The organism is Sulfitobacter sp. 1A13421 (genome assembly GCF_043557285.1).
GTDB classification, from domain to species: domain Bacteria; phylum Pseudomonadota; class Alphaproteobacteria; order Rhodobacterales; family Rhodobacteraceae; genus Sulfitobacter; species Sulfitobacter faviae.
Genome location: NZ_JBIFFQ010000008.1, coordinates 57,672 through 115,342 on the forward strand (window position 1 = coordinate 57,672; position 57,671 = coordinate 115,342).

Genomic DNA, 57,671 nt, shown 5'->3' on the forward strand with positions numbered 1-57,671 from the left:
GACCCTGAAACCCACCATGAAGGCGCTTTTGTTGCCCGGCTTGCCGGACTGGCTGGCTCAGGCACAATGGCCGGTCTTTCCTGCGGCAATCGCGGGCGGGCTGTTGGCTGCGGTTGTCGGTCTGATTTCCGGCGCTGCGATTTTGCGGCTGTCGGGGATCGCGGCGTCGATCGCGACCTTTGCGTTCCTTGCCATCGTCAACACCGTCTATTCCAACTGGGAGGACGTCACCGGTGCAACCAGTTCCGTTGTGGGCCTGCCACGTTATGTGGACGCGTGGGTCGCATTGGCTTGGGCGGTTGCAGCGATTGCGGTGGCCAGCCTGTATGCCAATTCGGGCTCGGGTCTGGCCCTGCGTGCAACCCGCGAGGATGAGGTCGCCGCCCAATCCTCGGGCGTGAACATGTACCGCCACCGTTTGCTGTCGCTGGTGATTTCGACCTTTTTCACTGGTGTCGCAGGGGCGCTTCTGGGCCACTACATCGGCGTTCTGAACCCCGACAGTTTCTATCTGGGGCTGACCTTCATCGCCTTGGCAATGCTGGTGGTTGGCGGGATCGGAAGCCTGACAGGTGCAGTGGTCGGCGTGGTCGTTTTGTCCGCCGCGATCGAGGCGCTGGTCCGGATGGAGCAAGGGATCGAAGTGGGCCAAACCCATCTGTCCATCCCCAACGGCGCACAGGAAATCGTGATTGGCGTGGCGATGATCGTCATCCTGATCTTGCGGCCCTCGGGGCTGACCAAGGGAAGGGAATGGGCGCTGTCCGGCCGCCTGTTCCAAAAACGAGGGCAGGCAAAACGCGCCTGACCCCAAATATATCCAACCTAAATAATCCAACTAAAACAGGAGAGTATGATATGAAACGTTTGACCACAGCCGCGGCTGTGCTGGCCCTGTGCGGCCCGGCCTATGCCGCTGATGACATCACCGTGGGGTTCGCCATCGCGAAATCCGGCTGGATGGAAGCCTATGACACCCCCGCCGCAACCGCTGCGAAAATCCGTATCGACGAGATCAACGCGAATGGTGGCCTGTTGGGCCGTCAGATCAACTGGGTCGAATCCGACACCAAAACCGATCGCGCCCAAGCGGCCAAGGCGGGTTTGCAACTGATTGACGAAGGCGCGGACATGATGGTTGTGACTTGCGACTATGACTTCGGCGCCCCCGCTGCATTGTCGGCGGATGCGGAGGGGATGATTTCCTTCTTCCTGTGTGCCGAGGACGTGAAGGCCGGGATTCAGGGCGTCGGTCCCTACAGCTTCTCGGGCTCGGTTCTGGCCCCTGTGCAAGGCGCGACCATGGCAGAATGGAGCCACGCCAAGCGCAACGCCAAAACCGGCTATGTGCTGCTGGACACCACTATCGAATATAACAAGGGCATCTGCACCGGTTTTGACTGGATGTTCCCCCGTCTGGACGGCACCGAAATCGTGGGCCGCGACACGTTCAAGAACGACGATGCCTCGATTGCCAGCCAGATCAGCCGGATCAAAGCGCTGCCGGAACAGCCCGACGTGATCATGCTGTGTTCCTATATACCCGGTGCGGCCTCGGCTGTGCGCCAGTTGCGGGCGGCAGGGATCGACTCGTTGATCCTGAATGGTTCGTCTATGGACGGGTCCTATTGGCTGGATGCGACGCCGAACCTTTCGAATTTCGTGGTGCCGGTCCAAGGGTCGATCTATGGCGATGATCCACGCCCCGAAGTCGAAGCGTTCAACAAGGCATACGAGGCCAAGGCCGGTGCCCGCCCTGCCAGTTCCTATGCCTATCCGGGGTATGTGCTGATGGAACTTTGGGCCAAGGCGGTCGAGCGCGCGGGGACACTGGACGGCGCGACGGTGACTGCAGAGCTGGAAAAGATGCGAAACGAAGCAACGGCATTCGGTCCGCGCAGCTTTACCGATGAATTGCACCATCAGAATTTCGCAGAGATGCAGATCATCGAAATCTCTGGCGGGACACCGAAAGCGATTGATAGCTGGACCATCAGCGAACCTGTGCCGCTGGAAGTGTTGCTGAAGTAAGTACGCTATGAAATGAAAACACCCCCGGCAGGCGATCCTGCCGGGGGTGTTTTCATTTGTCCGATCACGCAAGGTATGGAACGCGTGGTACGCTATGCTGCTTCTACCAGCGGGTTCTCGGCATTGGCAGACAGCCAATCCCGCAAGGCCTGTCCCGATTGACAAGCAGCCTGCGCGCGCTCTTTGAATGTCTGCACCAGATCGGGCGCTGTCAATTCAATGATCCCGCCAAAGGCATAGGTGATCAGGGGCCCCTCGCCAGAGACAAAACCGGGTGTCAGCCCGTTTTCGATATAATCGACAACGTATAGCAGCTTTTTCGGCTGGCTTTGCGCAAACCCCTTCAGGTTTCGCAGTTGTTTGATCCGCGCGGCTTCTGGCAAATCCCGGTAGATGCAGGTGCCTGTAAGCAAACTCTCCATGACGAATTTGTCCAAGAGCATCAGCCCGTTAAGCGCAGTCAGGCGATCTTCACGTCAGAAGGCAGGCCACTTGGGGAATGTCGATTAAGGACGAGGAGTGCTTTCAGCAGACGACGGATCATGAAAACCCTCAAGAAGCCCACAGCACCCCGGTTTCCGAATCTATCCAGCCGATCCATGGACAGCGTCCATCAAACCAATAGGCCGTCAACTCGAAGTCACGGTCGTCGGTGACGCTCGTGGGGAAAGTTTCTCGAATATAGGCGATTTGCTTCTCAATCGGAACGTCCCAAACGCGGAAACGGCATGGGCCACCGTCAGGGACGCGCTCTACCGGACGCATAGGCTTATTGTCGCTGTAACCATCTGCAATAACCCAGTAATAGGGTTCGTGATCTTCCAGCAACGCGGGAGGTGTCAACAGCACTTTCCCTTCCCGCAAAAGCCGTTCCAGAAGGTAGAAGAACGCTTCTCTTTGTTCGGGAAAAGATAGTTCGCGGGGCAGATAGGGCGTAGGGGGCGCAACGATGCTGAACAGTGCGCTAATCCACCCTCCAGAATGCTCTGGATCAGATGCTACAGCGTACAGTCTGTCAAGGAAGCTATGATCTAAATCGGTCATTTAAACTTCAGCTCCGCATTTTTCACATTGAACTCACCGATTTCAACAGGTTTACCGGAGGGGCCCGTTTCACGAAAACCGACATTATGTAGGGTATTCCGTTTAAAGTCTCCCTTTGCCATTGCATCTTGGGAATTTCACGCACCCAAGGAAGCGACCATAACGACCGCTGCGCTCAACCAGCCAGCCATCGGCGCAGACCGGACAGGCTTGGAAGGTCGCACCGCAGCGGCAGTCGGACGACCGCCCATCTTCCGACCTGACGGGTATGCCGACGCCACAGTCGGGGCAGCTCGGGAGCGTGTTGCCGCAGAGCTCGACATGTTCACATCGGTAAAATGTTCCACCGTCTTTTCGGGGCACTGCAAACAGATGCCCGCCGCAATCACCGCACGTACAGGTCGGGAGGTCTTCTGTCTTGTCTGCCCCAAGCCCGTACGCATCGTCATCCACCAACTCGGCGATGAAAGTCGATTGCCGAGAGGCGGCGCCCATGAGCGTCAGGGTTTTCCGGGCCCGTGTCATAGCCACATACATGACCCGACGTTCTTCGGCATGCGGGAACGGTTCGCCTTCGGGAGACACCATAGTAAGGAGAGGATCATCGACAATTTCTGACGGGAACCCCATGCGGCCGCTAAACATGTCGAGCAGGACCACATGGTCAGCTTCCAACCCCTTGGAGGCGTGGATCGTCTTGAAGGTGATATCCAGATCCGGAAACGACCGGCGCAAATCCCTCATTTGCTCTGGCATGGAATGGCGATAGCGTCCCAGCATCAAGACAGTGCCCTGACGTCCATCAGCTTCTGCCCGCAACTGTAATTCTGAGAGGACGCCCCTCAACTTTTCTTCACCATCATGGCGGAAGGTCGAGACGATCCGGATAGCCGCTTCTTCCGTTGTCCCGGCCGGAATTACGATTTTTTCGAGCTGAGTCGGGTTTTGCAAAACAAAATGACGGGCGGCAAAGGCAATCTTGTCGACGGACCGGAAGGTCCGCCCAAGGTCGACAGTTCGATGCACCCCGCTTTTCCCATTGAACGTCCCGCCGAATTCTTCGCCGAAGTTGCGCATCAGATGAATGTCAGATCCGGCAAATCGATAGATGGACTGCCAGTCATCCCCTACCGCAAACAGGCGGGCATCACTGTGTTGGCCAAGCAAGCCTTTGACCAATCTTGCCCGACTTCTTGAAATATCCTGAAACTCATCAACCAGAATATGGCGAAACGGGCTTTTGTATTGGCCCGTTTCAACATAATTGGCCGCACGCAATACCATGTCTTCAAAATCGATCCGCGTGCCGAGGCGGTCCTGATAGGCCTCATAGACAGGCCTGAACACCGACAAAAAAGCGGCGGCGCGTTTGCCAAGCTTTGCGGACTGCGCTTTGCGTTCGCAGTCCTCATATGCATAGCCTCCACTCTTAAAGTTCCGCAGGAAGTTGCCCAAGAGCTGCACAAAACCGTCGACCTGGTTCATCTGCATAACCCGATCGAATAGCTCTTCGCGTGGACGGGGCTTAAGGGTCACGAAAGGCGCGATCTTTTCTGCCAATGCGTCGAGCAGACGGCCTTCTGAATTCTCGTAGCTGTAGGTCTCAAGAAGAATGGTTCCATTCTCCTGATGCACCTGTCGCTTCCAAGCCATCCCTTCGAGGTATTCATCACGATCTACCCAAGGTGCTGTCACCAGCACTTCTTGGCCACCTTGCCCAGATTGCTTACGCACACCGAAATGCTCAAGATAGACGCCGCTCTCTGTCAGACGGAAGTCGGGACAGTAATTGCGGCGGGTCGGGCTGGACGTGTCGACTTCGTAATCAGGTTCATATTCGTATTCGACGCCATTTTCGTACAGCCAGTTGGCTATCAGAAGTTCTTCGTAACTCTTGACCTTTTCCCCTTGGAGCGTGCGAAGGTCTTCCTTTTCCAGATAGGTGTAAAAATCGTGTTTCCTCTGGAAGTCCCATTCGGATTTTGCCTCGAGGCGCGCCGACGTGAACCAACCGAGAATGGCCTTCGATGCCTCCGAGACTTTCAGCGCCAACTCGACAAGAATATCGCGGATCAGCGCCAGAAACGCCTTGTCATCTGTAGCATGCGCAGCAAGGGCAGGTTTGCCGCCTTCCACTTGTCCGATGATGTCGTAGGCTAAAGCATGAAAGGTTCGAGCCTCCACCGGCTCACCGCAACGGTCTTTGATCCGCTCTGACATTTCTGCTGCAGCATCCCGAGCAAAGGCCAGTAGGAGAACCTCATGCGGTTTACGAAGACCTACCTTGATCAGATATCCGGCTTTTGCCGTGATAACGCTGGTTTTCCCGGAACCGGCTCCGGCAAGAACCAGGGTGGCATCCTCATCCACGATGATGGACAGGCGCTGTTCCGGGGTCAGAGGATTGGACTCGAAACTGTCAAAAAAATCTGACCAAAGCTCAAGTTGGGACGCCACATACCTCTCTATCGCCGCCTGCCTCTGGGTTTCTGGGGCGGATAGGAAGTTCCGGATCGTTTCGATTTCCCCAAATCGGGTGCTCCCGATGGCCTCTTGGTTCAGCTTGCTGAAAACCTCTTGTTCGAGGCGGCCTGCGATATCCAATGTGGGCTGCATTCGACAGGCTGCAGGGTAATATTGGGGCGCGCCAGATCGCGTACGGTGCCAAGTACAGTGTTTATGTCGGCAGACCGTGCCTTGTACCGCTCAACATTGTGATTACGCCATGCCTTCTCGATGCTGTCACCGAGTGCTGCCAGGGCACCGCTATCCTTGCCGCGAATACGCAGCGGAGCACCCGACCGGCTGAAGGGAATGGACAGTTCGTTCCCCAGCCACCCGGGCCGGACGACAGGGCAGTTTTGCATGCTCTCCAGTGATGCCAAAGGCAGGTTGCGACCGGCAAACACAAAACGAGTGCCGTCGAATTCCAAAGAAGAAACATTGCCCCGCCACTTATCAAAGAGGGCAAAAAGAACTGGGTTTGCAGAAACACGCATCGCGGAACTATGGCCTCACTCGTCAACCAAGGACCAGAACCCGTATTTACGCCCATGTTTGTCGCGAAGGGATTTCACGAAGGCGACATGCGTAGGGAAATCGCCGTAATCCTCAATGGCCGCATCTGCGGACTGGCATTCCGCCAGATGGCGGGCGGCATACCGGTATCGCTTGGATTTTCCACCATCCAGTGTGTCCTGAACCATGGCGCGGCGCATCAGCGTGGCGGCAAGGGGATGGTCCGCTTCCAATGCATCAGCCGCTTTCGTAAGTGTATGATAGGAATCCCCGTTAAGGTCCGCCGCCCTGGACAACACGGTCTTTGCCGCCCGATCCTGAGCCGGCCATTCGATCAAGAAATTGATTGCACCGCCAAGGGACGGATAGGCTTCCGCCAGATCTAATGCTTTGTCCTCTGCCTCAATGTCGTCGAAGTCGGGCAACAGTTTCAGGTATTTCCGAAGGCTTGCTGCGCTCAGGGTTTGCTCGAATGTATCCCAGAGATGGTATTTGAGGTCATCCCGCAATCCAAGGGTTTCAAGGCAGTTTTCGTAGACCACGTCCAGATCGTAGCGGAACATCCGGAAGGGTTTCCCATCTTCAGCCGCACGGGCGCTGAGGATCAGGTCATAGGCCTCTTGGGCTCGCCCTGCCTCAAGGAGCCTGCGCGCCACATCAGGTGCAATGGTTCCATAGGTCAACTGCTCTGGTGTGTATCGTGCCATATAGGTATCGACATCGCCTTGCGCGTCGGCGATGTCGGCAAGGATGACGGAACGGGTCAGGTCCCGGTTTCGGTGAATGCTGTCCTCTGGGTTGGAGGAAAGGCCATATCCCCGATACCGGTCCAACTCATCACGGGTTAGAGGGGTTTCTGCCCAGGCATTCGTCAGGGATTTGAGGTGTTCCAGCCCGTCTTGGCCCAAGGCATCTGACAGGGCAGGAATGATCCCGTCAAATTCCCCATAGCCAGAATCCACGATCGCATCGAGCATGTGGTCGGCGAGGGAGGCACCTTTGGTGGAAATCCTGGGCGAGATCGTTGCGATTTGGTCTACCGCGTCGCCCATGATCCCCCCGATGGTCCCGTTGCTGTCATCCGTCCTCTCGTGAATGGAAGGCGCCAGAAGAAGGAAAGACCAGAGCAACTCAAACGCCTCATCCGCATCGACAGGCGAAATCGTGGTTTCGATCATGTTCAGAAGGCCGCTGAGATCCTTGGACAGCGCTTTTTGTTTGCGCCAGTCGACATAGCTTGTAGACCGTCGAAGGGAGGCGAACCGTTTGCGAATATCGGAAGCCACTTCCTTTGGCCCTTGAGCGGCACTCAACTCCATGCGCGCCTGGCGTTGCAGAGCAGCATTCCCTTGGACCAAATCCATCACAAGCGCGGCCAGTTTTGCGGCGCCAAGTTTCTCGAGGTTGGCTTGATTGAGGGATTTTTTGGACATAGGCAGGCCGACTTATTGTAAATTACCGACCGATGATGCCCTGCCTGGTCGTCGGGCGCAATCAAGTGCTATCTTTGGTTTGCCACGGCGTTTGCAGGGGATTTCGGCGGGAATTAAAAGTTGACCCAAGAACAACGAATGTCGAGTGTCGCCAGGTGGGACAGGGTCGGCCCTATCTTGTTATCCATCACATGCTGGGCGAATGACCGGTGCCGGCCCTTCCTGGACTTTCATTCTGCAACTGCATTGATGCCCCAGCCTGCAGGTCGGGCGGATAGCGGACTTTAGCCGCGCTTGCGAAGAGCTTATGTTGGTGGTCATGGATCCGGACATTCGACTCCTTCCGTGTCCGAAACTTGCCACGGTAAAATAGTTCGTACGGCCAACGTGCAGACTTTAGTGAGGGTGCCGTCGAATGCCTCACTTTGCGAGTTCAAGGGATATCAATATCGAACAGTTTCTCACCTGGTTGCAGCAAGCCTTCAACAACCGTGAAATTGCCATCGGCCTGTGGATCATCCTTGGCCTCTTGTTTTGTCTATCCAGGGCAGACCTGCGAAGCAGTCTCTGGAACCTTGCAAGTGCTCTGATTGCGCCAAAGCTACTATTGTTCTTCGGCATAGTTGCCATCAACGTGGTCGCTCTTTGCTGGCTGCTGGCAGAAGTAGGATTGTGGTCGATGTCCCAGATGCCACCCACTATTCTGTGGTTTGTGATGGGCGGCTGCGTTTTTGCTGGTCGAGCATTGCAATCGAAGGAAGATGACCAGTATTTCCGCAAGTTGTTTCGCGGCAGCTTGAGGCTCGGCGGCATCTTTGAGTTTATCGTGGTTGCCTACACTTTCAGCTTCGTTACCGAGTTGGTCTTGGTGCCTGTCCTCTTCTTCTTGGCAGCCACTTTGGCTTTTGCAGACACAAAGCCAGAATATGCGAAGGCAAAGGTCTTGCTGGAGTTCATTTTGGCCACCTTTGCCATTGTGTTGGTCTGGAACTCTGTATCATCAATTTGGTCACAGCCAGACCAGTTCTTCACAACAGATACCGGGCGCAACTTCGTTCTACCGATCCTGCTAACCGTCGGAAGCATCCCAGTTTTCTACCTGCTGTTTTGCTACTCGCACATCGAACAAGCCCGTATTCAGATTGATCAAAAGACCTTTCAGTCTGACGACCTGAAAAAGTATGCGCGTAAACGCTTCTTTCTGATCTTCCCGTTGCGGCCCTGGCTTTTACGACGGGCAACACGTCAATTCCACGTGCTTCCTGCAAGAACTAATGCAGATGTGGACCAGATCATCTCCGACATACTCAATTACGAACGAAGCGAAGAAGCACCGCCAACCGTGGACACAACGGAGGGCTGGAGTCCATTTGAAGCCCGAGATTTCCTCAGGGAGAAGGGATTGCGGACAAACGATTACCACAAGGGCTACGATGAATACTGGGCCAGTTCAGAATATGTCGACCTTGACAGCCATATCCTGCCGAACAGGGCGGTGTTCTACATCGAAGGGCAGGAAGGGATCGTTACCACGCTCAAACTGACGGGGAAATTCATGGGTGACTTCGACAGCGGCGAAGCAATCCAGAAGCTCAGGGTCATCGGTGCATTGCTTTGCGAAAAAGCTGTTGGGAATGTCGATATCGCAATTGATTCTCTCATTCCAAATTCCCAAGTATTTGAAAATGAAGTGATCATTGATGGCACGACTATAAGGGCTTGGGGTGAACGATATCCAAGCAACAAAGGCTTTGAGGTGTTTCTCACAATGTCTCGATGATCATCAGCAAGTGGATGGACTTCGTTTTGCTGCAAATGGCCCTTCCCTCGGGCAAATCTACACGAGGTAGTTGATGAGTAATTTTGACGACGTTCCAATCACCAGCCCAGACAATGACCGATTTGGCTTTGATCCGTTCGCCAGTGCCATCAGCGATTGCATTCGAAGTGTCGAGAACCCACTTGGCAGCGTCGTGGCGATCTATGGCCCTTGGGGCTCTGGTAAGAGCAGCGTTATCAATCTTGTCCGGCACCATCTTGCGAAGGACGCACCCGATCTTGATGTGATCAACTTTCCGGCTTGGATGTATCGAACCGAAGACGCCTTGGCCGTGGGATTCTTCAAGGAACTCTATGCTGGGCTGTCACCTGTCCTGTCGGACCAGACGAAGGCCGCTGGGGCACTTCGCAAGTTGGGGGCTAACCTTGCAGGCGCAAGCAGCCTTGCAGGAATGGCCGTAGGCTTGTTCGCAGGTTCGGTGGGCGAGAAAGCAACGACTGCAACTTTGGACGCACTCGGTGGCTTCATAGAGCAGGGAGAAACTGCGGAGGACCTACAGACAACCCTAGCCGATGCCCTTCGTGAAGCAGCGAAGAAATTCCTCGTCGTAATTGATGATCTGGATCGCCTCTCACCGGAGGAGGCGCTGGTCATTTTCCGGTTGGTCAAGTCGGTAGGACGACTTCCAAACGTTATGTATCTTTTGGCCTACGACCGCGAGGCCACAGAGCAGGCCGTTGCCCGTCGGTTTCCGTCCGAAGGTGCGCACTACCTTGAGAAGATCATCCAAGCGGGCTTCGAGCTTCCTCAACCCGATCAATCACATCTGAACGTCATGATGGGTGAGGTGTTGGATAAGTTGGCCGCTGGTCTTCCTGAAATTGATCCGGTCGAGTTTGGTAATTTGTTCCATTCCATCGTGGTGCCGGAGTTAAGGACACCGAGGGATGTATTGCGGTTGGCCAATACGCTTTCGATCACCATCACACCAATCAAGTCAGATGTATTTTTGCCAGACTTTGTGAGTCTTGAAACTCTGCGAGTGTTCCGGCCAGCAGTCTATCGGGCCATTCGACAGAACAAATCGGCCATCCTAAACGCGGGTCAGAACGATAGGTATGACCAGCGGGATGACCGTTCTGCACAATTCACATCGATGCTTCTGGCGGGTGAACCTGAAGAGGATCATGGGCAACTGAGGGAAGCCCTCATGCGACTGTTCCCTCAGTTGCAGAACGTCTTCGCGAACATGTCGTATTCCGGCACAAGAGAATGGGCTCGTCAAAGGCGAGTTTGTTCTTCCGAGCACTTTGACACCTACTTCCGATTTTCGGTCTCCCCAAACACGATACCAAAGGCAGAACTCGACTACCTCCTCGACGACACTCGAACAGTTGAAGAGATTCAGGAACGTGTTCGGGAGGCAATTGGGATCACACAAGCTGAGGGGCGAACCAAAGCCGCCTACATTCTTGATGAGTTGACGGCCCACGGACCCAATATCTCCCTTGAACAGGGGGAGAAACTGTTGACCGCATTGTTTGGTATGGCTGACGAATTGTTCTTGGACCAAGATGAGGGGCGCGGTTTCGCATCGTTCGGCGACAACAGATTCAGATTGCATTGGCTGTTGCGATCCATACTCAAAGATCGAACTACCCTTGAAGAACGATCCGAGATTCTGGGAAGGGCTGTCGCGGCAGCCACCTTACAATGGCACGTCGATTTCAGCAATTCGGCTTGGGAGGACTACCATCCAAGCAATCCAGACCGCGAACCTTCTTCAGAAGCGGAAACGCTCACGACTGAAGCCTTGGCCGAGCAGCTTCGAGGCCAAACAATCGAAATGCTTCGGGCAGCCGCCGCCGACGGCACTATACTATCTTCAAATAATCCTCTTCGCCTGCTTTTTGAATGGGAAAGGCTACAGCTTGATGGGGCTGGTGAGGTCATGGACTACACAACGCAGGCTTTGGGGGACGACACGAAGCTCTATCAACTCGCTTCAGCTTTTCTGGGGAAGTCTTACAGTCATGGCATGGGAGGTTTCGGTGGCGCACCAGGCGATCTCGTGCAACGGGAAAACGACCGCGCACAAGTCGATGGAATTGACCGACTGATAGATGTGGACGGGTTCCGGCGGCGGTTGAGTGAAGTCCTCCAAAGCGACGCCCTCAATGAACAGCAAAAGTCCACAATCAGTCGTTTCTTGGCTGCTTGGGATCGACGAGACGCTGGTGAGGATTGACGATCCTGCGCTCGACTTGAGGCCGTTCCCCATTTTGCCACGCGATGCCCGCATCGCTAGATGTTGCGGGCTTAATGTGCTACCCCTACAAATTGTTGTTTTGTGGTGTTGAGATGGCGATCTTCGATATTGAAAAAGATGACTTGCTTCGGTTGTCCGATGAACGGCTCGAAGAGTTGATAGCGCGTCTCGCCGAGTCGGAGGTCGCGGCACACGGCCATAGCCCTGCGAGTGTAAGTTGGTCAGGCTCGATCAAGGCACCAGATGAAGGTATCGACATTCATGTGGAAGTGGATGCCTCCGAACTGGAAACGGGCTTCCTGAGCCGTCCGAATACTGTTCTCCAGTCCAAGAAGGACTCTATGCCAAAGTCTGCAATCGCGGCGGAGATGCTGAAGGATGGAGAACTAAATCCCACCATCGCAAACCAAGCCCAGATTGGCGGCAGCTACATCATCGTGAGCCTCGCCGACGATTGTTCACCACCGATGAAGAAGGATCGCCTCGAAGCCATGCGGGCAGCGATGGCCAATGACCCAAACAAGGACAACATCCACCTCGATTTCTTCGACCGTTCAAAGCTGGTCCAATGGGTGCGGCAGCATCCGTCGGTGTTGCTGTGGCTGAAGGGCAAGCTTGGTCAGGGTTATTCAGGATGGCAACCTTATGGAGCCTGGAGCAACCCGCCCAAAGGATCAACTGACACCCTTATCTCTGCTCCAGGCGTGACAGTTCACGTGCCGACTGAGCGAGGTCAGGAATTATCAATCGAAGACGCCATAGAACCTATGCGTCGGCTGATACGCACATCAAACAAAGCGATCCGCATCACGGGGCTTTCAGGTGTTGGTAAAACACGGATTGTTCAGGCACTCTTTGACGAAACTGTCGGCGACGATCCACTTGACCGGACTATTGCTGTCTATGTGGATACGGGGCAAGACCCTGATCCTTCCGCATCTGCGATGTTAGACCGTCTGATTGCCGAGGGTCGTCGAGCGGTGATGATCCTCGACAATTGCCCCTCCGATCTGCATTCGGCGCTGGCAGCCAAGGTGTCTGCTGGCGGTGGTGATGTTAGCCTCATCACAGTTGAATACGATATCAGAGAAGACAAGCCGCAAACCACTGAAGTGATCCATATTGAAGCCAATGGACCGGAAGTCGCCGAAGAACTTTTGGTGCGCCGTTTTCCCGATATTGGTCAAGGAAATGCACGGCGTGTCGCCGAGTTTGCCGATGGCAATTCCAGGGTAGCCCTGGCGATTGCAGAAAGGGTTGAACAGGGCGAGAGCCTCGCCCAACTGTCAGACGCAGAATTGTTCGACCGGCTATTCCAACAGCGGAGGGGAAAAGATGGTGACCTACGCGAACAGGCCGAGACCCTGTCGTTGGTATACTCATTCTCGGTTTCCGACCCAGAGGTTGGTCAAAACGAAATGGAAGTCCTAGGCTCGATTTCAGGGCACTCAAAGGCTCAATTGTTCAAAGCCTCCAAGAAGCTGGCAGACCGTCACGTTGTGCAGAAAAGAGCCCATTGGAGGGCGATACTGCCCCATGCGGTCGCGAACAGGCTTGCAAGCTCAGCATTAGAGGGCATCCCCGTTGAGACCCTGAGATCAACGTTTGAGGCACCAGGAAACAGTCGCCTTCTGATGTCGTTCGCTCACAGGCTTGGCTTGATGCATGATCACCCAGTTGCCATCGAGATAGTTGAGGCATGGCTGCAACCTGATGGCCTGCTGGGCCGTATTTCCGATCTCGATGAGAATGGATCGAGGATACTGGACTACATTGGGCCCGTTGCACCAGATGCACTGCTTGATCGGATCGAAGCCGAACTCACCTCGCCAGACTTTCAGGGAATGGATCCTAAGCACAATCCCCGTAGGACCACGATCCTCAACCTGCTTAAGTCTTTGGCCTACGAGGCCTATGCCTTTGACCGCTGCCTGGCACTGCTGATCCGCGTTGCGGACCATGAAGATGAAAACAATAACTATGATGCGGTAAGGGACAAGATTTCAGGTTTCTTTCAGCCCTATCTTTCAGGCACTCATGCTTCTCTAAAACAACGCCTCGCCGTCGTAGAGAGGTGTCTGAGTTTCGAAGACGCGGGACGGCGTTCCTTGGGTCTGAAGCTTCTTTCGACGGCACTGGATGGACCGCCGTGGACGGGCTTCGGTCTCAACGAGTTTGGGGCAAGGCCGAGGGATTATGGTTATCGCCCCAACCATGACCAACTCGTAGAATGGCGCACTGCCTTTATCAATCTAGCTGTGCGGCTTGCAAACGCTGACGACGAGGACATCAAAAGCGGTGCACGTCGAGTTCTGGCGAATGAGTTTCGCGGTCTTTGGCATCAGGAAGCGATGCGGGATAGGCTGGTCGAAGCAGCACGGGCGATCAATGATTACGAGCCCTGGGGAGCAGGCTGGAAGGCCGTTCGTTCGATCATCTACTTCGACCACACTAGGGAGAAGGGTGAAGCTGAGCCGGAGCCACTTCCCCAACACCTGGCCGACTTGGATCGGGACCTGGAGCCTCGCGACCTGATCGCAAAGATCAATACATACGTGCTTGGCAAAGGCCATGACCATTGGGCGCTTGATGACGAGTTCGACGACAGCAGCGACGACAAATATCGCGCGGCTGAGGATCGTTTGGCTGCAAAGGCAACAGACTTGGGTGAGAATTTTGCAGCTTCAGACCATCGCCTCGATGAGTTGGGGGCTGACTTGTTCTCAAACGACTGGATGCCCTATCGCAAAGCTTTCGGTATCGGCCTTGCTAAGGGGGCCCACAATTATCGTGAAGGTTGGCAAGGCTTGCTGGAACACCTCGCCAATTCATCTGGTTCGAACCACGACTTTGCGGTGATCGGTGGTTTCATCGAAGAGGTGGCTGCCAAAAACAACGGGCTTTCAAAAGAACTCTTAGATGAATGCGCTGAACACCCACAACTTCAGAAAGTCCTCGTGGGCTTGCATCCGTGGAACGAGTTCACAGAAGCCGATCTTGATCGGTGCGTGGCCCTGCTCGATCACGAAGAAACACGCACTTGGATGTTCGGCCCCATCCTTTGGCGTGATAACTACGCTCACCTCCCATCGGAACGTCTGGTCGGGCTTGCACAAAGATTACTAGCGAAGGCGGACGGAGACGACACGCTGCTCGAAGCACTGACCATGAAGCTGCACGGGGAAGACCCTGCTGACGATACCTTGGGTCCTGAGCTGAGGAAACTTGGATTGAAGGCGGCAACCAAATCACTGCTGGCAGATCACAGCGACCCTGGTGGCAGCAAAGACTATCGTATGGAAAACGTCATCAACGCCGCACTTAGCTTCGATGGCAATGACGCCGAAAAGAATGAGTGGTTGGATACGATCTTCTCTGTGGTGGACGAACGCTACGGCTACATCCATTCGTTCGAGAAAGCGATTGAGACGACAGCGGGGCTGATGCCCATGGCATTTCTGAACCGTGTTTTTCAGGGGACAGAGGACGAACAAAACCGACGCACATTTTTCATTCGGCATGGCGGTATACGTCGCTGCCCTCTCTCCAAGATCGTTGTGGCCGACTTGATAGAGTGGTGTCAGCAACGGAACGAGCCTGATGTCTGGGGGTTGGTTGCGTCAGGCATCAAGCTTTGGGAGAAAGGCGATAGCCAAAGGGACGGCTCTTCTATTACGTCATCCGCTGTTGAGTTCCTTGAAGCCGCACCAGAGCCAGAGCCAGTTCTGCACGCTTATGCAGATCGTGTCACCCCATCGTCATCGTCTGGTAGCCGTGCAGATGTCATGCAGCCGAGGGCCGATGCTATTGCTGAACTGATACAGCATGAGCGAGAAGAAATCGCGCAAGCTGCAAAGTCGGTGTCAGATCGGCTTGCGATGGAAATCGAACGTGAACGGGTTCGTGACAGACAAAGAGACGAGGAACGCGAACAGCGGTTTGAGTGACATCTTGCGTGAGACCTGTCGAATTCTTTTGCAGTTCGAGCGTGAGGAGTCTCAAGGTAGTCCTTAGCACCGAATGGCAGCAATGCGGATTGCGGTTGCAGCATTCAAACACTGTGTTCAAGGTCGGCTTCGGGCCGGTCGCGTTTCAATGGCCTGTATCGCCCTAGGGTTATTGAGACACTATTGAAGCTTACGCGGCGGCTGGTATTTTGTCCATTGTGTCGCGTCTGAACAGGTTTGGTGAGCGGTGGCCATGTCGCTGGATCAGCCAATGCTCGTTGTACTCCTCCTTGAAGGTCTGGAGGGCGGCCTGCAGCTCCTCGATGGTATCGAAGGTTCTGACCCAGAGCAGGTTTTCCTTCAGCGTCCGTATGAAGCGCTCTGCGCATCCGTTGCCTTCTGGGGCACGGACAAAAGACGGTGAGGATTTCGCGCCCAGCCAGGCAATCTCGTTCTGGAAGTCATGGCTGATGTACTGCGAGCCGTTGTCATGGCGGATGGTCAGGCCATCGGCGACATCCTTGCCGATGGCCCCGAAGCATTCTCGCACCCCCTGACGTATGGGCTGAAGCGCTTCGAAGCGTGTGCCCCGCACGGCCGCGTGGATGCCCACACAGCTGGCCGAACAATGGTCGGCGGCGATAAAGACCGCCACCTGTTGTCCCGTGCTCAGGAGAGTGGCTGTCATGTCCGTTCCCCACATCTCATCAATGCTGTCCGGGATGATGGTCCCGTCGTGGGCGCGCGGTCCATGGGCCGCACCAAAGCAGAGTTTGGCGCAGAGACCGTTCTCGCGCATCAGCCTTAGCACCCGGGCTTTCGAGGTACGGATGCCCCTGTAACGCAGGCGTGCCCAGAGCTTGCGATGCCCTTCACCATAGCACGGGCTGTCGGTGATGACTTGCCTGATCTCTTCGACAAGCTCCGCATCCGGCATCGGCCCTTGTGGCCCAGGGCGGCGACGCACTGGTGGTGCAGGCGAGGCCGGTTGCAAGTCACGGTACACGCTGGCACGGCTCAGGCCCCAGACCCGGCAGACACGAGAGACGCCGTAGCTCTTGCCCGTGGAGATCGAGATGACCGCGCTCATCGCTTCGACCTCCGGCGCGCAAAAGGGTGACCTGCCTCCATCTTGGCGATCTTCTCATAAAGAAGCTCGTTATCCATGGTGATCTCGCCCACCTTGGCCCGCAGCCTGTCGATCTCCTCGTCCCGGGCGTCGCGCGGACGCTGCTTCAAACCACTGGCACCTGCCTCAAGAAACGCATCGCGCCAGCTGCTCACATCCGCCGCTGTCGCCTCAAGTGATCGCGCGACCAATTCCACATTTTCGCCCCGCAGGACGCGCAGCACGGCCTCCTGCTTTCGGGCTGCCGTCAGTCTACGTCGCCGGGCCGGAGCCGGATCTGCTGCGATATGTGAAGTCTCCGCAGCTCCGACTCCGGCGCGCTCAACCTTCTTTTGTTCCATCATAAAACACCTCAATCATCCCCTTGGATCATGTCTTAAGCGGTGTCTCAAAAAACTCTAGGGCGGGGGAGGCCGCCGTCGGCAACCGACTTTCATAATTCACCAACTGCGCATTGCTGACTTTGGTGGCTGGTGCGGCATGGCGATGTGTTGGGCCTTAGCCCTGAATGGCCACCTTCATGTGTGTGATGCTGTGCCTGACAGGCGTGGCGCGTCAATAGCGGCCATCTCCCCCAATGATTGCCCGTCAGTCCGTGCCAGCCTGAAGGTCGATTGCCAATACTCTGATCGCGGACCGGTTAGAGTTTCGACGCTCTAGGAGAGGGCCCCGGAGGCTTGACGATATGCTTCCTGCGCGTTCGCTGAGTACTTTCGCGGCGCCATCTGGTCGGAATGCTCGCAAAACATGTCAAGGCGTTTGTGTCTGGGCTCAGAATTTTCCAAAAAGACCAAAAAAGGCCCAAATCACTGTTTTCCGGCAACCCGGGTGAATTCCACATAAGTTCCCTATCGGGGGTACGTGGGCAAACCCGAACCCGATAGGGAAAAACTGCCATGACTGCGCAAGGCCTTGCAAGTATTGCCAATTCTTATTTCGAAAACTGTGTTTTGACGGCCACGCTTTCTGCCGGCCGTGCGCATAGGGCCCTCTGATCTGATTGCAAAAATGTAGCTGTTTTCGGTAATGTGCCTCCCATGATGACTTACGCACATATCGTCCCCGTCTCGCGAATAGCGCGAATAATAGGTTGACCTGACCCGGGTCGACTGTCGCCTCCCTGAAGTTTGGAGAGCTGACAGTCCGCCCCACCGGTCTCAACCTGGTACGGGGGATGTGCGGTCCGACTGCAGACGCATCGTATCTATCCTCAAACTTGAATAACCGCATGGGCAAGGAGCCTGTGCATGCCTTGAGGAAGAAAGATGGCTTGTCCGACCCACACAGATCCCCATCAATCGCTGTTTTCCAGCGCGCAATCTTTGTGCTCGATTCGTGAATTTCGCTCACCAGAGGGCGCGGGTTTTTCGAATTCTGACGTCTTCGATCCCAAAGGTCAGCTGTTGAGCTGTGCCAAACCGTCGCAGTTGCGCGCCGTGCTTGGAAAATCGATTCCCGAAGGGGTTCAGAAACATAAGTGCGAAAATTTTCGGCTTCATTTGGGGCTGCGCGACGATGGCAAGACAATCTTGTGTCCTACATCTGACGCCACGCGAGATCAGGGTGATTGCCACAACATGTGCCTGCCGCCAGGTGATGATGCTTTGTGTAGAGGATCCTTTAAGGCTCTGATTTTTCGCAAACATTTCTCGCGCGATACAGGATTCCGTGCAGAATTTCCAGCCCCGAAGAGCGGCTTTCAGAGCCATCACGCAGGGGCTAAGAAATCGCCGCAAGCCCAAGGGCAAACACAGACCTGGACCGAAAAGGAGGACCTGACCATGACGACCTAAAAAGAAAAACGCCTGTCCTGCGCCAACAGGACAAGCGTTCACCAAGGCGGGAGTAATCCACCAATCACAAAAGAAGCCATAGCCGAAACGGCGCTCGGCTTCAAGGATCTCCCCGCCCTCCACATCGGATCTTCTTAGTGCAACGCCCCGCTTAAGCCCGGGACGTGACCGGACCCGGATTGTCCTGAGCACCGCCGAAGACCCCTCCCGACGCCCGAATGACCGGGCCTCGGTTTCCCCAGCCTCCGATGCAGTCGGAACCGGAATACGAGGACGAATTATGGATGATCTTGATGGCCAAATGGCCAACCACCCCCATGCCCACCTGTCTTATCTTTGGGAGGGAGATGTCTTGCCGCCGCCTCTGGCAGACCCCGACGAGCCGATGCGGGTTCTGCCGTCGCACCTGAACAAGCTGGAACTCGGCAAGTCGAGCAGCTCTTGTAAGGTGGCCTATACGACGCGCCTTCATCGCCAGGCTGCCCTTCAGCAGTTTTGGTGCGCCTCTTTTGAAGAAGCACAGGTGTACGAAAACATCGCCGCCAACCCGAATGTGATCGCGTTTCGCGAACAGTTGACCCGTACACCGTACATCAACCTCGCAGGTGAGAGCACCCACACCCTGTGGGATTGCAATACCTTGTTGAAAACCGGCGCCACGTTGCTTGTGTCGGTCAAATACGATGAGAAGGCCAATCGCAAATCCTACCTCGAGGAAGTTGCCAATATCGCCACGCAATGTTCGGCGGATGTCGCGGATCGCGTCCAGGTCTTGTCGCGCTTCAGCTTCCATCCGGCGGCCCGTGAATGCGCGAAAGCCATCCATATGGCCCGCCGTGGCTGGGATCCTGACGCCGATCGGATCGTTCTGGAGGCGGCCAATGATCTGGGGCCTCGCTTCACCTTCTCGGGGCTGATCACGGCCTCGCGGCTTGGGAACGCCGGGCGCGGTTACCGCGCCGCCGCACGCCTGATCGGTGATGGCGACATCGGCAAACACAAACTCGACCTTTTTACCCCCAATACTCAACTATGGAGCAATGCATCATGATGTATTTCGGAAACATTACCGCCTCGGACCGCGTAACCCTGGAAGGTCGCGAGGTCACTCATATCCTGCCTGTGCAGGATAAAAAGAGCAAAGCAATCACCCATTTTCAGTTTTCTGTCGTCAATGACGAGGGAAATGTGGATCTCCGCAAGTTCGAGACCGCGGAAATTCCGCACCTCTTTGACGCAGAAGCGCTGCTTGTGGAGAAGGGGTTTCACAGCATCGCCCGCCAGGAAGAACGCGCCCTTTATGGGGCGACGGAACTCTTTGGGGCCACAAAGAAGCAGCGTGATGCTGTGGATTTGATCATGCAAGCCTGCATCTTGATGGAGCGTTATCGGAACCTGGGCATGAAGCTGACCCGGGATGGGGTGGAAGAGTTTCACACTCTGATGGGCAATGACTATGACACTTATCAGGCGCGGAAACTGTATGGCACTCAGAAGCCGAATTCATCCCAGCGGTTGAAACGGCTGCCGAGCTCGGACACCCTTTTGCGCCATTTCCGCACATATAAGGCAGCAGACAAAAATCCGAATGCCTTTCTGGCTCCTCGCAAGGTGCAGATTGACGCTGCCACCCAAGCGCATGCGGACTTTGTTTACGTCTTGGAACGCCTTGGAGCATATGCAGATGGAACCCGTCCGTCCAAGGTCAAAATCATCACCGTGCTGATCGAGGACCTGAAGCAAATCAATGCTCAGCGAGAGCAGATGGGGGTGACAACAAAGTTCAAAATTTTGTCGCAAAGGACCTATGAGCGCTGGATCGACCAGTATCTGGATCCGTTTCTCGTTGTCATGCAACGTGATGGTTTGGCCGCAGCGCAAAAACAATTTGGCACCTCTGAGGGCGGACGCCAAGCCTCGGTTCCTGGTGAAGTGGTTCAGACGGATGCCTGGCAGTTCCATTTGGTTACTTTGGACGCGACCCGGGAAGAACTCAACAATATGACTGAGGAAGAGCGTGCCCAGGTCAAACGGGTGCGTCGTTGGGTTGTGTTCCTGATGGATATTGCGACGCGGATCATTCTTGGTTTCTCGATTTGCCGGACGCCCAATGAGAATGCCTCTCTGGAGGCATTGCGCATGGCCTATATGGACAAGACTTATCTGTTCCGCGAGATCGGCATCAAAAACTCTGACTGGCACCATAGCTGTCCCATTCAGGAAATTGTCAATGACAACGGATCGGAGTTCGGAAAGCAGCCTTTCGGAGGTGCTCTGTTCTCCCATGCGGCCTATCTGCTTTCCTCCACCCAGATGAACACGGTCGCCGGTGTCTCCAACATGCGTGGTCACATCGAGCGTTTTTTCTGGACCACCGATTTGAAATTGGCCCGGTATTTGCCGGGGTATACGGCGCAAAACCCGCAGGCACGCAATGATCGAAAGCCGAATGCCGAGGCCTGTATCGCCGATGACGAATTGCACACCATTCTGCTGGCATTTGTCGCGGAATATCACAAGACACCCCATCGTGGGCTGAACTACCGGACCCCTGCGGCTGTTTGGGAAGAATTGACCCAAGGGGCCCAATACGATTGCACCCAAATGCCGTCACCGGGTCAGTTGCGCGAGGCTTGCGGTTTTTATGCCAAGGCCAAAGTCGGAGAGGAAGGCATCCGTTATGCGGGGACCGTTTACACCAATGAACGTATCCGTAATGATCGCAAGGCCCGCGTGGTCGACCGTATTGCGGCGCCCGGGCAAACGCTCGAGATCAAAGTCGATCCGTTCGATCTCGGTGGGATTTCTGTTCTTGCCGATGGCGAGTTGATCTCGGTCCGCTGTATCGATCCGAGCATGAGCGGCAAGTCCTTGCGTGTCTGGCAGCAGGAACGCATGCTCGCCCGTCAGCGCATTGAGGCGGAAAACCTTGCGCAGGAAGGGGCCCGCAAAGAGGCCGCGGCAATCTGGGAAAACCTGTCGAAGACCGTCATGCGCCAGTGCGACATCGGTATGGTGGGATATTCGCAGGCCGAGGTCGAACGCGCCGCACGCGAGCTCGATTTTGGCAAGGGCCAGCATGAAAAGCCCTTCATCGGTCGTGCGGAATACCGCGATCCGGTGGATGAGGGTGGTTTCGAAGTCGATCACATCCAGGAAGAAGCGGAACCTGACACACCGACCGGGATGGACCGTTTCCGTTCGAAGGCCAAAGCCCGCAAAAACAAAACCGGGAAAGGACCCCAATAATGGCTGCTCAATTGACGAGTGCTGCGCGTAAGGAATACGCGCAGCAGAACGAAATCGCGGACCGTATCGTTGCCCTTGAAGACCATTTTGAGAAGACAGACGTCTATTGGGGGTTTCGCAAGCGGGTTTTTGGGGTCCTTGCCCAACGTGAAGCCCGCCTGCGGGCCGGAAAAACGGAGCAAAAAGGGGCTGCGTTGATCGGCCCAGCCGGGTCGGGGAAATCGCGGCTGGCCAAGGAGATCATCGCCGAGCACCATGCCTTGGCCGAGGACGCAGACGACCGCCAGTTCGGCTGTCGCATTCTCAGCGTGATTGTGCCCGGTCGGGCCACGGTGAAGGAAACCTTGACCGCCATCCTGAGTGAACTCAAGGTTCCGGTACATACGCGGCGCGATGATGATTATCTTGCCCGTTTGGTCATGGAGTATTTCAAGGAATGCGGGATCGCCGGTCTGCATCTGGACGAGGTGCAGGACAGTGGCCGGTATAAGACCTCAGACAGTATCGAGGTGTTCATCAAACGTTTCCGTAACATGATGCAGCACTCCGAATGGCCGATCTGCATCATCCTCACGGCGACGCCCGAGGGGCGTGCCATGATCAACCACGATCCCACGCTGACCCGGCGTCTTCGCCCGATCGAGATGAAGCCTATGACATTCGCAAGTGATGGGGCGCTCCTTCGGAAAACGATGATCAAATTGTTTGAGGATGCGGGCGTCCGGGACGCCGGAATTCTTCAGATCGACGAATTCATCAAGATCTTGATCCATGCATCCGTCGGGCGGTTTGGCGTGGCCGTTGAAATGACAATCGAAGCCATCGGCGAATGTCTCGAAGATGACAATGATGAGATCGACATGTCATATTTTGCCGACGCTTATGCACTTCGCATGGGCTGCGACGAAGAGTTGAATCCCTTTGTTTCCGAGCACTGGAAACAGATTGACACGTTGGAAGCTTTGCAACGGTACGAAGACAAAAAACGCGAAGCAATGAAGGTATTGAACAAACGTCGCCGACCGTCTGCCAAATGAGCTGAAACCGCAAAACCTTCCAAAGAAGCCGCCCCTCGGGGCGGTTTTTTTGTGCCTAACGCTCAACCCGGCAGGGCAGGGGGGCAAGGCAGAACGCATTTGCGGTGTCTCAGAGCGCATTTGGGGTGTCGGAAGGCGGATTTGCAAATGTCGCGTATTGACCTAAGTCATTGGAATCATTAGGGTCGAAAAACGGCCAAGACGTAATTTAGATGTCGGACGTCACCGGTATCGGCGGGCACTGAGCGAACTTGGCGGTTGCAAGGCTTTCGTGTCACCATTATCTTCCAAGCTTTTATCGGTCGGCGCCTTGTTGGCGTGCTATGACCATAGGTACGGGGCTATCGCAGGAGATCGTATGTCAGTGGGTGTTTTGTATGTAGAAACAGCAGACTACTCCGATCCTGTCATAGAATCAGACACGGAGTACCAGCTCTCATCTATGTGGCTTCGTGGGGACTGGGAACGATGATCGACGACAAGAAACAGGAAGCCATCGGGTTACGGGCCATGGGAACAGGCTTCGTGGCCATGGATGTTGTGGAGGGCCTTGAGGCGACCTTTGCTTCGGCAGGCGGTTCGTGCGGGAATGTTATGGCCTTGTTGAGCTGGCTGGGTTGGGATTCGTTTCCTGTGGCGCGACTTGGATGTGATGAACCGGGAGACTTCGTTGTTCACGACCTTCAGTTCGACGGCGTTAAAACTGACTTTGTATGGCAAGAACAGTCGGTCTCCACGCCAGTTGTCGTTCAGAAATTCAAGGTAGATGCTGAAGGCCACAGGTCACATCGTTATGTGTTGACTTGCCCGGATTGCGGCGGTTGGCTTCCAAGGTTCAGATCAACGACGATCCGACAAATCCAGCCGGTATTGGATAGTGATTGCGTTCCCGATATCTTTTTCTTTGACCGCGTGTCTCCGAGCGCCCTGAAGCTTGCCTCTTGGGTACGCGAAAGTGGAGGTCTAGTCCTCTTTGAGCCGTCTTCCATAGGGGATGAGAGCCAATTTCAAAAGGCAATAGATGTTTGTCACGTCCTAAAGTTTGCCGAAGATAGGCTCGGTCACATCAATGAAATCCGTGATCTCACTGGGCCAAATCTCATCATTCAAACCTTAGGACCGCGAGGCTTGGAATTTCGCCTTGGCTGGGATTGGTTCGAACTTGATGCTTTCGAGGCGCCATATTTTCTTGATGCGGCAGGTTCAGGTGATTGGTGTACCGCAATACTGTTGAGTGAACTTGGCAACCAGGGCAGTATGAACCCTGTATCCTGGACGCCGAGGTTAATCTCTGACGCACTTCGAAGAGGGCAAGCGGCGGCGGCGTTGAACTGCGGATTTGAAGGTGCCCGTGGAGCGATGCAAGCAGCCGACAAGGATGCTTTCATGTTGGCGGTTTCAGACCTGATGGCCGGCAAGGAAACTTCAGTTGAAAGATTGACTGAGGGTAAGGCTGAGCCGCGAGTGAACCTGTGTTCGCTATGCAAGATTGTTCCGTTTTCGACGGGGAAAGATGCCGAAACCGCCTAAAGTACTATGACATCAGCAGTGCCCACGCATTATGGTTCCGGAGACCCAGTTCTGCTAACGAGCCTCAAGGCGGCGGCTGGTTTCTGCTTCCAGGCAGATAGAACTCAGTGATCCCCCGTTTGCCCTCGGCCCGCCCCAGCTGCACGATCACATCAATGGATTTCCGGATGTACTCCCGCACTTCAGCGAAGGTCAGCGGTGTGCCGGCCTGCAGCACCATGATCGCCAGCCGGTCGATGGCGAGTTCCGCGGTTTCGGCGTGGATCGTGGAGACCGACCCACCATGGCCAGTGTTGATGGCCTCGAGATAGGTCAGGGCCTCGGCCCCGCGCAACTCACCGACGATGATCCGGTCGGGGCGCATGCGGAGGGAGGCCTGAAGGAGGGCATTGGCGCTGCGTTGCGAACCGGTTCCGCGGTCGGCCAGGAGGGCGACGGTGTTCGGTTGGGCGGGGAATAGCTCGAAGGCGTCCTCGATGGTGATCAGGCGTTCGTGCTCAGTGATATGGGTCAGAAGATGGCGGGCGAAAGTGGTCTTGCCGGTCGAGGTGCCGCCGCTGATCAGGACGTTGAGCCGCGCCTCGACGAGGGTCTGCAGCGCGACCTCGAGGTTTTCTTCTGCGAGACTGGCGATGTTTTTCATCTTCTCGGCGCGGAGCGCATCGAGCGAGACGGCCTTGCCGAAGAGATAGGCCGGGGCGTAGTCCCGGACGCTGCCCGAGGCGAAAAGTCGGATGGTGATCGAGGCACCGCGGTCGATGGCGGGCGGCACGGCGACCTGGACCCGGAGGGGGCGGCCCGCATATTCCACCTTGCCGGACACGAGCGGGTTCTTTTCAGAGACGCGGGCCTTGGCGTCGCCGACGATGGTCTGGGCCATGTTGAGGGCGGTGGTGCGATCCACGGTCTGGCCTTCGTGGCGCATCGTGGCGTCGCCCGCGACCTCGAGCCAGACCTTGCCGTCCGGGTTGACCGCGATCTCGACCACGTCGTCGCGCCGCAGAAGGTCGCGGAACGGATCGAGATATCGCTCGAGATAGGAGGCTGGGCTTTCTGTCCGGGTCAATAAATCACCACATCCCGATCCACGAGCACGGTGACCGAGGCCCCCTGATCGACATAGATCGTCGGCGCGATCGAGACCTGATCGGCGATGACCGACCCGACCGCGTCCTGCAGGTCGCTGCCGACATCTCCCAGGACAATGCTGGTGGTTTCATTGTTGGCACTCTCGGCCGCGACCGCAGGCGCCGCCCCGATCACGGAAATCAGAGCCGCCCCGCCAAAGCGCTCGGCGAACTTGGTATCGACGAGGCCGGTGAGGCCCGACCGGCCGAGCTGGTCCCCGCCGACGGCGGCGATTTCCATCGAGGTGCCGTCCGGGGTCAGGACGCGGGTCCAGAGGATCAGGATGCGCTTCTGGTGCATCTCGATGCCGGAGCGGTATTGGCCAAAAAGGCGGGAACCCCGGGGGATCAGAACCCGGTCCCCGGAGAACGCCGGAACCGGCTCGGAGACGACCGCGACAACGGAGCCCGGCAGATCGCTGTTGATGGCGGTCTGAAGCGCGGCCTGGATGACGGACCCTTGGGTCAGCGTGCGCTCGGGATGGGTGAGACGAGTGGCCTCCTGCACCTCGAGCGGTCGCGCGCTCTGCAGGAACGCCTCATTGCCTGAGAGCACCGGCCCCCCGGCACCAGCAGCGGCGGTAGGTTCGGCCACTGCCGCGCCACTCGCACCGCCACGCGGACCGTCGGCATAGACCACGGCGGGCGATTTGATCTGCGCGGTCAAAAGCTCCTCGGCAACCCGCTCGGCCTCACGCTGACGCTGCTCCTCTTCCTGACGCCGGCGTTCTTCGAGAAGGCGCTGATCAGCAATAAACCCCTCGCGGTCGAGCTCGGCCTCAAGCCCCTCGCGCTGCGCCCGTTCGGCATCGAACATGGCCTGCAGACCTTCGATGCGGGTCTCGGTCTGACGCTGCAGGTTGGCAAGCTCGGCCTCTTTCTCCGCAATAAGTGCTTCAAGCGCCGCCTTCTGTTCGTCGAAGGCCTCGCGCAGGTCCGCAACGGCGGACTGGATTTCCGAATTGCGCGCGGCTTGGCTGGCGGCGAGGGCCTCGCGGAGCTTGGCGATCTCGGCCAGCACCTCGGCGCTCGGCTCCGGGGCAGGAGCCGCGGGCACATCGAGCGCTTCCTCGACAGCGATCAGCGCGTCATTGACCCGTTGCTCGGCCTCGTCAGGCGGGAACTCCAAGCGCCCGCCAGTGCCGGGCCGGCGGTCCTGGAAGGTCTCGACATCGGAGGTCTCAAGCGCGCTGTCGCCTTCCTGCAAGCCGGTGGCCAGGAAATACGCGACCCCGGCGCCGCCAAGGGCGAGGGCGGCGGCGAGGGCGCCGACCCCGAGGCTGTTGCCCCGGCGTTTGGATTTGCCGCGTTGGCTGAACTGGTCGAGGCGGTCCTGAAGGTCGGCAGGAGTTTGTTCGGCCATGGTCAGTTGCTCACGTAGATGGCGCTCTCGTCGCGCCAGGCGCAGATCGCCTCATCGCCGATACGCAGCGTCCAGTAGGTGTTCACCCCAAGCACCCGGACCGTGTTGCCTTGCTGGGTCCAGTTGACCGTGCGCTCACGGCCCTGGTCATCGGCCTTGAAGAGGGCGGGCTGGCGACCGTTTTCCGGGAAGACGAAGTAGGTATAGCGCCCGTCGTCATAGATATGGCTGGGGCGGAAATCCCCTTCGCCCGAGACGCGGTAATTGTAGTTGCGCGGGGCGTCGAAGCCTTTCGGCTGGGTCGCCGCCGTCGCCCGACGTTCCTCGTCGGGGTAGCGGAAGCGGACTTCGAAGAACATGCCGGTGCGGTTCGGGATCGAGCCTTCGCGCAGGTGGAAGGAATAGGTGCGGCGGTTGGTGATCACCGTCATGTTGGTGGAGGCATTGGCCACATGCGGTTTGATGGTCAGCACATTGCCAAGCTCTGGGATCGGATCGACCTGGAAGCTTTCGGTGTCGCCGACAATCACCGCCTCGAACCTCTCCCCGGCCCCGAAATGGATCGTCGTCGAATGCCGAAGATCGGTCTCGATCCGGTAGACCTGGTTTTCATTATAGACGGCAGTGCGGATGCGGATGTCGAGCGGGCCGCCTTGCGGCGTGGCTTCAGCATAGGCGGCAACAGGAAGAGCAAGCGCCAGGAGGAGCGCGGGCAGGGATTTCATCTTGGTCAGTTCTCCAGGGTCTCGGCGTCGACGCGGTAGGAGGTCACCACGAAGCCCAAGGGGTTGGCCCAGACGTCCTGAAGGCGCTGGCGGGTTTCGGGTTGGAAGTCGTAGCCGACGGTCGCGACGTAAGACCGGGTGACGGTACGGGTGTCACGGGGGCGGCGCAGCGTGCGGGTGAAACGGACCTGAGCCACGCCGCGCTCGATCTGGTTCACCGATTTGATCACCACCTCGATCTTGGCGTCGCGGCCATAGACGGTGATCGGGTATTCCTCGTTGGTGGAGGACCAGAGATCGCGCAGCGTGCGGGCGGCGTCACCATCCGAACGGTCGAGGACCGAGTTGATGCGCTGCTCGCCATCGGTCAGGTCATAGGTTTCCCGATCATCGACGTAAGCGACGAGATTGGCCTGAATGATGGCGTCGCTCTCGGAAAGCGTCAGCGCCTGGACAGCCGCAACCCGGTCCATCTCGCCGGTTTCCTTGTCCACGACGACCACGAAGGTTTCGGTCGTCTTGAGGGGAAAGAGGCTCGCGCCCGCGACCATGCCAGCCACGCCGACCAGCACGCCGGCAGCCGCGACAAACCAGGCGAAGCGCTCGCGCCGTCTTGGCCCGTAGATGAAATCCGCCTCGAATGCGTCGCGGTCGGGCGCGGGAGAACTGGTCACAAGCTTCTTCAAATCAGTCGTCTTTCACATCAGGGTTTTCGGAAGGCCTTGGCGGCGGAGAGAAGCGCGCCGGGGCTTTGCCGGATCATCTCGCCGGTCTTCACCACGCCCGCATTGGCCATCTGGTTCAGCTCGTGCGGGGACTTGCCGGTGACGAGGCGCGAGGTCGCGCCCGTGCCATACTCTCGCGTGTTCACGAACCCCTGACGTGCGAGACCGGTCAGACCCACGGCATTCGAGGCAATGCCGACGACGCCGGTGAGGTTGGAGGCGATGTTTGGCACCGAGGCCATGATCCCGGCGCTGAGGATCAGGATGACGAGGAAGGGCAGGATGAGGCTGACGGTCTCGACATCGCCCGGATCGGCGGAAGCATCCCCAATGGCCTCGGCGATCGCCACGATGATGCCCGCGGCCCCGGCGGCCGCGACCGGCATGAGCGCATAGCCGATGGTGGCGCGGGTCCAGGCCTCGAAGAGGGACTGGGTCGGCTTGAAGAGCGAGGTCACGATCATGAAGGGGGCGATCACAATCATCAATGCGAAGACGATGCGGGCGAAGGCGATGATCCCGGCGGTGACGGCGGCGAAAACGGCGGAAAGGACGAAGAAGATGGCACCCAGGACCGCGCCGAAAACCCAGCCCGCGCGATCACCAATCGTGTCACCATAGGCGGTGATGCGGGCGACCATGTTGTCGAGGCTCTCATAGACCCCGGCCTCGTCGCCGGACCCGGTGAGGGCCAGGATCGAGGCGCCGACGGAGTCGGGCACGCGTGTGACGATGTCATAGATGACGCTGAAATTGTCCCAACTTTGCGCGAATATCCCTACCAGTGCCACCTTCACCCCGAAGGCAAAGCCGGTGCCGAAGGGCAGGGGGCGCAGCTGCATGACCGCGTTGATGCCCAGAAGGACGAGGAGGAGGGTCGCGCCCGCCGAGATGACGTTGCCGACCGAGGCCGCCGAGGAGACAAAGCCGTCCTGCGCCACGGTGTTCACCGCGGCGTCGACCTGTCCCAGGATGTCGCGAATAACGCCCATTTACTCTGCGCAACCTTCTGCAAGTTGAGCCTCGAGCGCGTCGGCTTTGGCGTAGAGGTCCAGCACGTTGAAGGGCAGACGCGGATTGTCCGAGGTCTTGAACCGGGGCAGGGCGCCCAAGGCCTGATCCCAGCTGAACTGGTCCAGCAGGCAGGTGCAGCTCTCCGAGGCGAGGGCTTCCTCGGCGATCAGGATGCGCAGGATCGCGCGGTAGCCATTGCGCAAGTAAGCGGTCTCGGCGAGATCAACAGGCGGCTTTGGGACGCGGCATTCGTCCTCTTCATCCCGTACGATCTCCATCGAGGTGAAGGGCCGGTCCTGACCCGAGGCCGGGTCGGGCAAGACGAGAAGACCGACCGGAATGACAAGTGAAAGGCTGAGGAGACCGGCTTCCATCAATGTGAAGCGGCTCGGGGTGCGCTTGGACATTCTCATGGATCCACCGCCATCGAGCGGAACTTGCGTTCATCCGCGAGGGTGGCTGCATCGACGACGCCAAGTTGGCCGGCGCTGACGCCCTGGGCCGCTTCCAGCCGCCAGATCTGGGTCAGGATGATGCCGAGCTCTGCCGTGACGCGGGTGTTGAGATCGACGGCGGCCTTCAGCCCGTCCTGATCGTCGATCAGCCCGACCATGGTCTCGAGCCGCTCGAGGCTTTGGCCCGCTTCTTCATGGCTTTCCTGGGCTGCGACGGACAGCATGGCGCTGGCCCCGGCCGAAGTGGCGATCCGGTTGTCGGCGGGCTGATCGGAGCCCGAAAGCGTGCTCAGGCGCTCCGAGGTGAAACCGCTGCCAGACAAAACCCGCTCGACCGAGGCTGTGAGTTCCGCACCGGGATTGAAGCCGCTCAGGAAATCGCCGCTCGCCAGAGATTGCGCGGTGTTGAGCGGGGCGACCAACTTGCCGCGCAGTGCGCGGAATTCTTCGACCGTGGCGAAGAGCTCACCCAACCCGCTGCCCTCGATCAGCGAGGTCAGTTGCGCCTCGAGGTTTGTGAGCTGCGACAGTTGGGTTTCCAGTTCCAGCCGCATGGTGGCGAGCTGCTGCATCTGGACGTTCAGATCTTCGGCCATGTGCTCGAGTTGCGCGACCAGTTGTCCAAGCTGCGAACCATCGAAGGTTGGCACACCTTGGGCCGCTGCGGGCGAGGAAAACCCAAGCGTGGTGACCGCAGCCACGGTCAGGAGAAGCTGTCTCATTCGGGAACTCCCATTTGCATGAAGTCGCGCTCGGCCAGCCGGTCAGCGACGAGGTGCTGCGCATAGGCCGCCTCGCGCTGCTGGTTTGCCGCCATCAGCCGGACGCGGAGGTTGAGGATGCGACCGATCTCGGCCTTGGCGTAGGTGTTGAGCTCCCAGGCCGCCTTGGCATTGGGTTGCGCGTCGATCTGCAGGATGATCGCGCGCAGGCGATTGATGACCTGCTCTGTGGTGGCGGAACTGTCGGCGGCGTAATAGACGCCGGCCTCGGAGATGCTGGCATACTCGGCCAGCGCAAAGTCCGAGGGCGAGAGCGTGCCGAGCGCATCGGCGCCGCCGACCACGGCAAGGTATTCGTTGTAAAACTTGGAGATGTTGCGCACATAGCCTTGGGTCTCGGCAAAGGGCGGCACGCCACCATATTCGATCACGCGTCCCGGACCCGCGTTATAGGCCGCGAGCGCATGGGGGATGTTGCCGAAGCGATTGAGCTGGGTGGTGATGTAGCGCGCGCCGCCGCGCAGGTTGTCTTTGACATTATAGCGGTCGACGCCAAGATCGGAGGCGGTGCCGGGCATGAGCTGGGTCAACCCATAAGCCCCGACCGGACTTTCGGCGGCGACGTTGAAGCGGCTTTCCTGCTTGATCAGGGCCTGGAAGAGACAGCGCCACTGGGTGGCCGAGAGACCTGCTCGGGCCACACCTGGCGCGCCTGCGAATTCGCCCGCCACCTCGACGATCATCATCTCGACCGTCTCGCGACCGTCGCCGAAGAGGCGGCTGTTCATCGGGCTCGGGTCGGTGTTCGGGTAGACCGCCGCTACTCCGAAATCCGCATTGCCCTCGAGCGCGCGGATATCGACGCCGGGACCGGTGATCGCTGTGGTCATCTCTTCGAGCACACGCAACTGGTCAGCCTGGACATCGGCCAGGGTCGTCTCGGTGCGATCCTTGTCCTGCTGGACGCCCAGATCCTCGGCCAGTGCGGCCACCCGGGCGATGGCGCGCCCGATCGCGGAATTGTCCTGCGTCGGCACGCCCTGGGCGATCGCGGGCAGGGTGCTGAGGCCGAGGCAGAAACCGGCGGATATGATCGCGACGCGGCTCATTCCGGACGGGGCAGGGGCTCGAAGGTGCAGTCGGGCTTGGCCATTGCGTGAGCCGGCGCGCCCATGGTCGAGAAGGACAGGGCGGACCTTGTCACCTGCGGCTCGCCATTGCGTCCGAAGCAGGGCGAGGATTTCTCGGTGTATTTCTCGCAAGCCGAAAGAAGGCTTCCGGCGGCGCAAAGCGCGAGGAGAGGTTTCGAATTCATATAACATGTCTCCAGAAATCAGGATTGGCGCGCCAATCGGCGGGCACACGGGCCTCGCCGGTGGCGCCGCCGCCAAGGATGGGGAGGAGGGTGCCGAGGGCGGAGAGATCGGCATCGACAAAGACGCTGTCGCCCGCCGAGCGCACGAGCGCGATGCGCTGGCCGATTGTGGGCTGCACGAGGAGGGCAGCCTCCTTGGCGTTCACGCGCAGAAAGTCGTAATCGGAGATCGTGGCACGGTCGTTCGGGAAGAGGATCTGGGTCGGGACCGTCTCGACGATGGTCTTGCCGACGCGGCTATCGCGCAGCTGGCTCGGATACTGCGTCATCATGATCACGACGCAGTTCATCTTGCGCAGCGTCACCAGCCAGTTTTCCAGCCGCGCGCCGAAGTAGGGATCGTCAAGCAGCTTCCAGGCCTCGTCGAGGACGATGATGGTGGGGCGGCGATCCTCGACCACACGTTCGATCTGGCGGAAGATGTAGGAGAGCACCGCCATCCGCTCGGTGGTCATGTCGAGAATCTCGGTCATGTCGAAGCCGATGATGTCGGAGGCCAGTTCGAGCCCGGCACCATGTTCCGGCTCGTCGAAGACCCAGCCATAGCGGCCGCCCGGGGCCCATTCGGCGACGCGGGACTGTAGCTCGCCATCGTCGTCGAGCGATTGAAACAGCGTCTCGAAACTCGCGAAGCGCCGGAGCGAGCCCTCGGCATAGGCATTTTGCGCGACCGCGCTCTGGATATGGCGGGATTGTTCGCCCGTGAGGGTTCCGCCCCGGGAAAGAAGGGTCGCCAGCCAGTCCGAGAGCCAGGCGCGGCCCCGTTCGTCGATCTCGGTCATCAGCGGGTTCAGGCCCGTCGGCACGCCAGCGCGGATCTCGTTGTAGCGCCCGCCAAGCGCGCGGACCGCCATCTCGAGGCCGCGATCCTTGTCGAAGAAGAAAAGCCGCGCGCCGACCCGCTGCGCTTGGGCTGCGAGGAAGGCGGTGGTGAGCGTCTTGCCGGTGCCGGTGCGCCCCAGCACGAGCGTATGGCCGACGGTCGGTTCCTTGCCCGGGTTGCCCGCCTCGTGAAAATTGAACCGATAGCCCGAGGTGCCGACGGTTGGCAGGACCGAGATGGTCTGGCCCCAGGGCGATTGGTTGGGGCCGCGCCCCTCGACGCTGCCATGCAGGGCGGCGAAATCCGCGAAGTTGATCGAGGAGATCGGAGTTTTGCGAGCGCGATAGCCAAAGTTGCCGGGGGATTGTGCGAAGTAGGTGGCTTTCAGCGCCATGTTCTCGCGCACGATCACCGACATGATTTCCTGGCCCACGCGCTTGATCTGGGCTGCAGCGCGCTCAAGCGTATCGCGGTCGGGCGCATAGACGGCGATCGACAGGTGATGATCGCCAAAGGCGATCCGTCCCGCCTCCTGATCGTCGGCGGCCTGGCCCAGTTGTTCGCGCAGAGAGACGGCGGCATCGTCGGAGGCGTGCATCTGGCGGATGATGCGCTGGATGCGCTCGGCCATGATGTTGTTCGGGATCGGGCTGAAGGAGTTGGTCAGCACGATGTCGAGAGGCAGGTCGAGCGCGTCGAGCAGCGTGACGTCCGTGAGCGCCGGATAGGTTTTCATCGAAAAGAGTGCGCCGTATTTGACCTGGCCGGTCACGGCGTCGGTCAGGGTGACGACATCGCCGTCGAAGGTCGCGCGACAGTTGCTCAGGGTGTGCGAGAGGGGTAGGGCGCTCTGCCCGAAGGCGATGGGGGAGAAGCTGCCGGCGTTCAGCGTATTGAGGTAGCCCAGCCATTCACCGCCCGACTTCGTGAGCCTGACGGGGTTGGCCGAGGCAAGCGCTACCTCGAAGAAGCCCATGACCTCGTTCAACTCCTGCAGGCGTGTCGCGCGGTCCTTGACCCAGGCCTTGCGGGCCAGCGCACGCAGGAGGGGAATGCGGGCCGAGATATCGGGCCGCCGGATGACGCTGAGATAGAGTTGGCGCTTGGCCGGGCGCAGGTCTTTGACATGGGCCTGCCAGCGCGCATCGATCGCGGCGGCGAAGCTGTCCCCCTCGAGGGGGCGCATTCCGAGATCCTGCGGCACGGAGATGCGGTGAATGTAGAAGCCGAAGGCGTTGCCGGTCTGGGCGACGATGGCAGCGACTGCACGCTTGAGCGCGTCGAGCCGGGCATCTTCCGTGGTCATCGGGTTGAGCCCGTCGAGGCGGAGGGTCGCCATAAGGTCGCCCTCGCGCAGTACCATGACGTCGTCAGCCGCGAGCGCGAAATACGGCAGGTGCTCGGCGAGATAACTCTCCCGCGTGAACTCCCCCCCGCCTGCTTGATGCAGGGCGGCCCCAAAAGTGGAAAGTGTGCCCGCATCAAGCGCCAAAGCTGTCGCCTCCATGCAGGGCCCTGTTCTTCGTCGGACGCACTGATCCATAGGAGACGCGCAGGACCTCGAAGAAATGCGGCTCGCGGTCGGCGACAAACCAGAGGATCGGATAGGCGACGAGACCAATCAGGAAGAAGACCATCGACTTCGTCCAGATGAACGGCAGAACGACCCCGGTCGTCAGCACCACGAGGTATCCGACAGGGAGACCCAGATACTTGGGCGGACGGGCGAGGCCCAGAAAAAGGGGGGATCGTTCTGCCACTGCTCTACTCGGATCTCAGGAGAAGCCGTCGACGATGGTACCGGCCGAGAAGATCAGCACGATCCCGATGATGACCGAGGCGAACCAGCCCCAGTTGAGCCGCCCCATCATGCACATGAATCCGGTGCCGATGACCGCGAGCGTGGCAACCGCGATCCCGATGGGACCGGTCAGCGCGGCCTCGACGGTTTCCAGCATGGTCTGGATCGGTGACAAGTCCTGCGCGAGAGCGGGCGTTGCGAGAGCCGCCAAGGTTGTGGCGATGGGCAAGAGGCGGCTGAGGCAATGTCTGAGCATGCGAAGTTCCCTTGTTTTACTGAAGTTCGATAAGGACGGGCGCGCGGGCCGGAACCTGGTTTGCGACACGGATGTCCGGCGCGGAAGCGGGAGGGCCTGCCAGCCGGGACCGGATCCGGTGGATGCGCGCGATGTAGTCGCGGGTCTCGGTGAAGGGGGGGATGCCGGAATACTCGACCACACGGTGTGGCCCGGCATTGTAGGCTGCCAGCGCCAGGTCGATGTCCTTGAACGTGGCGAGCTGGGCGAGCAGGTAGCGCGCCGCGCCATCGAGGTTCTGGGAGGGATCGCGCGGGTCGACCCCGAGTGCGCGCGCCGTGTCGGGCATCAGCTGGCCCAAACCATAGGCGCCCTTGGGGCTGACGGCGGTCGGATTGTAGCTGCTTTCGGCCTCGACCAGGGCGCGGAAGAGGATCTGCCAGTCGTCCGCATCGAGGTCGACCTGCCGCAGGGCGCGGTTTCCCTTGTGGCGATCTGCCGTGGCGTCGATCAGGGAGAGGATGCCGTCGCGACCGGAAGGCGGCGTGGCGTCCAACGAGGCCAGAACGACTTCCGCCTCAGCACTATCACCCAGCCTCGCCCAGGCAGGTGGTTCGCCATGAAAGATCCAGCCGGATGTCCGGGCCGTGCCGTCACGGCCGAAGGCGATGACGTCAGCCGCGCTCCTCGAGGGTGATGCTGTAATCAGGACCAAAGCGCAGATCGCGCCCGTCACCGAACTCGAAATGATGTTTGAAGAGCCCCGGCCATATGTTGAAATACCGCGGCTCGGGACCGTGTGGGGTGATCCGGGTCGAGACCAGAATGGCTTCCGGCTCACCCTCGCGCAGGTAGATGCACTGGTAGCGCGGCTTGCCATCGTCGGTGAACCCCACGAGTTCATACCGGCAGCGGAACGCGATGCCTTCTTCTTGAAGGTCTTTCACACCATCGATGGTGATCAGGATCTGGTTGCGCGCTATCGGCATGTTCGGACTCTCCCCATGAGAGCCCTTCTACTTCACGACACTAAGGCCATAAAGTCATATAGAGTCAATACGACATATTGCAGATAAATACATATTGCGCGATAGTCCGCGCAACTTTTGCGGGAGAGTGACATGAGACGACAAGTGATGGCGGCGGCGATGGGGGTGATGGCAGTGTTCGGAGCCCCGGAGAAGGCGCAGGCCTATGACATCGACTGCGCCATCATGCTCTGCATGGCGGGTGGGTTCCCCCCGAGTGCCGTTTGTGCCCGCGCCTATCGCACCATGATCCGCCGCATCACGCCCTGGCCGAGTCTACCGCCCTTCGGGGTCTGCACCTTCGCCCATGTGCCGGTCGAGCTCGGTGGTCCGGGCGGCGAGGGTGAACTCGACACCAACCTGCCGGAATACGAATGGCTGAACCGGACCCATGTGATCTGGTTCACCGGGCGCTCCTATGAGCCGCGTGACGAGCCGCGTCAATGGGACTGGTCGATCCGCTCCTGTGATCGCGAGAACCGGACCTGCCGCTACATCCAGCGGGTCTACGGATCCCACACGCCCTGGCCCGCGACATTCGTCTCGGAAAGCGGGCAGGAGATCGCCTATCCGAGTGGTGGTGGCCGTTGGCACTTCTATTCTCGCAGCATCATGGTCGAGTACGGCGACTTCGAGGGCAACATGGGCCACTCGGAGTGGTTTTCCTACTGATCCGAACGGTCCGATGCCACCAGGGAAATTGAGCGAAGCTCGGCAAGATCTGCATCAAAGCGTTCCGGATCGACATGCCAGCGGCGGCTCACCGAGCCATCATTCCAACGGTAATCGGTGAACAGGTGAATCTCCTGTGTACCGGCGTTCAGAAACCCTTCCTGGAAAGGCCAGCCTGTCTTTCTCTTCGTCATGTACCCGTGTCGCTCGTACCGTTCTTGCCGTTCGAATCTTTCGTGTTGGGGGATAGGATCAAAGTCTCAGGAAACGAACTAGCGCTTCGCAAAGAGTACTTCGGGGTCGACATTGAGCGCCTTGGCGATGCGTTCGAGAAGGTCGAGGGAGGCCGCAAACTTGGCGTTCTCGACCTTGCCCATATGGCCGCGGCTCACATCGGCCCGATGAGCAAGCTCCTCTTGGCTGAGGCCGCGGGCGCGTCTCAATTCCTGGATGTTCAGTGCTACACGGTCCCGCAAGTTCATGCCCGCGAAACGGACACGCTGCGCGAAATATCGCCACGCGATATATGTTACATTCGGAGGTGCAGAGAAGAATTCTTGGTACGGCGCGAGATCGCCGGAATGGGATGCCTGCCGATACGCAGGTCACGGGATGATCCGTCTCGCAAACATACTGGGTCGTTCAATCGTTCTTTCGGAAAAGGGCGACACCGGCAATACCGGTGCCGCCAGTCGGTCGTCCACAGGGAGGTTGGAGAGGACGAATTCTACGAGGAAATTTGGGGTTGGCCAAAAATCGCATAAGAGAACTTATGTTAGTTTTGTGGTTGTCGCGGCACCTCAGACAGCTTCGAGCGCGATTGCAATCCCCTGTCCCACGCCAATACACATGGTCGATAACGACTTTTCTCCAGGTTTGAGGTCCAGCATCGCTGAACCAGTGATGCGGGCACCTGACATGCCAAGCGGATGGCCGAGAGCAATAGCGCCGCCGTTCGGGTTCACGCGGGCGTCATCATCCGCGATCCCCAGGTGCCGTAGTGTGGCCAGACCCTGCGAAGCAAAGGCTTCGTTAAGTTCGATTACCGAGAAGTCTTCTTGTTTCAGTCCAAGTCGCGCCATCAGCTTTTCCGACGCCGGTGCCGGCCCGAAACCCATGATGCGCGGTGCGACGCCCGCGGTTGCGCCGCCCAAGACCCTTGCGATCGGTGTGAGGCCAAATTTTTTTGCGACGTCGCTGGTGGCAAGGATCAATGCTGCGGCACCATCGTTCACGCCCGAAGAATTCCCAGCGGTTACAGTGCCGTCCGCTTTTACGAAAGTTTTCAGTTGGGCGAGCGCTTCCAAAGTCGTACCCGCGCGAGGGTGTTCATCCTGTACGACGATCTTTGGCTCCCCCTTTCGCTGAGGAATCTCTACCGGGACAATTTCACGGGCCAAACGACCGTTCGCCATGGCATCTCTCGCCTTTCGCTGCGAACGCATGGCGAAGGCATCTTGGTCGGCGCGGTTGATGCTGAAGTCTTCCGCTACGTTTTCGGCCGTTTCAGGCATGCTGTCGACGCCGTATTGACTCTTCATCTGTTTATTGACGAAGCGCCAGCCGATGGTGGTGTCTTCAGCAGAATTTTCGCGCGAGAATGCAGTTGTAGCTTTTGGCATCACAAACGGAGCACGAGACATGCTTTCCACACCGCCAGCAACAATGAGATCGGCTTCTCCAGCTTTGATCGCGCGGGCGGCTGTGATTACGGCGTCCATACCCGATCCGCACAACCGGTTCATCGTCGTGCCAGGGACACAATCCGGAAATCCCGCGAGTAGCAGCGACATGCGTGCGACGTTGCGGTTGTCCTCGCCCGCCTGGTTGGCGCAGCCGAAAATCACTTCGTCAATGGCCGCTAGATCTAGCTTCGGGTTTCGGCTGGCCAGGGCCCTGAGTGGGATTGCACCAAGATCGTCGGCTCGCACAGAAGAAAGCGCGCCGCCATAGCGACCAATTGGTGTGCGGATGTAATCGCAGATGTAGACGTTTGTCATTCTTAGAGTGCCTTTGTCATATCCGGGACGGCGTCGAGCAGGTCTGCGACCAGGCCGTAGTCGGCGACCTGGAAGATCTGGGCCTCTTCATCCTTGTTGATGGCGACGATGACCTTGCTGTCCTTCATGCCTGCAAGGTGTTGAATTGCCCCGGAAATCCCGACCGCGATGTACAGCTCGGGCGCCACGACCTTGCCGGTCTGGCCGACCTGCCAGTCGTTCGGTGCGAACCCGCTATCCACCGCCGCGCGCGAGGCGCCGACCGCCGCGCCCAGCTTGTCGGCCAGGCCCTCGATGATCGCGAAGTTCTCCTCGGAACCGACGCCGCGACCGCCCGAGACCACGATCTTGGCCGAGGTCAGTTCCGGACGATCCGACGCCGCGACCTTGTCCTCGACCCAGGCGCTCAGGCCCGCGTTGCCGGCCGCTGCGATGGCCTCGACGGCGGCCGAACCACCCTGGCCAGCCGCGTCGAAGGCGGTGGTGCGGACGGTCAGTACCTTCTTGGAATCGTTGGACTTTACCGTCTGAATCGCGTTGCCCGCGTAGATCGGGCGTTCGAACGTGGACCCGTCCACGATGGCGGTGACGTCCGACAAAACCATCACGTCCAGCAGCGCCGCGACGCGCGGCAGGATGTTTTTCGCGCTCGCCGTGGACGGAGCAACGATATGTTCATAATTGCCTGCCAGGCTGACCACCAGATCGGCGACCGGCTCGGCCAGGCCGTTGGCATAGGCGGCGTCATCCGCCACCAGAACCTTTGCCACGCCGTCGATCTTCGACGCGGCCTCGCCTGCGGCAGCGGGGCCCGCAACCAGAACGGTCACATCGCCCAGCGATTTGGCAGCGGTCACCGCCTTGGCGGTGGCGTCCAGCGCCAGTGCACCACCGGCGATTTCTGCAAGGAGAAGAACAGCCATTACACGATCCCCTTTTCTTTCAGCTTCGACACCAGCTCGTCGACCGAGCCAACCATTTCCCCGGCCGAACGCGCGGCGGGCTCTGCCGTCTTGACGACGGTCAGGCGCGGCGTGACATCGACGCCGAAATCGGCGGCGGTCTTTTCGTCCAGCGGTTTCTTCTTGGCTTTCATGATGTTGGGCAGCGAGGCGTAGCGCGGCTCGTTCAGGCGCAGGTCGGCGGTGACGATCGCCGGCAGCTTCACCTTGATGGTCTGCAGACCGCCGTCCACTTCGCGGGTCACGACGGCATGCTCGCCCTCGATCGCAACCTCAGAGGCATAGGTCGCCTGACCCCAGCCCAGCAGCGCCGCCAGCATCTGGCCGGTCGCGTTCATGTCGTTGTCGATCGCCTGTTTGCCCGCGATCACCAGGCCCGGCGCCTCGGCGTCGATCACGGCCTTTAGGATCTTGGCCACCGCCAGCGGCTCGATATCTTGGTGCACGTCGTCGGCGGCCACGACGAGGATCGCCCGGTCCGCGCCCATCGCCAGCGCCGTGCGCAGCGTTTCCTGCGCCTGTTTCACGCCGATCGACACGACGACAAGCTCGTCCGCCTTGCCCGCTTCCTTCAGACGGATCGCCTCTTCAACCGCAATCTCGTCGAACGGGTTCATCGACATCTTCACATTCGCGAGACCAACTCCGCTACCGTCCGCCTTAACGCGAACCTTCACGTTGTAATCAATTAGGTGTTTTATAGGTGCAATTATTTTCATTGGCGTTTATCGTCTTGGAAATTTGCAATGGCAGTAACGGCCCGGGTTCCAGGCCGTTACTTGGGATGTGTCTCTGTCAATTCGCAGTATAACCGCCATCTACTACAATCTCTGCTCCGTGAACGAACGATGACTCATCCGATGCGAGGAACAGGACCGCATTCGAAACCTCTTCAGGTTTGCTTGGCCGCTTGAGCAGCGTGGCCCCCAGAATTGCCTGCCGGGTCTCTTCGTCGGCGTGTAGCAGATCTTTTGTCATGGGAGTATCGATGACACCGGGATGGATCGAATTGACACGTATGCCACTTTCGGCCAGGTCGACTGCGCAGGATTTGGTCAACATCCGTACGGCGCCTTTGGATCCAATGTAGGCTCCCGCCGAAGCGGCACCAACAATCCCATAGATTGAAGAAATATTGATAATTGATGCTTTTTCGGTCTCTTTCATCAATGGAACCGCGGCTCGGATACCGAGATAAACACCGCGTACATTGACGTTGATCGTCATGTCAAATTCGTCAGGCGAGGTTTCGTGGAGCGGCTTCAGAATGAGAATGCCAGCGTTGTTCACTAGCACATCAAGTCGACCAGCACTTGATTGCACCGTGGAGATGACATTCTTCCAATCTTCTTCAAGCGTCACGTCATGCTGAATGAATTCCGCCTTCCCTCCGGCTCCAATGATACCTTTTACTACGCTTTCACCCGCTTCCGTATCACGGTCGGTTACAAATACATGCGCGCCTTCACGTGCCAGCGTTTCACAATGGGCTTTTCCCATGCCCATGGCGCCACCTGTTACCAGTGCGACTTTTCCGGATACCCGTCCCATAGTTCTCTCCTGAGTGTTCGTGAACAAATTTAATTGTTTCCGCCGGGTTTTCTTAATGCCCGACGGAATGCACTGTGTTAAGTTGCTGGGGCAGCGCCTTATGGCGCGGGACTTTGACCGTCAGGTCGCGAAAACCCTTTCTAAATTACGAGGCACCCTCCAGTCGCAAGGATCCTCTCTGACAAGCGCGCTAAAGAGCGCGGCCAACCGATCCTTGCCGATATTTTTGGCGTGGTGCATCAGGCCTCCCCGCCAGCGGGGAAATCCGTAGCCGTGAATCATTACTAGGTCGATGTCTTGCGGTTTTTCTGCGACGCCTTCGTCAAGGATATCGCAGGCTTCCGCCACCATTGCGAGCAAGAGCCTTTCTACGATTTCGTCAGCTGAGAACTCCCGGCGAGTGAAGTTCATTTCTTCTGAGACACGGAGTATTTCGCTAGCGACCAGCTCCGAAGGTGAGGGTTTGCCGTCCGGCCCATAGTCGTACCATCCGGCGCCCGATTTGCGTCCTAGGCGTTTGTGCTTTTCGACCAGCCGCTCGACCAAGGGCACGTGACCACAGCAGTTCCCTTCTGCAGCGGCCTTGCGACGGATATTCGCGTAGGCGATGTCCAGCCCCGACATGTCCTGTGCAGCATATGGACCCATCGCCATACCGAATCCGCGCATAGCCGCGTCGATCTCGTCGACAATAGCCCCCTTCACCAGAAGGCGATTAGCGGCGTGACGGTAGCTAGACAAAATTCGGTTTCCGATGAAGCCATCGCAAACACCAGACAGTACCGGGATTTTACCAAGCCTGCGCGCCAGCACAAATGCTGCACCTAATGTATCGTCTGACGTTCGGTCGCTCCTGACGACTTCCAGAAGCTTCATAATATGCGCAGGACTGAAGAAATGAATCCCTACAAAGCGTGCTGGGTGCTTCAACCCATCAGAAAGCCGATTTACATCGAGATAGGATGTGTTTGTGGCAATAATCGTCTCGGGCGGCAGAGCACCTTCGAGTTCGGTCAAGATCGCGCTCTTGACCGCAAAATCCTCGAAGGCCGCCTCGATTGCTAGATCGGTTGGTGGCAGAGCGTCATAGCCTGAGACCGTAACCAGCCGGTCCTCAACCGCCTTTCCCGCATCGGGGGACAGAATGCCGCGACTGATACCCTGATCAATCAGCTTTTGCAGGTTTTCTCTGGCCCACTCTGCGGACGAGGCACTGCGTTCGACGACAGTCACCGAGATCCCTGCGGTCGCTAGCGTGTACGCAATAGCTGCTCCCATATTGCCACCACCGACCACGATGGCGGTTTCAGCATCTCGGGAAGGTCGGGGGTAGGTGCGCCCCTTGTTGGTTGCGGTACGCTCGGTGAAGAAAACGTGCCTAAGGGCCCGCGCCTGATCCGAGGCACGAAGGTCCAAAAACGCAGCGCGCTCGCTGGCCAGTGCGTCGTGCAGCGGCGTCATCGCGCTGGCCGCGACCAGGTCCACCGCAACATGCGGGGCATTCTGGCCAGGCATACGCCGCGCTACCTGCGCGCGGGCGACTTCCGCTGCGAAGTGGTTTGGCATTGGTGAAGGAAGATTGTCGGGTGCCTGTGCCGCCTCTAGAACAGCGTCATCGAGAGCTATGGCCGCGCCAAGCGGGTCATCGGCTAGCAGCTGGATCAGTCCTATTTTCAGTGCCTGCTCGGCGGAAACAGCCTTCCCGGTGACGATAATGTCAAGCGCAGCTTCAATACCGATAAGTCGCGGCAGTCTTTGGGTTCCCCCTGCGCCAGGCACGATCCCCAAGTTTACCTCTGGCAGGCCCAGTTTGGTAGAAGTTGAGGCGATGCGATAGCAGCAAGCCAGAGCAATCTCTAATCCCCCACCAAGCGCAGCCCCGTTGATGGCTGCGATAGTCGGAATCGGAAGGTGCGCAAGTTGCAACAGCACGTCATTTAGTTGTGGATCAACAGGCAACTGTCCGAATTCCTTCGCATCCGCGCCCGCGACGAACGTCGTTCCTGCACCGGTGATAATCAGCCTGGTAGCGCCAGTTTCGAGGACTTGGGAGATACAGTGTTGTATTCCAGCCCGAACCTCCGCGTTGATTAGGTTAAGCGGCGAATTGTCTATGGTCAGAATTGCTGCGCCATTTGAGAAGCTTAATTCAATAGGCATGGGCATCCTCACAGCACTGGCGCTCGATTGCGCGAGATAAATTTGGTATTGAGATAGCCTTCGAAGGTTTCTGTCCCGCCTTCAGTCCCATAGCCGCTGTCTCTTACGCCGCCAAACGGAGTCTCGGGCAGAGCCAGGCCGAACTGGTTGATGCTTACCATACCTGCCTGCAAACCCGCAGCTGCTTTATCTGCACGCTCCAACGAATTGGTAAAGACATAGGACGCCAGCCCGAAGGGTAGCCCGTTGGCCCGCGACAGTCCGTCCTCTATTTCACGAAAAGACGAGACGACAGCAATCGGGCCGAAGGGTTCTTCGCGCATCAAGTCGATGTCGTCGTTGGGCGTATCGACGACTGTCGGGGCATAGAAGCTACCATGATTCCCAACCCTTTTGCCTCCCGTCAACACCCGTGCACCGTTTTCGCGGGCATCCTCGACGAGCTTTTCCATCGCATTCACGCGTCCGCGATGACACAATGGCCCCATCTGTGTGCCCTCGGTTAAACCATCGCCCACCTTTACGCTCTCAAATGCTGAAACTAGCTCGGACAGAAATCGGTCGTAGATGCCTTGTTGTACGTAAAACCGGGTTGGGGCGATGCACACCTGGCCTGCATTGCGCAGCTTGTTGCCCGCCAAGGCGCGCGCCGCGGCCGTGGCATCGGCGTCGTCGAACACCAATACGGGCGCGTGACCGCCGAGTTCCATCGTCGCCCGCTTCATATGGCGGCCAGCCAATTCTGCCAGATGCTTGCCCACCTCGACCGAACCGGTGAAGGTGATCTTGCGCACCTCGGGGCGCGCAATAAGAGTTTCCGAAATGAAGGCCGCATTACCCCAGACAAGGTTCAGACAGCCTTCGGGCAAGCCTGCATCCAGCAGATAGCGCGCAATTGCCATGCAGCCCGCCGGAGCCTCTGCCGGGCCTTTCAAGATCATCGTGCAACCTGACGCAAGCGCCGCCGCGACCTTGCGTACCGCTTGGCTCAGCGGAAAATTCCAAGGCGTGATTGCAAGGCAGACGCCTATCGGTTCGCGCACGACAAGCTGCTGTACCCCTGGGCTGCGCGATGGAATGATGCGCCCATAAATGCGCCGACATTCCTCGGCGTGCCAGTCGACGTGGTCAGCTGAGGCGCGGACCTCAGCCAAGGCCTCAGCCTGAGGCTTGCCTTCATCGAGAGTGATCCAGCCAGCGATCAGTCTGTCATTTTGGCGCAGCAGGTCGGCAAACCGTCGCAAAATTGCACTTCGTTCCATGGGAGAGCTGTTTTTCCATTGGCGAAAAGCTGATTCGGCGGAGTGAACCGCATGGTCCAGATCTGCGGCGCTAGCCTGCGGAATCTGTCCGATAGTTTGCCCGTTTGCAGGGTTTATGACTGCGCGATCCTCCGGCGTGGGAGAAGCGATCCAGTCCTGTCCGATGAGGTGCTGGATGGTCGGATAATTCATTTCTTTCATGGCGTTATGACCTCGCTTAGTTGTGTCATCCGCAGGATCCGGCACGAAGGGGACCAGATGGACGACCTTAGTTTTCCGCATAGCGGTAAAGTTTACCGCAGTATTGACGCGGACGTTATCGATCGTTTAGATGTGTTTCAAGACGCATAATTCTTCCCGAGGAGGGATGTCGTGAGACCAAGGAAAGACCGCACCAAGGACGCCGAGAGACAGGACCGCGATTTTGTCACGGCGTTGGCGCGCGGCTTGGAGCTGTTGCGGGCCTTTCGGCGGGAAGGGGAAGCTCTGGGGAACGGTGAGTTGGCCGAGCGCACTGGCCTGAGCAGATCGACGGTCTCAAGGCTGGCCTATACACTGAACAAGCTGGAATACCTCAGCTACGATCCGGATACAGCACGCTATCGACTGGCCCCTCCAGTGCTTTCGCTGGGTTTCTCCTGCCTTGCAGGGATTCCGCTGCGGCAACTCGCAAAGCCCTTTATGCAGGAATTAGCAGATTACACAGGTATGCCGGTGGCCATGGCCAGTCGTGACCGACTATCGATGGTCTATCTAGAGCGGTGCAAGGGCACCAACGCCGTCACGCTGGCGATTGAGGTTGGTGCCCATATTAAACTGGCCACTACCGCGGTTGGTCGCGCCTGCATAGCGGCACACGGCCCGGATGAGCAGGCCAGAATTCTGGCCCTTGTGGAGGAACATGAGGGTGACAACTGGCCGAATGTGCAGCCCGGAATCGAAGCAGCTATCGAAGACTACCAACAGTACGGTTATTGCACGTCCTTCACGGAGTGGAAGCGTGATGTGAACGCAGTAGCAGTGCCCTTCGTGCCGACGGACGGCTCACCCATCATTGCCTTCAACTGCGGCGGTCCTTCGCAAACCCTTACGCGCGATTGGATCGAAAGCGACGTCGCGCACCGCCTTGTCGATCTTGTCCGCCGCGTTGCGGCGGTCGCACCCTGAACAATAGAGAGCATAATGGCCCTTGATACAGATACCCTTTCCCAGTTTCTCGACGCGCTCGACCGCTTCGTGAAAGAGCGACTAATCCCTTACGAGGATCGCGTCGCCGATGAAGATGTGATTCCGCCTATGCTGGTCGATGAAATCCGCACGATGGGCCTTTTCGGCATGTCGATCCCGGAGGATTTCGGCGGGCTTGGCTTGTCGATGATAGAGGAAGTGCAAGCCGCTTTCGTTCTTGGCCAGGCTTCGCCTGCGTTCCGGTCGCTAGTTGGCACAAACAACGGGATCGGCTCGCAGGGAATCATCATCGATGGAACCGACGAGCAGAAGGCGAAGTATCTACCAGCTCTCGCCTCCGGAGATATGATCGCATCCTTCGCCCTAACCGAGCCAGATGCTGGTTCGGATGCTGGCGGTCTGCGCACCACTGCGCGGCGTGATGGAAACGATTTCCTACTGAACGGCACGAAGCGCTACATTACCAATGCGCCGCGTGCCGATCTATTCACGGTTTTTGCCCGGACCAGTCCAGAGGTGAAAGGTTCTGCCGGCGTAAGCGCTTTTCTCGTCGAGGCAGGGACGCCGGGCATAACGCTTGGCCAGCCTGACAGGAAGATGGGGCAGAAGGGTTCGCACACATGCGACGTCATCCTTGACAATGTCCGCGTGCCTGCCTCGAACATCATCGGCGGGCCGGACCGTCTGAACAAGGGCTTCAAAACGGCAATGAAAGTCCTTGATCGGGGCCGACTGCATATTTCTGCCGTCTGTGTGGGCGCCGCCGAACGGCTGATCCGTGACAGCCTATCCTATGCGATGGAACGCAAACAATTCGGTGAACCCATCGCTGAAAAGCAACTGATCCAAGCCATGCTGGCTGACAGTCGCGCCGAGGCCTTCGCAGCGCGTTGCATGATCGAAGAAACAGCACGCCGCAAGGACGCTGGTCAGAACGTGTCGACTGATGCTGCCTGCTGCAAGATGTTTGCCAGTGAGATGGTAGGTCGAGTGGCCGATCGCGCAGTGCAAATCCACGGCGGTGCAGGATACATGGCCGAATATGCGGTCGAGCGCTTCTATCGCGATGTGCGTCTCTTCCGCATCTACGAGGGGACAACCCAGATTCAGCAAATACTGATCGCGCGGAATATGATCCGCACTGCAGCAGCTTAACAGGAGCGAAGACAAACTATGGACTTCAATTTCCTTTCCACCCCGAGGATCGTCTGCGAGAGCGGTGGGCTTGGCCGGATCGGCAGCCTGATGCAAGATTTGTCTTGCACCCGTGCGCTGGTCGTGACGGACCCGGGCATATTGGCCTGTGGTTTTGCGGACGAGGCAGCCGCCGCACTTAGGGCTGCTGGCATCGAGGTTGAGATTTTTCATAAAGTCGAAGCGGACCCCCCGATCGCTGTCGTCGAGGCCGCGGTAGAGGTCGCGCGGGCCTTTGGTGCTGACGGAATCATCGGACTTGGCGGCGGCAGTTCACTGGACACGGCCAAGGTCATCGCAGCGGCGGTAGCCAACGATCAACCGATTACGGACATGATCGGGATCAATCAGGTCACCGATAAACGCTTGCCACTGATCCAGGTGCCAACCACGGCAGGGACCGGATCAGAGGTAACATGGGTGTCCGTGCTGACTTCGGAAAGCCACGAAAAAAAAGCGGTATATGCACCGCAGCTTCTGCCTGACGTTGCCTTGCTAGATGCAAAGCTAACATTGGGAATGCCTCGTCACATCACAGCGGCCACGGCGTTAGACGCAATGGTTCACGCCATTGAGGCAGTAACCAGTCGCACCAGAAAGAATCCCATTTCCGATGGAATGGCGGACAAAGCGCTGGTGCTTCTCGGTCAGAACTTACCAATCGTCATGGAAACGCCTTCGGACCTGTCAGCGCGAGAGGCCATGCTGTTGGGGGCGACACTGGCTGGGATGGCCTTCATTAATGCCAGCGTGGGGGCGATTCATGCCTTGTCATACCCACTGGGAACAGGTTTCAAAGTTCCTCACGGGCACGCAAACGCTCTGGTCGCAGGACCAGTGATGAGGTTCAACATGCCCGTTGCAGAAGCTGAATATGCTCGTCTATCGCGGTTACTACTGCCCTCGCGGCCTTTCAACTCTGATGCGGCTGCGGCCTATGGCCTGATCGACGAGATGGAACGGATGCTAGTCGAAAGCGGACTTGAGTCTCGACTTTCTGGTGTCGGAGTGACCGAGGCAGCCATTCCCGGAATGGCTAATGAGGTCGTGACCGGTATCACGCGATTGCTGGAGACCAACCCGCGCGACATGACAGCCGAAGATGTGTCGCGCCTCTATCAGGAGGCGCTTTGATGGCTGGCTCATTGGACGGGATCAAGGTGGTCGACCTCAGCCGCGTGCTGGGCGGGCCTTACTGCACCCAAATGCTTGCGGATCATGGCGCTGAGGTCATCAAGGTGGAGCCGCCTCTGGGCGACGAGACCCGCAGTTGGGGCCCGCCTTTCAATGATGAACTCAGCGCCTATTTCTCTGGCGCCAACCGCAACAAGCGGTCCATCGCTATCGATCTGCAGCAACCGGAAGGGCGCGACCTGATTTTGCGGTTTCTTCAGGATGCGGATGTTTTAGTTCACAATTTTAAGTCTGGTACTCTTGAAAAATGGGGGCTTGGTTATGATGATGTTCTCAGGGCACGTTTTCCTAGACTGGTACTCTGCCACGTGACTGGATTTGGTTCCGATGGCCCACTTGGCGGTTTTCCCGGCTATGACGCCGTGGTACAAGCTATGACGGGCCTCATGAGCATCAACGGCAATCCCTCCGAAGGCCCGACACGCATGGGTACGCCCATCGTGGACATCGGCACCGGTCTGATCGCCTGTAACGCTATTCTCGCCGCACTTTTGGAACGGGGCCGGTCCGGATTGGGCCAAGCCATCGAAGTGCCGCTATATGATTGCGCGATCAGCATGATGCATCCCCAAGCGGCTAATTCCCTCATGTCCGGACAGATACCAATGGCGACCGGCAATGGGCATCCAAATATTGTACCATACGACATGTTCGAAACAAGTAATGGCAAACTCTATCTGGCTATCGGTAACAATGGTCAGTTCGCAAAACTCTGTGACGTGCTTGGCCTACCTGAGGTGCCCTGCGATCCACGATTTGCCGACAATGCCGCGCGTCTTGCGCATCGGTCAGAGATGACAGAGGTCTTGTCAGAGTGCCTGGTGCAACATGACGCCTTGAAACTTGAGCCCGTGCTTTTGAAAGCTGGGATTCCCGCCGGAGTCGTTCGGAATGTGAATGAAGCGTTGCAGCATCCACACACCCGACATCGCGGCATGGTGGTATCAGTAGGCACCTACCGCGGCACCGGCGTGCCAGCACGCTTGTCGCGTACCCCCGGAGCGGTTCGCGCGGCACCGCCTCGCTTCGGGCAGCATAGTAGGCAGTTGCTTAGCGAGGCTGGACTGACAGAAGCTGAAATCGATAGATTGACTCAAGCGGATATCGTTCGAGAAGAACCGCGGATGCGCGAGACGACCTAAGCCGAAATTTCAGCTCAAGCGGACGATCGTGAAAAAGTTCAGGGAGGCCAAGATGGAAAGACTGCTCATATCACCGGACCGGATACCCGAATGGATTCCCGGCACGACTACGTTGGACAGTTCCGGGTGCAACTGGAACGGCATTACCCTGAAGGGCTATCGTTATGAGCGACAAGACGCGGCAATTCCCCCCATGCGCGACTATATGATTGTTGCATATGATGGCGCGCCAACCACTATGCGCCGCACGAGTGGCGGCCCATGGCAAAGCGCGCGCGTAGAGAAAGGTAGGATTTCCTTGCTCACGCGTGCAGAGGAATCCACTTGGAGTTGGTCCGAGCCTATCACGGTTAGACACGTCTATCTCAATCACAGCGAACTCGAAAACACGGCCCTTTCGGTCTTTGATCGTGACCCGAAGTCCATTGAGATCAATGATTGGCTATCTGCGAAGGACCCCTGTATCCTGAACTGCATCCAATTGCTAGAGAATGAGCTAAAGAACGGTGGAATCGGCCAGAGATTGATCATCGACGCCCTGCGCAGCCAGATCGCCGTTCACCTTCTGCGTCAGTACGCCAAGGTCTCTTTGACCAGCGACGCAAACTCGAACTTCAGCCCTGCTCAAAGGCAGAGAATCATCGATCTCGTTGAAAGCTGCTTAGGTGAAAACCTCAGTCTGGAAGACATGGCCGCATCTATCGGTTTCAGCCAGTTTCACTTTTCGCGTCAGTTCAAGGCGGAGTTTGGGTTGGCACCGTATGCATATGTTTTGCGCAAGCGAATATCGAAGGCCCAGGAGATGCTGAGAAAGGGTAATGCCCCCCTGAAAGTGGTCGCGCTTGACTGCGGTTTTGCAGATCAGAGTCATTTTAGTCGAACTTTTCGAAAAATGACAGGCGCGACCCCCGCCGAATTCCGGCGCATGGCATAATGACCGGAAAACTATTCCTTCCTATCGCTGTCACGCACCAGAGACAAAGAAATGTTGAGCCCGTAACGCTGCAATGAATGTACCAGAAACAGAATTTAAACCACGATTTGCCTTCGAACGCAGGATTTTCTTTGGCGACTGTGACCAGCTGGGAATCGCCTTTACTGGCCGGATTACGAATTTCGCGCTGGAAGCGATCGAGACTTTCTGGGACGATTTGCTTTCAGGCCGGGGCTGGCTTTTTCTACTCACGGAAAGAAACACGGCCATGCCTTTTGTCTCTATGGACCTACAATTCCATGCGCCGGTGAAAGCAGGCGCGAACCTAGCATGCGAGGTCTATGTGGTCCATGTCGGGGAAAGTTCAGTTGGTCTAAAAGTTGTCGGCCGTCAGCATGACTTGATTTGCTTCGAATGCGAAACGAAGTCAGTTTTCCGAGATGCTTCAACATTTGGTAAAGTCAAAATTGAAAGCTCAATTCGGCAGATTTTGCTCGCGGAAGTGGGTTCGGAAAATCAAACAGTGAGCTAGGCCTGTAGGCTTTGGAGACAGCAAAGCCTGTGCAAAACGATCTCATGTAAGGGAACACAAGAAAAAGCCAGAGAAAGGGAAGCCCGGGTGCCGGGCTTGAAAGGATAGAGAGAGGCTCTTCCGGGTCCGGCGTGACAAGGACCCTGACCATGGCCAAGACCACAACCCGCCCGAAACCCGCCACTGCGAAGAAAACCGAAGCCACTGAGTTGTCCGTGCCTGGCGGCGGGACCGACATCCGGATGATCCCGCTCGACCAGTTGGAGCCGAGCCCGCTCAACGTTCGAAAAGTTGCGGCCAGCGCCAGCGACGATGCTGAGCTCCTCGTCAGTATCCGCGAGACCGGAATTAAACAGAATCTGGTGGTTCATGCGCTGTCAGAGACACGTTTTGCAGTCGATGCCGGCGGTCGTCGCCTCAAGGCGCTGAAGCAGCTCGCTGAGGACAGCGTCATCCCCGCCGATCACCCCGTGCCCTGCCTCGTCGATGATAAGCGCAACGCCATCCTTACTTCTGCAACTGAAAACCTCCAGCGCGCGGCGATGCACCCCGCCGACCAGTTCGAGGCTTTTGAGGCGATGATCGCCGAGGGCCGCAGCGAAGACGAGATCGCGCTCAAATTCGGCGTCTCCGTCGACCTGGTGCGCCGCCGCCTCAAACTCGCCCGTGTCGCGCCCGAGATCATCGAGCAGTTCCGCGCGGGTGATCTGACCCTTGAATGCGTGATGGCTTTCACACTGACCGACGACCATGATCGCCAGCTGGCGGTCTGGAACGCAGTGAAGGGCGGCTATCACATCCATCCGCAAAGCATCAAACGCCATCTTACCGAGACCGCCCATTCGGCGAACTCGGCCATCGGGCGCTTTGTCGGCATTGAGGCCTATGAGGCGGCGGGTGGTGTTCTGCTGCGCGATCTCTTCGACGACCGCGCCAGCGCCCATATGGAGAACCCCGAACTCCTAGAGCGTCTCGCCATCGAAAAGCTGCAGGCTGCGGCGAAAACCTTCGAGGGAACGTGGAAATGGGTCGAGGTGCATCTCTCGGTGGATTACGGCGCGTTTCGCAGCTTCGGGCGGGTCTATCCGCAGGACATCGACCCCGATCCGGACCTGCTCACCGAAGAAGAACGTCTCATTGCGCGCGAGGAAGAACTGGCGGCGAAGAATGACGGCGAGGACTGGACGGACGCGGAGACGGAAGAATATTATGCCATCGAGCCGCGCCTGCGCGAGATCGAGGCCCTGCAACGCGAACGGCAGCCTTACGCGGACGAAGATCGTGCCATCGCGGGCGTGGTTCTGACCATCGGTCATGACGGCGCGCTGCGTGTCGAGAAAGGCCTCGTGCGGCCAGAAGATATCCCCGCTGCGGTCGTCCCGAGCGAAAATAGTGCTGACGCGGGTGATGCCCCGTCTCCTGTCCGCCCGAACGTGACGCCGCCAACCTCCTCGACACCGGTGCCCACCTCCGACCCGGCCGCGACCTTGCGCAAGGCGAACGGGATTTCGGCGAGCCTCGCCGACGATCTGCGCGCGACGCGTCAGCATATCCTTCGGGCGCATCTGGCGGCGGATTTCGAGGTGGCGTTCGATGCGATGCTCTACGCGCTCTGCGAGCAGGCTCTGGGGCGGTCCTACAACAACGAGGCGCTCGATATCTCGATCCGGCCCTTCCAGGCGCAGAACCGCGAGGTGCTGCATTCGGATACTGTTGCCCAGAAGATGCTCGAGGCGCTGGAGCAGGGCCTCGCCACCGACTGGATTACGCTGGAGAAGCCCGAAAACTTCCGGGCGATGTCGGCGCTGCCCATTGCCGCCAAGCAGGCGCTTTTCGCCTGGGCGACGGGTCTGGCAGTCAAGCCGCAGCTTTCCTCCGACAATCGCCCCTCCCCGATCATCGAGGAGATCGGCGCGCGTCTTGACGTCGATGTGGCGGCCTGCTGGCGCCCGACTGCTCAGAATTACTGGGGTCGGGTCAACAAGGGGCATGCGGTCGCTACCGCGCGCAAGCTCATTGGCGACGATTACGCCGAAGATCGCAATCGCGAGCGTAAGGGCGATATCGCGGCCGCGATGGAGCGGGCCTTCGCGGAAACGGCCGGCGAGACGGAAGGGTTCGACGCCGCAACGGTTGTCAGGACGACGCGCTGGCTGCCCGACGGGATGGTGTTTGCCGGTGCGGCGGAGGCTGTTGCCGACATGGCAGGCGAAGCGCCGGAGACCGAGGAGGGGGATGTGTCCGCCGAAGATTCTCTGAGCGACGCCGAGAGCGATGAACCGTCGTCCTTGCCCGCCTTCCTCAGCGAGGATGCGGCTTGACGAGCCGCACGCTGACCTGATCACGACATGAGCCTTGGGCCGTCCTCACATCGAGGGCGGCCCTTTCCGGCTGACGGGTTACCAACAGCCGATATCGGATCGGCGGGCCCGTCCCGGAGATATCCCATGACCACCACACTTGACCTCGATCCCGTTAAGGAAGCCGCACTCGTCGCTTCGCAGAATGACGCCTTTCGTCGCTCTATCCTTGGCAATATCCTCGTCACCGATGCCCCGCAGGGCCAGTTCGTGATGACCCGTGGCGTTGCAGCGCTTGGGCCCGATGCCCAGCTTGCTCTCACCCGCAGCGTGGCTTCATTTGACGCGTTCAACGCTGACAGCGACCCGCAAGGATGGCACGAGATGGGCGTCATCGACCTCGACGGCACGAAGGTCTGGTTCAAGATCGACCTGTACGACGTCGACTACACCTATGGCTCGCCTGAGCCCTCCGATCCTGATCAGACGCGCCGGGTCCTGACCCTGCTTCTGCCGTCGGAATACTGACGCCCCTTTTTCACCGACATCGCCACGGATCGCCCTTGCACAAAGGGCGGTCCTTTCGGGCTGGCGGGTTCCAAGGGGCGCGATGATCGTGTCCGGCCTGCCGCAGGAGACCAGAGATGGCCAAGACACTCGACTACCAGATCACCCTCTATCCCGCACATCGCGATGGCGCCTTCGTCGTCACCCAGTTCCAGATGCTGGCGAACTACCCCGAAAAGCGCATCGAGGCCGCGGGCATGGATGATCTGATCGACCAAGTGACGCAGTTCGCGATGGAGCACGGCGAGAGCTGCAGCGCCTCGGTGCGCTGCCTCGCTCCGCGCAAACCGCCGGGGTTCAAGCGCGCGACCGAGAATTTGTATTTCAACCTGGTTGACCGGACGGCTGAGAAACGCGGCGACGCTGCGGCCTGAAGCCCCCCAAAGGAAACCTCCGGGGCGCGGCCTGCAAGACGGTCGCCCTCACCCTCCCTCAATTCCAAAGGACCGAAGATATGACACAAGCAAATGATTTCTACGCGCAGATGCTCGAAGCCCAGAGACGGGCAGCCGAACAGCGGGTCGAGACCCGCGCAGCCCTTCTCACCGAACTGCGCGGCCTCGGCGTGACCGGCCTCGACGTGCAATATGAAGGCTATGGCGATTCCGGCAATGTCGAGGAGGTCGTCGTGACGCCTGACACGATTACCCTGACAGAAGAGCTGCGGCGACGGGTCGAAGATTTCGGCTGGGACTTTGCCTATGCGCTGAGCCCTGGCTTCGAAAACAACGAGGGCGGCTATGGCGAATTGACCTGGGCGCTCGAGACGGACAAGATCGATGTCAGCCACTCGAACCGCTTCATCGAGACCGACACCACAGAACATGAGGGGCTCTGACATGGCACATCCTCTCCACCACGCCGAAAGCTCGGCCCGTAGATTTGGCGGTGTTCCAGATGATTACCAACATGTGCATGACTGGTTTGACTCATCTAAAGAGCACCTAGGTCTCTTTGTTCACAGAGCCCAAAAACATCATACGGTCGGGATCTATGATGCCGAGCGGGTGTTCGGTCGCAGCCTGATCAACAGCGCGGGCCGGGTCGTTCCGATCCGCTGGATCGGCGAGCAGCATGTGCGCGAAGACTGCCAGGGGCGTATCCCGTCACTGGCTGACTGGCTCGGACGCATACAACCCGAACCGTGGATGGCCAATGGCCGGATCGACAACGACCCGACGCAGATCGGCAGCGATCCGCGTGCGGCCTGGGTCCAGGCGGTTGCGGGTCACCAGACCATTCTTGGCTTTGAGGATTGGCTTCTCAAGGTCTCTGTCGAGCACGTCCAGCATCGCCAGAATCGCGCCGCCGCCTGATCCGCCGGGCGGCAAACTCACCAACCATCTGATCCCATCCAGATCGACCCGCCTGCGCCACAACCGGCTTGGCGGGTCGATTGCGTTTCGAGAAAGGACATGGACATGCAAGATCCCGTCTACGAGGAGGTCCACCAGGGCCACACGATCAAGATCTACCACGACCCCGACGCTGAGGACCCACGAGAGTGGTGCAACCTCGGTACGCTGATCTGCTGGCACCGCCGCTATCGGCTGGGTGACAGCCATCAGTACGACAGCCCTGAGGCGTTCCTGCGCGATCTTGCGGGCGTCTCGGATCAGAGCGATCTCTCGATGGATCGTCTGCGGGACCGCGCCGAGCGGAAGGCAATCATTCTGCCTGTGTTTCTCTATGACCATTCCGGTCTCGCGATGAACACCGTCGGGTTCCACTGCCCGTGGGATTCTGGGCAGGTCGGTTACGTCTACGTGACGCTCGAAGCGGTCCGAAAGGAATTCGGTGTAAAACGCGTGACCAAGGCCCTGCGCGAACAGGCTGTAGACATCTTACGTGGTGAGACCGCCGACTACGATTCTTACCTTGGTGGGCGTGTCTATGGTTACATCGTCGAACAGGGTGGCGAGGAGATCGACGCTTGCTGGGGGTTTGTTGGCGCCTATGAGACGCATTGTTTGCCGGAGGCGCGGAATGCCGTTCCTCGGTCCGATCCCCATGCGCCACCCGCGACCGGTGCATTGACCGCATATCCATAGAATAACTCGCCGCCACACACCGGAACTATGGGCAGCACCCGATCGCGGACATGCATTGCTGCATTGCAGAAAAGTCATAGCCCGCCCATTGTGCGACTGCAGCATTGCTCCTATGTTCGCTCTTGTGATCGGTTCTCTCCTCCTCCCTGAGCCGATCCGGAATAATCGGCGGCATCCACCTCCTCCCGGATGTCGCCTTTTTATTTGCAGATCCCCATTCTGAGCTCTTGCGATTTCTCCTCGTTGACCATTCGGTCCCCGAGCTTGCTGTGTGTCGGGTCCGTTTCGCTGGAGGTGCCCAAAATGCAGGCACGGCCGTGTCCCAGCAGCCTGGCATGGGTTTGCGCGACAACGCCCACAGCGTCATCCCCAGATTTTGTGGATAAGTTTTCGCTGCCAAGACTTCAGTTTTCGAGGCCATGAAAGAGTGAGAGACAGGGCGGGAGGGGTGACCCCTCCCGGGTGAGAGAGTGCACGCGGGGCTCGGGGCCAACCCTCAACCCCGGAGATTGCCGATGAACGCTCACCCCCATTCCGTCCAACTTGCAACCGAGCCCGAAGCCCCTGCCCTGCCGGATGCCCCACGCTTCGCCCAAAACCTGATGCAGGCTGCGAAAATCCTCGTCCCCGTTTTCGAGGCAGGCAGGTCCATCGACGCCGCCGCACTTCGCGCCGCGATGGAAGATGCTTGCGGTGCCAGTGACACAAGTGGTGCCTGGGTCTGGAAAGACGCCTATGAGGCGGCCGAGGTCGCCCAAATCCTTATACTCTCGCGCTACGGCGCGCTGATGCAGCGTCAGGCACTGTCGCCGCAGGCCTTCCTCACCATGATCGAACGTTTCACGGCTCTGGCCCCGTCTCACACGCGCCGCTCCGAAGACAGTATCCGTCTGCAACAGTTTTCCACGCCTTTGCCCCTCGCGGCCATCGTCGCGCAGGCCGCCGGGTTTCGGGACGACGACCTGATGCTCGAGCCGTCGACGGGCACGGGCATGCTGGCCATCTTTGCAAAGATCGCTGGTGCACGGTTGGCGCTGAATGAACTTGCCGACACGCGCCGCGCCCTACTGGGGCAGTTGTTCCCCGATGCCGCCGTATCTGACCACGATGCTGCCTCGATCGACGATCGTCTTGATCGCTCGATCACGCCCTCGGTCGTGGTGATGAACCCGCCGTTTTCCGCTGCCAACCATGTCGAGGGCCGGTTTAGGCAAGCGACCAGTCAGCATGTGCTTTCCGCCCTGGCACGCCTCGCGCCTGGTGGGCGGCTTGTCGTCATCACCGGCGAAAGCTTCCGTCCCTCTTTGAAATCCTTCCAGTCGACATTTCAGCGGATCGGCCAGAGCGCCGATGTCGTGTTTTCGGCCCCCATCGACGGCAAGGTCTTCGCACGGCATGGCACCACGATCGACACGCGGTTGACGGTAATCGATAAGCGCGCGGCTGGTGCTGAAGAGACCGCACCGGCTGATATTGACGCCGCCTATCATCCGATCTGCGCGACCACGAGTGATCTTCTCTCCGTAGTACTCGCCCATTGCCCGGAACGCCGCAGCCCCCCGCCCTGCCCCACCACATCGGCCCTTTCGGTCCCGTCTCAGCCGACCCGCACCAACCTCCACGCCCTGCGCAACGCAGCACGCAAAGAAACCCGTGCGCTCGCCGAGGAACGCGCGAAGCATCCGTTCGACGACATCGAGACGGCCCCGCTCGACTACTTGCCAAAAGCCTGGAGCGAACCCTATGGCACGTTGCAGGACACGGTCTACGAGGTCTATGACCTGCAGGCGATCCGGATCGACGGCGCGGCGGAGCATCCGACAGCACTTGTGCAATCCGCCGCCATGGCCTCGGTGCCGCCGCCCGTGCCGAGCTACCGCCCCGTTCTGCCGAAGACCCTCGTTCGAGACGGTCTCCTCTCTGCGCCGCAGCTCGAAAGCGTGATCTACGCGGGCAATGCACACGAGACGCATCTCAAAGGCTTGTTCAAGCGTGGCGAGATCGAAGGCCAACTGATTGCAGCGGCTGAGGGTGACGAAGGCGCCTTCCGCCTGCGCAAGGGCTGGTTCCTCGGTGATGGCACTGGATGCGGTAAAGGGCGACAGGTCGCGGGTATCATTCTCGACAACTGGCTGCAGGGGCGTCGCCGCTCGGTCTGGGTCTCGAAGAGCGACAAGCTCATCGAGGATGCGCGACGCGACTGGATGGCGCTCGGCGGGCGTGAAAGCGATATCGTGCCGCTCTCAAAATTCCGCCAAGGCAGCGACATACGCCTGCCCGAGGGCATCCTCTTCGTTACCTACGCCACG

51 protein-coding genes and 1 pseudogene (2 of these 52 cut by a window edge) are annotated in these 57,671 nt (G+C 58.6%); 24 read left to right on the forward strand and 28 right to left on the reverse strand.

Annotated features, from left to right (window positions below; all coding sequences use genetic code 11):
* Positions 1-808: the 3' portion of a branched-chain amino acid ABC transporter permease gene (locus tag ACGYLI_RS14065; protein WP_394419646.1), read on the forward strand. 227 nt of this gene lie to the left of the window's left edge; 808 of the gene's 1,035 nt are visible here — the last part of the coding sequence; its start codon lies beyond the left edge, outside the window; it ends in the stop codon at positions 806-808.
* A 50-nt stretch (positions 809-858) separates the two neighbouring features.
* Positions 859-2,031: an ABC transporter substrate-binding protein gene (locus ACGYLI_RS14070; protein ID WP_067268422.1), complete on the forward strand. Its 1,173-nt coding sequence runs from the start codon at positions 859-861 to the stop codon at positions 2,029-2,031.
* Positions 2,032-2,123: 92 nt separating this feature from the next.
* On the opposite strand, the gene ACGYLI_RS14075 is transcribed toward ACGYLI_RS14070, so the two are convergent.
* The 5 genes from ACGYLI_RS14075 to ACGYLI_RS14095 form a co-directional block, all read right to left on the reverse strand.
* Positions 2,124-2,453, reverse strand: coding sequence for a hypothetical protein (locus ACGYLI_RS14075; RefSeq protein WP_150120687.1), 330 nt, complete (start codon positions 2,451-2,453; stop codon positions 2,124-2,126).
* A gap of 130 nt (positions 2,454-2,583) precedes the next feature.
* Positions 2,584-3,075 (reverse strand): hypothetical protein, encoded by a 492-nt coding sequence (locus ACGYLI_RS14080; protein ID WP_067268425.1) that lies wholly within the window; start codon positions 3,073-3,075, stop codon positions 2,584-2,586.
* Positions 3,076-3,177: 102 nt separating this feature from the next.
* Complete coding sequence (locus ACGYLI_RS14085) at positions 3,178-5,691, reverse strand: UvrD-helicase domain-containing protein (protein ID WP_394419647.1); 2,514 nt, start codon at positions 5,689-5,691, stop codon at positions 3,178-3,180.
* Complete coding sequence (locus ACGYLI_RS14090; RefSeq protein WP_150120954.1) at positions 5,634-6,074, reverse strand: hypothetical protein; 441 nt, start codon at positions 6,072-6,074, stop codon at positions 5,634-5,636. The genes ACGYLI_RS14085 and ACGYLI_RS14090 overlap by 58 nt, the downstream gene beginning before the upstream one ends.
* 15 nt (positions 6,075-6,089) lie before the next feature.
* Positions 6,090-7,526 carry a DUF6880 family protein gene (locus ACGYLI_RS14095; protein ID WP_067268433.1) on the reverse strand — a complete coding sequence of 479 codons (1,437 nt, stop codon included), beginning with the start codon at positions 7,524-7,526 and terminating at the stop codon, positions 6,090-6,092.
* 415 nt (positions 7,527-7,941) lie between these two features.
* On the opposite strand from ACGYLI_RS14095, the gene ACGYLI_RS14100 reads away from it, so the two are divergent.
* The 3 genes from ACGYLI_RS14100 (at position 7,942) to ACGYLI_RS14110 (ending at position 15,522) form a co-directional block, all read left to right on the forward strand.
* Positions 7,942-9,306: a hypothetical protein gene (locus ACGYLI_RS14100; protein ID WP_394419648.1), complete on the forward strand. Its 1,365-nt coding sequence runs from the start codon at positions 7,942-7,944 to the stop codon at positions 9,304-9,306.
* A 73-nt stretch (positions 9,307-9,379) separates the two neighbouring features.
* Positions 9,380-11,554, forward strand: a complete 2,175-nt coding sequence (locus ACGYLI_RS14105; protein WP_394419649.1) for a P-loop NTPase fold protein — start codon at positions 9,380-9,382, stop codon at positions 11,552-11,554.
* Between the two features lie 113 nt (positions 11,555-11,667).
* The gene (locus ACGYLI_RS14110) at positions 11,668-15,522 is read left to right on the forward strand and encodes a hypothetical protein (protein WP_394419650.1); all 3,855 of its coding nucleotides are present in this window, start codon (positions 11,668-11,670) and stop codon (positions 15,520-15,522) included.
* 190 nt (positions 15,523-15,712) lie between these two features.
* Here the strand turns inward: ACGYLI_RS14110 and ACGYLI_RS14115 are convergent.
* Positions 15,713-16,938 (reverse strand): annotated as a pseudogene (locus ACGYLI_RS14115) (IS3 family transposase).
* Positions 16,939-17,916: 978 nt separating this feature from the next.
* Between ACGYLI_RS14115 and ACGYLI_RS14120 the strand changes: the two are divergent.
* The 5 genes from ACGYLI_RS14120 to ACGYLI_RS14140 all read left to right on the forward strand — a co-directional run bounded on the left by ACGYLI_RS14120 (position 17,917) and on the right by ACGYLI_RS14140 (position 24,260).
* Positions 17,917-18,444: a hypothetical protein gene (locus ACGYLI_RS14120; protein ID WP_156505814.1), complete on the forward strand. Its 528-nt coding sequence runs from the start codon at positions 17,917-17,919 to the stop codon at positions 18,442-18,444.
* A gap of 280 nt (positions 18,445-18,724) precedes the next feature.
* Entirely contained in the window at positions 18,725-19,495 is a 771-nt protein-coding gene (locus ACGYLI_RS14125) for a hypothetical protein (protein WP_067928850.1), read from the forward strand.
* Entirely contained in the window at positions 19,492-21,693 is a 2,202-nt protein-coding gene (locus tag ACGYLI_RS14130) for a hypothetical protein (RefSeq protein ID WP_150121463.1), read from the forward strand. Before ACGYLI_RS14125 ends, ACGYLI_RS14130 begins: the two co-directional genes overlap by 4 nt.
* Positions 21,693-22,730: a TniB family NTP-binding protein gene (locus tag ACGYLI_RS14135; RefSeq protein WP_067267216.1), complete on the forward strand. Its 1,038-nt coding sequence runs from the start codon at positions 21,693-21,695 to the stop codon at positions 22,728-22,730. The genes ACGYLI_RS14130 and ACGYLI_RS14135 overlap by 1 nt, the downstream gene beginning before the upstream one ends.
* A 468-nt stretch (positions 22,731-23,198) precedes the next feature.
* A complete protein-coding gene (locus ACGYLI_RS14140; RefSeq protein ID WP_067267214.1) occupies positions 23,199-24,260 on the forward strand; it encodes a carbohydrate kinase family protein in 1,062 nt (353 codons plus the stop codon).
* 64 nt (positions 24,261-24,324) lie between these two features.
* Here the strand turns inward: ACGYLI_RS14140 and virB11 are convergent, their stop codons facing one another.
* The 14 genes from virB11 to ACGYLI_RS14210 form a co-directional block, all read right to left on the reverse strand.
* The gene (gene virB11 / locus ACGYLI_RS14145; RefSeq protein ID WP_067922297.1) at positions 24,325-25,326 is read right to left on the reverse strand and encodes a P-type DNA transfer ATPase VirB11; all 1,002 of its coding nucleotides are present in this window, start codon (positions 25,324-25,326) and stop codon (positions 24,325-24,327) included.
* Positions 25,323-26,750: a TrbI/VirB10 family protein gene (locus ACGYLI_RS14150; protein ID WP_394419651.1), complete on the reverse strand. Its 1,428-nt coding sequence runs from the start codon at positions 26,748-26,750 to the stop codon at positions 25,323-25,325. The genes virB11 and ACGYLI_RS14150 overlap by 4 nt, the downstream gene beginning before the upstream one ends.
* Positions 26,751-26,752: 2 nt before the next feature.
* The gene (locus tag ACGYLI_RS14155) at positions 26,753-27,475 is read right to left on the reverse strand and encodes a TrbG/VirB9 family P-type conjugative transfer protein (RefSeq protein WP_394419652.1); all 723 of its coding nucleotides are present in this window, start codon (positions 27,473-27,475) and stop codon (positions 26,753-26,755) included.
* Positions 27,476-27,480: 5 nt separating this feature from the next.
* Positions 27,481-28,161: a virB8 family protein gene (locus ACGYLI_RS14160; RefSeq protein WP_394419653.1), complete on the reverse strand. Its 681-nt coding sequence runs from the start codon at positions 28,159-28,161 to the stop codon at positions 27,481-27,483.
* 17 nt (positions 28,162-28,178) lie between these two features.
* A complete protein-coding gene (locus tag ACGYLI_RS14165; protein WP_394419654.1) occupies positions 28,179-29,192 on the reverse strand; it encodes a type IV secretion system protein in 1,014 nt (337 codons plus the stop codon).
* The gene (locus tag ACGYLI_RS14170) at positions 29,193-29,621 is read right to left on the reverse strand and encodes a hypothetical protein (protein WP_232786401.1); all 429 of its coding nucleotides are present in this window, start codon (positions 29,619-29,621) and stop codon (positions 29,193-29,195) included.
* 2 nt (positions 29,622-29,623) lie between these two features.
* The gene (locus ACGYLI_RS14175) at positions 29,624-30,391 is read right to left on the reverse strand and encodes a type IV secretion system protein (protein WP_071974400.1); all 768 of its coding nucleotides are present in this window, start codon (positions 30,389-30,391) and stop codon (positions 29,624-29,626) included.
* Complete coding sequence (locus ACGYLI_RS14180) at positions 30,388-31,500, reverse strand: lytic transglycosylase domain-containing protein (RefSeq protein ID WP_009804201.1); 1,113 nt, start codon at positions 31,498-31,500, stop codon at positions 30,388-30,390. Before ACGYLI_RS14180 ends, ACGYLI_RS14175 begins: the two co-directional genes overlap by 4 nt.
* Complete coding sequence (locus ACGYLI_RS14185; protein ID WP_009804202.1) at positions 31,497-31,706, reverse strand: hypothetical protein; 210 nt, start codon at positions 31,704-31,706, stop codon at positions 31,497-31,499. Before ACGYLI_RS14185 ends, ACGYLI_RS14180 begins: the two co-directional genes overlap by 4 nt.
* The gene (locus ACGYLI_RS14190; RefSeq protein WP_172839585.1) at positions 31,703-34,096 is read right to left on the reverse strand and encodes a type IV secretion system protein B4; all 2,394 of its coding nucleotides are present in this window, start codon (positions 34,094-34,096) and stop codon (positions 31,703-31,705) included. Before ACGYLI_RS14190 ends, ACGYLI_RS14185 begins: the two co-directional genes overlap by 4 nt.
* On the reverse strand, positions 34,071-34,349 hold the full coding sequence (locus ACGYLI_RS14195; RefSeq protein ID WP_040609064.1) for a type IV secretion system protein VirB3: 279 nt from the start codon (positions 34,347-34,349) through the stop codon (positions 34,071-34,073). Before ACGYLI_RS14195 ends, ACGYLI_RS14190 begins: the two co-directional genes overlap by 26 nt.
* 15 nt (positions 34,350-34,364) lie before the next feature.
* Positions 34,365-34,646: a TrbC/VirB2 family protein gene (locus ACGYLI_RS14200; RefSeq protein ID WP_040609066.1), complete on the reverse strand. Its 282-nt coding sequence runs from the start codon at positions 34,644-34,646 to the stop codon at positions 34,365-34,367.
* A 16-nt stretch (positions 34,647-34,662) separates the two neighbouring features.
* Positions 34,663-35,181: a lytic transglycosylase domain-containing protein gene (locus ACGYLI_RS14205; RefSeq protein ID WP_009804205.1), complete on the reverse strand. Its 519-nt coding sequence runs from the start codon at positions 35,179-35,181 to the stop codon at positions 34,663-34,665.
* A 118-nt stretch (positions 35,182-35,299) separates the two neighbouring features.
* On the reverse strand, positions 35,300-35,614 hold the full coding sequence (locus ACGYLI_RS14210) for a hypothetical protein (protein WP_009804206.1): 315 nt from the start codon (positions 35,612-35,614) through the stop codon (positions 35,300-35,302).
* A 132-nt stretch (positions 35,615-35,746) separates the two neighbouring features.
* On the opposite strand from ACGYLI_RS14210, the gene ACGYLI_RS14215 reads away from it, so the two are divergent.
* The gene (locus tag ACGYLI_RS14215) at positions 35,747-36,325 is read left to right on the forward strand and encodes a hypothetical protein (protein WP_394419655.1); all 579 of its coding nucleotides are present in this window, start codon (positions 35,747-35,749) and stop codon (positions 36,323-36,325) included.
* Here ACGYLI_RS14215 and ACGYLI_RS14220 read toward each other — a convergent pair.
* From ACGYLI_RS14220 to ACGYLI_RS14255, 8 genes are all read right to left on the reverse strand, one after another.
* On the reverse strand, positions 36,319-36,519 hold the full coding sequence (locus ACGYLI_RS14220; RefSeq protein WP_065331048.1) for a hypothetical protein: 201 nt from the start codon (positions 36,517-36,519) through the stop codon (positions 36,319-36,321). The genes ACGYLI_RS14215 and ACGYLI_RS14220 overlap by 7 nt on opposite strands.
* Before the next feature lie 78 nt (positions 36,520-36,597).
* Positions 36,598-36,807 (reverse strand): helix-turn-helix domain-containing protein, encoded by a 210-nt coding sequence (locus ACGYLI_RS14225; RefSeq protein ID WP_081285328.1) that lies wholly within the window; start codon positions 36,805-36,807, stop codon positions 36,598-36,600.
* A 318-nt stretch (positions 36,808-37,125) separates the two neighbouring features.
* Entirely contained in the window at positions 37,126-38,325 is a 1,200-nt protein-coding gene (gene pcaF, locus ACGYLI_RS14230; RefSeq protein WP_009804213.1) for a 3-oxoadipyl-CoA thiolase, read from the reverse strand.
* A 2-nt stretch (positions 38,326-38,327) separates the two neighbouring features.
* A complete protein-coding gene (locus ACGYLI_RS14235) occupies positions 38,328-39,248 on the reverse strand; it encodes an electron transfer flavoprotein subunit alpha/FixB family protein (protein ID WP_009804214.1) in 921 nt (306 codons plus the stop codon).
* On the reverse strand, positions 39,248-40,006 hold the full coding sequence (locus ACGYLI_RS14240; protein ID WP_009804215.1) for an electron transfer flavoprotein subunit beta/FixA family protein: 759 nt from the start codon (positions 40,004-40,006) through the stop codon (positions 39,248-39,250). The genes ACGYLI_RS14235 and ACGYLI_RS14240 overlap by 1 nt, the downstream gene beginning before the upstream one ends.
* 76 nt (positions 40,007-40,082) lie before the next feature.
* Entirely contained in the window at positions 40,083-40,838 is a 756-nt protein-coding gene (locus tag ACGYLI_RS14245) for an SDR family NAD(P)-dependent oxidoreductase (RefSeq protein ID WP_009804216.1), read from the reverse strand.
* Between the two features lie 120 nt (positions 40,839-40,958).
* Positions 40,959-42,998: an FAD-dependent oxidoreductase gene (locus ACGYLI_RS14250; RefSeq protein ID WP_394419656.1), complete on the reverse strand. Its 2,040-nt coding sequence runs from the start codon at positions 42,996-42,998 to the stop codon at positions 40,959-40,961.
* 8 nt (positions 42,999-43,006) lie between these two features.
* Positions 43,007-44,461, reverse strand: coding sequence for an NAD-dependent succinate-semialdehyde dehydrogenase (locus ACGYLI_RS14255; protein WP_394419657.1), 1,455 nt, complete (start codon positions 44,459-44,461; stop codon positions 43,007-43,009).
* A gap of 171 nt (positions 44,462-44,632) precedes the next feature.
* Here ACGYLI_RS14255 and ACGYLI_RS14260 point away from each other — a divergent pair, with 171 nt between their 5' ends.
* The 13 genes from ACGYLI_RS14260 to ACGYLI_RS14320 form a co-directional block, all read left to right on the forward strand.
* Entirely contained in the window at positions 44,633-45,427 is a 795-nt protein-coding gene (locus ACGYLI_RS14260; protein WP_017467065.1) for an IclR family transcriptional regulator, read from the forward strand.
* A 15-nt stretch (positions 45,428-45,442) separates the two neighbouring features.
* Positions 45,443-46,603, forward strand: a complete 1,161-nt coding sequence (locus tag ACGYLI_RS14265; RefSeq protein WP_017467064.1) for an acyl-CoA dehydrogenase family protein — start codon at positions 45,443-45,445, stop codon at positions 46,601-46,603.
* A gap of 18 nt (positions 46,604-46,621) precedes the next feature.
* A complete protein-coding gene (locus ACGYLI_RS14270; RefSeq protein WP_017467063.1) occupies positions 46,622-47,776 on the forward strand; it encodes an iron-containing alcohol dehydrogenase in 1,155 nt (384 codons plus the stop codon).
* Complete coding sequence (locus ACGYLI_RS14275) at positions 47,776-48,978, forward strand: CaiB/BaiF CoA-transferase family protein (RefSeq protein ID WP_067261940.1); 1,203 nt, start codon at positions 47,776-47,778, stop codon at positions 48,976-48,978. Before ACGYLI_RS14270 ends, ACGYLI_RS14275 begins: the two co-directional genes overlap by 1 nt.
* 52 nt (positions 48,979-49,030) lie before the next feature.
* On the forward strand, positions 49,031-49,912 hold the full coding sequence (locus ACGYLI_RS14280; RefSeq protein ID WP_227511477.1) for an AraC family transcriptional regulator: 882 nt from the start codon (positions 49,031-49,033) through the stop codon (positions 49,910-49,912).
* Positions 49,913-49,985: 73 nt separating this feature from the next.
* Complete coding sequence (locus tag ACGYLI_RS14285; RefSeq protein WP_007120589.1) at positions 49,986-50,444, forward strand: thioesterase family protein; 459 nt, start codon at positions 49,986-49,988, stop codon at positions 50,442-50,444.
* 149 nt (positions 50,445-50,593) lie between these two features.
* The gene (locus ACGYLI_RS14290; RefSeq protein WP_009804227.1) at positions 50,594-52,765 is read left to right on the forward strand and encodes a ParB/RepB/Spo0J family partition protein; all 2,172 of its coding nucleotides are present in this window, start codon (positions 50,594-50,596) and stop codon (positions 52,763-52,765) included.
* Between the two features lie 126 nt (positions 52,766-52,891).
* Entirely contained in the window at positions 52,892-53,272 is a 381-nt protein-coding gene (locus ACGYLI_RS14295) for a DUF3768 domain-containing protein (RefSeq protein WP_009804228.1), read from the forward strand.
* Between the two features lie 116 nt (positions 53,273-53,388).
* Positions 53,389-53,685 (forward strand): hypothetical protein, encoded by a 297-nt coding sequence (locus ACGYLI_RS14300; protein ID WP_009804229.1) that lies wholly within the window; start codon positions 53,389-53,391, stop codon positions 53,683-53,685.
* An 80-nt stretch (positions 53,686-53,765) separates the two neighbouring features.
* Positions 53,766-54,149 (forward strand): DUF6878 family protein, encoded by a 384-nt coding sequence (locus tag ACGYLI_RS14305; protein ID WP_009804230.1) that lies wholly within the window; start codon positions 53,766-53,768, stop codon positions 54,147-54,149.
* Between the two features lies 1 nt (position 54,150).
* Positions 54,151-54,627, forward strand: coding sequence for a DUF6915 family protein (locus ACGYLI_RS14310; RefSeq protein ID WP_037930962.1), 477 nt, complete (start codon positions 54,151-54,153; stop codon positions 54,625-54,627).
* A 105-nt stretch (positions 54,628-54,732) separates the two neighbouring features.
* A complete protein-coding gene (locus tag ACGYLI_RS14315) occupies positions 54,733-55,362 on the forward strand; it encodes a hypothetical protein (RefSeq protein ID WP_037931030.1) in 630 nt (209 codons plus the stop codon).
* 515 nt (positions 55,363-55,877) lie between these two features.
* Positions 55,878-57,671, forward strand: the start of a protein-coding gene (locus ACGYLI_RS14320) for a strawberry notch-like NTP hydrolase domain-containing protein (protein WP_037930959.1). It continues 2,604 nt past the right edge of the window; only the first 1,794 of its 4,398 coding nucleotides appear in the window; it begins with the start codon at positions 55,878-55,880; the stop codon falls past the right edge of the window.

What these genes read in the sequence shown, in the direction of transcription:
- ACGYLI_RS14090 (WP_150120954.1), bottom strand. Translation starts at nt 6,074, where the DNA reads ATGCGTGTTTCTGCAAACCCAGTTCTTTTTGCCCTCTTTGATAAGTGG.
- pcaF (WP_009804213.1), bottom strand. Translation starts at nt 38,325, where the DNA reads ATGACAAACGTCTACATCTGCGATTACATCCGCACACCAATTGGTCGC.
- ACGYLI_RS14275 (WP_067261940.1), top strand. Translation starts at nt 47,776, where the DNA reads ATGGCTGGCTCATTGGACGGGATCAAGGTGGTCGACCTCAGCCGCGTG.
- ACGYLI_RS14175 (WP_071974400.1), bottom strand. Translation starts at nt 30,391, where the DNA reads ATGAGACAGCTTCTCCTGACCGTGGCTGCGGTCACCACGCTTGGGTTT.
- ACGYLI_RS14080 (WP_067268425.1), bottom strand. Translation starts at nt 3,075, where the DNA reads ATGACCGATTTAGATCATAGCTTCCTTGACAGACTGTACGCTGTAGCA.
- ACGYLI_RS14290 (WP_009804227.1), top strand. Translation starts at nt 50,594, where the DNA reads ATGGCCAAGACCACAACCCGCCCGAAACCCGCCACTGCGAAGAAAACC.
- ACGYLI_RS14200 (WP_040609066.1), bottom strand. Translation starts at nt 34,646, where the DNA reads ATGCTCAGACATTGCCTCAGCCGCCTCTTGCCCATCGCCACAACCTTG.
- ACGYLI_RS14110 (WP_394419650.1), top strand. Translation starts at nt 11,668, where the DNA reads ATGGCGATCTTCGATATTGAAAAAGATGACTTGCTTCGGTTGTCCGAT.
- ACGYLI_RS14125 (WP_067928850.1), top strand. Translation starts at nt 18,725, where the DNA reads ATGGATGATCTTGATGGCCAAATGGCCAACCACCCCCATGCCCACCTG.
- ACGYLI_RS14215 (WP_394419655.1), top strand. Translation starts at nt 35,747, where the DNA reads ATGAGACGACAAGTGATGGCGGCGGCGATGGGGGTGATGGCAGTGTTC.
- ACGYLI_RS14265 (WP_017467064.1), top strand. Translation starts at nt 45,443, where the DNA reads ATGGCCCTTGATACAGATACCCTTTCCCAGTTTCTCGACGCGCTCGAC.
- ACGYLI_RS14155 (WP_394419652.1), bottom strand. Translation starts at nt 27,475, where the DNA reads ATGAAATCCCTGCCCGCGCTCCTCCTGGCGCTTGCTCTTCCTGTTGCC.
- ACGYLI_RS14085 (WP_394419647.1), bottom strand. Translation starts at nt 5,691, where the DNA reads ATGCAGCCCACATTGGATATCGCAGGCCGCCTCGAACAAGAGGTTTTC.
- ACGYLI_RS14255 (WP_394419657.1), bottom strand. Translation starts at nt 44,461, where the DNA reads ATGAAAGAAATGAATTATCCGACCATCCAGCACCTCATCGGACAGGAC.
- ACGYLI_RS14190 (WP_172839585.1), bottom strand. Translation starts at nt 34,096, where the DNA reads ATGGAGGCGACAGCTTTGGCGCTTGATGCGGGCACACTTTCCACTTTT.
- ACGYLI_RS14300 (WP_009804229.1), top strand. Translation starts at nt 53,389, where the DNA reads ATGGCCAAGACACTCGACTACCAGATCACCCTCTATCCCGCACATCGC.
- ACGYLI_RS14240 (WP_009804215.1), bottom strand. Translation starts at nt 40,006, where the DNA reads ATGAAAATAATTGCACCTATAAAACACCTAATTGATTACAACGTGAAG.
- ACGYLI_RS14270 (WP_017467063.1), top strand. Translation starts at nt 46,622, where the DNA reads ATGGACTTCAATTTCCTTTCCACCCCGAGGATCGTCTGCGAGAGCGGT.
- ACGYLI_RS14075 (WP_150120687.1), bottom strand. Translation starts at nt 2,453, where the DNA reads ATGGAGAGTTTGCTTACAGGCACCTGCATCTACCGGGATTTGCCAGAA.
- ACGYLI_RS14100 (WP_394419648.1), top strand. Translation starts at nt 7,942, where the DNA reads ATGCCTCACTTTGCGAGTTCAAGGGATATCAATATCGAACAGTTTCTC.
- ACGYLI_RS14070 (WP_067268422.1), top strand. Translation starts at nt 859, where the DNA reads ATGAAACGTTTGACCACAGCCGCGGCTGTGCTGGCCCTGTGCGGCCCG.
- ACGYLI_RS14095 (WP_067268433.1), bottom strand. Translation starts at nt 7,526, where the DNA reads ATGTCCAAAAAATCCCTCAATCAAGCCAACCTCGAGAAACTTGGCGCC.
- ACGYLI_RS14280 (WP_227511477.1), top strand. Translation starts at nt 49,031, where the DNA reads ATGGAAAGACTGCTCATATCACCGGACCGGATACCCGAATGGATTCCC.
- ACGYLI_RS14185 (WP_009804202.1), bottom strand. Translation starts at nt 31,706, where the DNA reads ATGAATTCGAAACCTCTCCTCGCGCTTTGCGCCGCCGGAAGCCTTCTT.
- ACGYLI_RS14140 (WP_067267214.1), top strand. Translation starts at nt 23,199, where the DNA reads ATGATCGACGACAAGAAACAGGAAGCCATCGGGTTACGGGCCATGGGA.
- ACGYLI_RS14180 (WP_009804201.1), bottom strand. Translation starts at nt 31,500, where the DNA reads ATGAGCCGCGTCGCGATCATATCCGCCGGTTTCTGCCTCGGCCTCAGC.
- ACGYLI_RS14135 (WP_067267216.1), top strand. Translation starts at nt 21,693, where the DNA reads ATGGCTGCTCAATTGACGAGTGCTGCGCGTAAGGAATACGCGCAGCAG.
- ACGYLI_RS14165 (WP_394419654.1), bottom strand. Translation starts at nt 29,192, where the DNA reads ATGGGCGTTATTCGCGACATCCTGGGACAGGTCGACGCCGCGGTGAAC.
- ACGYLI_RS14305 (WP_009804230.1), top strand. Translation starts at nt 53,766, where the DNA reads ATGACACAAGCAAATGATTTCTACGCGCAGATGCTCGAAGCCCAGAGA.
- ACGYLI_RS14295 (WP_009804228.1), top strand. Translation starts at nt 52,892, where the DNA reads ATGACCACCACACTTGACCTCGATCCCGTTAAGGAAGCCGCACTCGTC.
- ACGYLI_RS14235 (WP_009804214.1), bottom strand. Translation starts at nt 39,248, where the DNA reads ATGGCTGTTCTTCTCCTTGCAGAAATCGCCGGTGGTGCACTGGCGCTG.
- ACGYLI_RS14150 (WP_394419651.1), bottom strand. Translation starts at nt 26,750, where the DNA reads ATGGCCGAACAAACTCCTGCCGACCTTCAGGACCGCCTCGACCAGTTC.
- ACGYLI_RS14285 (WP_007120589.1), top strand. Translation starts at nt 49,986, where the DNA reads ATGAATGTACCAGAAACAGAATTTAAACCACGATTTGCCTTCGAACGC.
- ACGYLI_RS14245 (WP_009804216.1), bottom strand. Translation starts at nt 40,838, where the DNA reads ATGGGACGGGTATCCGGAAAAGTCGCACTGGTAACAGGTGGCGCCATG.
- ACGYLI_RS14220 (WP_065331048.1), bottom strand. Translation starts at nt 36,519, where the DNA reads ATGACGAAGAGAAAGACAGGCTGGCCTTTCCAGGAAGGGTTTCTGAAC.
- ACGYLI_RS14225 (WP_081285328.1), bottom strand. Translation starts at nt 36,807, where the DNA reads ATGAACTTGCGGGACCGTGTAGCACTGAACATCCAGGAATTGAGACGC.
- ACGYLI_RS14120 (WP_156505814.1), top strand. Translation starts at nt 17,917, where the DNA reads ATGGCTTGTCCGACCCACACAGATCCCCATCAATCGCTGTTTTCCAGC.
- ACGYLI_RS14210 (WP_009804206.1), bottom strand. Translation starts at nt 35,614, where the DNA reads ATGCCGATAGCGCGCAACCAGATCCTGATCACCATCGATGGTGTGAAA.
- ACGYLI_RS14250 (WP_394419656.1), bottom strand. Translation starts at nt 42,998, where the DNA reads ATGCCTATTGAATTAAGCTTCTCAAATGGCGCAGCAATTCTGACCATA.
- ACGYLI_RS14130 (WP_150121463.1), top strand. Translation starts at nt 19,492, where the DNA reads ATGATGTATTTCGGAAACATTACCGCCTCGGACCGCGTAACCCTGGAA.
- ACGYLI_RS14315 (WP_037931030.1), top strand. Translation starts at nt 54,733, where the DNA reads ATGCAAGATCCCGTCTACGAGGAGGTCCACCAGGGCCACACGATCAAG.
- ACGYLI_RS14310 (WP_037930962.1), top strand. Translation starts at nt 54,151, where the DNA reads ATGGCACATCCTCTCCACCACGCCGAAAGCTCGGCCCGTAGATTTGGC.
- ACGYLI_RS14170 (WP_232786401.1), bottom strand. Translation starts at nt 29,621, where the DNA reads ATGTCCAAGCGCACCCCGAGCCGCTTCACATTGATGGAAGCCGGTCTC.
- ACGYLI_RS14105 (WP_394419649.1), top strand. Translation starts at nt 9,380, where the DNA reads ATGAGTAATTTTGACGACGTTCCAATCACCAGCCCAGACAATGACCGA.